General features: G+C 67.1%; 51 protein-coding genes and 1 tRNA gene (2 of these 52 only partly in view). 26 read left to right on the plus strand and 26 right to left on the minus strand.

Annotation, left to right across the window (positions count from 1 at the left end):
- From GTK09_RS07305 to GTK09_RS07330, 6 genes are all read right to left on the minus strand, one after another.
- Positions 1-846: the 5' portion of a TRAP transporter large permease gene (locus tag GTK09_RS07305; protein ID WP_163462317.1), read on the minus strand. It extends 450 nt beyond the left edge of the window; 846 of the gene's 1,296 nt are visible here — the first part of the coding sequence; the start codon lies at positions 844-846; its stop codon lies off the left edge, out of view.
- Complete coding sequence (locus tag GTK09_RS07310; protein ID WP_163462318.1) at positions 839-1,375, minus strand: TRAP transporter small permease; 537 nt, start codon at positions 1,373-1,375, stop codon at positions 839-841. The genes GTK09_RS07305 and GTK09_RS07310 overlap by 8 nt, the downstream gene beginning before the upstream one ends.
- 385 nt (positions 1,376-1,760) lie before the next feature.
- Entirely contained in the window at positions 1,761-2,771 is a 1,011-nt protein-coding gene (locus GTK09_RS07315; protein WP_163462320.1) for a TRAP transporter substrate-binding protein, read from the minus strand.
- A gap of 50 nt (positions 2,772-2,821) precedes the next feature.
- Positions 2,822-3,733, minus strand: coding sequence for an SDR family NAD(P)-dependent oxidoreductase (locus GTK09_RS07320; RefSeq protein WP_203560918.1), 912 nt, complete (start codon positions 3,731-3,733; stop codon positions 2,822-2,824).
- A gap of 23 nt (positions 3,734-3,756) precedes the next feature.
- Entirely contained in the window at positions 3,757-4,581 is an 825-nt protein-coding gene (locus GTK09_RS07325; protein ID WP_163462322.1) for an enoyl-CoA hydratase/isomerase family protein, read from the minus strand.
- A complete protein-coding gene (locus GTK09_RS07330) occupies positions 4,578-6,281 on the minus strand; it encodes an AMP-binding protein (RefSeq protein ID WP_203560919.1) in 1,704 nt (567 codons plus the stop codon). Before GTK09_RS07330 ends, GTK09_RS07325 begins: the two co-directional genes overlap by 4 nt.
- A gap of 205 nt (positions 6,282-6,486) precedes the next feature.
- On the opposite strand from GTK09_RS07330, the gene GTK09_RS07335 reads away from it, so the two are divergent.
- On the plus strand, positions 6,487-7,020 hold the full coding sequence (locus tag GTK09_RS07335) for a MarR family winged helix-turn-helix transcriptional regulator (protein WP_163462324.1): 534 nt from the start codon (positions 6,487-6,489) through the stop codon (positions 7,018-7,020).
- 143 nt (positions 7,021-7,163) lie between these two features.
- Here the strand turns inward: GTK09_RS07335 and GTK09_RS07340 are convergent.
- The 9 genes from GTK09_RS07340 to GTK09_RS07380 all read right to left on the minus strand — a co-directional run bounded on the left by GTK09_RS07340 (position 7,164) and on the right by GTK09_RS07380 (position 13,533).
- A tRNA-Ala gene (locus GTK09_RS07340) sits at positions 7,164-7,239 on the minus strand.
- Between the two features lie 296 nt (positions 7,240-7,535).
- Positions 7,536-8,141: a recombination mediator RecR gene (gene recR / locus GTK09_RS07345; RefSeq protein ID WP_163462325.1), complete on the minus strand. Its 606-nt coding sequence runs from the start codon at positions 8,139-8,141 to the stop codon at positions 7,536-7,538.
- Positions 8,142-8,164: 23 nt separating this feature from the next.
- Positions 8,165-8,488, minus strand: coding sequence for a YbaB/EbfC family nucleoid-associated protein (locus tag GTK09_RS07350; protein ID WP_163462326.1), 324 nt, complete (start codon positions 8,486-8,488; stop codon positions 8,165-8,167).
- Positions 8,489-8,633: 145 nt separating this feature from the next.
- Entirely contained in the window at positions 8,634-10,526 is a 1,893-nt protein-coding gene (locus tag GTK09_RS07355) for a DNA polymerase III subunit gamma/tau (RefSeq protein WP_163462327.1), read from the minus strand.
- Between the two features lie 99 nt (positions 10,527-10,625).
- Positions 10,626-10,952, minus strand: coding sequence for a type II toxin-antitoxin system RelE/ParE family toxin (locus GTK09_RS07360; RefSeq protein ID WP_163462417.1), 327 nt, complete (start codon positions 10,950-10,952; stop codon positions 10,626-10,628).
- On the minus strand, positions 10,939-11,229 hold the full coding sequence (locus GTK09_RS07365) for a ribbon-helix-helix domain-containing protein (protein ID WP_163462328.1): 291 nt from the start codon (positions 11,227-11,229) through the stop codon (positions 10,939-10,941). The genes GTK09_RS07360 and GTK09_RS07365 overlap by 14 nt, the downstream gene beginning before the upstream one ends.
- 84 nt (positions 11,230-11,313) lie before the next feature.
- The gene (locus GTK09_RS07370) at positions 11,314-12,180 is read right to left on the minus strand and encodes an amidohydrolase family protein (RefSeq protein WP_163462330.1); all 867 of its coding nucleotides are present in this window, start codon (positions 12,178-12,180) and stop codon (positions 11,314-11,316) included.
- A gap of 58 nt (positions 12,181-12,238) precedes the next feature.
- Positions 12,239-12,736: a MarR family winged helix-turn-helix transcriptional regulator gene (locus tag GTK09_RS07375; protein ID WP_163462332.1), complete on the minus strand. Its 498-nt coding sequence runs from the start codon at positions 12,734-12,736 to the stop codon at positions 12,239-12,241.
- Complete coding sequence (locus GTK09_RS07380) at positions 12,733-13,533, minus strand: crotonase/enoyl-CoA hydratase family protein (protein ID WP_163462334.1); 801 nt, start codon at positions 13,531-13,533, stop codon at positions 12,733-12,735. Before GTK09_RS07380 ends, GTK09_RS07375 begins: the two co-directional genes overlap by 4 nt.
- 169 nt (positions 13,534-13,702) lie before the next feature.
- Here GTK09_RS07380 and GTK09_RS07385 point away from each other — a divergent pair, with 169 nt between their 5' ends.
- From GTK09_RS07385 to GTK09_RS07395, 3 genes are all read left to right on the plus strand, one after another.
- On the plus strand, positions 13,703-15,598 hold the full coding sequence (locus GTK09_RS07385; RefSeq protein ID WP_246217759.1) for a feruloyl-CoA synthase: 1,896 nt from the start codon (positions 13,703-13,705) through the stop codon (positions 15,596-15,598).
- Between the two features lie 283 nt (positions 15,599-15,881).
- Positions 15,882-17,279, plus strand: a complete 1,398-nt coding sequence (locus GTK09_RS07390; RefSeq protein ID WP_163462421.1) for an ammonium transporter — start codon at positions 15,882-15,884, stop codon at positions 17,277-17,279.
- Between the two features lie 203 nt (positions 17,280-17,482).
- A complete protein-coding gene (locus tag GTK09_RS07395; protein ID WP_163462336.1) occupies positions 17,483-18,490 on the plus strand; it encodes a zinc-dependent alcohol dehydrogenase family protein in 1,008 nt (335 codons plus the stop codon).
- Between the two features lie 314 nt (positions 18,491-18,804).
- Here GTK09_RS07395 and GTK09_RS07405 read toward each other — a convergent pair whose 3' ends face one another.
- The 4 genes from GTK09_RS07405 to GTK09_RS07420 form a co-directional block, all read right to left on the minus strand.
- Positions 18,805-19,542 carry a DUF4396 domain-containing protein gene (locus GTK09_RS07405; protein WP_163462337.1) on the minus strand — a complete coding sequence of 246 codons (738 nt, stop codon included), beginning with the start codon at positions 19,540-19,542 and terminating at the stop codon, positions 18,805-18,807.
- A gap of 251 nt (positions 19,543-19,793) precedes the next feature.
- On the minus strand, positions 19,794-20,027 hold the full coding sequence (gene rpsU, locus GTK09_RS07410; RefSeq protein ID WP_163462422.1) for a 30S ribosomal protein S21: 234 nt from the start codon (positions 20,025-20,027) through the stop codon (positions 19,794-19,796).
- A gap of 582 nt (positions 20,028-20,609) precedes the next feature.
- Positions 20,610-22,022 (minus strand): cytochrome P450, encoded by a 1,413-nt coding sequence (locus GTK09_RS07415; RefSeq protein WP_163462339.1) that lies wholly within the window; start codon positions 22,020-22,022, stop codon positions 20,610-20,612.
- A gap of 187 nt (positions 22,023-22,209) precedes the next feature.
- Entirely contained in the window at positions 22,210-22,647 is a 438-nt protein-coding gene (locus GTK09_RS07420; protein WP_163462341.1) for an acyl-CoA thioesterase, read from the minus strand.
- A gap of 213 nt (positions 22,648-22,860) precedes the next feature.
- Between GTK09_RS07420 and gyrB the strand changes: the two genes are divergently transcribed.
- Positions 22,861-25,299: a DNA topoisomerase (ATP-hydrolyzing) subunit B gene (gene gyrB, locus GTK09_RS07425; protein WP_163462343.1), complete on the plus strand. Its 2,439-nt coding sequence runs from the start codon at positions 22,861-22,863 to the stop codon at positions 25,297-25,299.
- Here gyrB and GTK09_RS07430 read toward each other — a convergent pair.
- Positions 25,274-26,194 carry an AraC family transcriptional regulator gene (locus GTK09_RS07430; RefSeq protein WP_163462345.1) on the minus strand — a complete coding sequence of 307 codons (921 nt, stop codon included), beginning with the start codon at positions 26,192-26,194 and terminating at the stop codon, positions 25,274-25,276. The two genes, gyrB and GTK09_RS07430, sit on opposite strands and share 26 nt — an antisense overlap.
- 97 nt (positions 26,195-26,291) lie before the next feature.
- Between GTK09_RS07430 and GTK09_RS07435 the strand changes: the two genes are divergently transcribed.
- Positions 26,292-27,029, plus strand: a complete 738-nt coding sequence (locus GTK09_RS07435) for an SDR family oxidoreductase (RefSeq protein ID WP_163462347.1) — start codon at positions 26,292-26,294, stop codon at positions 27,027-27,029.
- 130 nt (positions 27,030-27,159) lie between these two features.
- On the opposite strand, the gene GTK09_RS07440 is transcribed toward GTK09_RS07435, so the two are convergent.
- On the minus strand, positions 27,160-29,343 hold the full coding sequence (locus tag GTK09_RS07440; RefSeq protein WP_163462349.1) for an esterase-like activity of phytase family protein: 2,184 nt from the start codon (positions 29,341-29,343) through the stop codon (positions 27,160-27,162).
- A gap of 151 nt (positions 29,344-29,494) precedes the next feature.
- On the opposite strand from GTK09_RS07440, the gene ybgC reads away from it, so the two are divergent.
- The 11 genes from ybgC to GTK09_RS07495 all read left to right on the plus strand — a co-directional run bounded on the left by ybgC (position 29,495) and on the right by GTK09_RS07495 (position 42,643).
- Complete coding sequence (gene ybgC, locus GTK09_RS07445) at positions 29,495-29,947, plus strand: tol-pal system-associated acyl-CoA thioesterase (protein WP_163462351.1); 453 nt, start codon at positions 29,495-29,497, stop codon at positions 29,945-29,947.
- A gap of 409 nt (positions 29,948-30,356) precedes the next feature.
- Positions 30,357-31,061, plus strand: coding sequence for a protein TolQ (tolQ, locus tag GTK09_RS07450; protein ID WP_312869706.1), 705 nt, complete (start codon positions 30,357-30,359; stop codon positions 31,059-31,061).
- A gap of 106 nt (positions 31,062-31,167) precedes the next feature.
- Positions 31,168-31,617, plus strand: coding sequence for a protein TolR (gene tolR / locus GTK09_RS07455; protein WP_163462355.1), 450 nt, complete (start codon positions 31,168-31,170; stop codon positions 31,615-31,617).
- Between the two features lie 25 nt (positions 31,618-31,642).
- Positions 31,643-32,764 carry a cell envelope integrity protein TolA gene (tolA, locus tag GTK09_RS07460; RefSeq protein ID WP_163462357.1) on the plus strand — a complete coding sequence of 374 codons (1,122 nt, stop codon included), beginning with the start codon at positions 31,643-31,645 and terminating at the stop codon, positions 32,762-32,764.
- Between the two features lie 180 nt (positions 32,765-32,944).
- Entirely contained in the window at positions 32,945-34,255 is a 1,311-nt protein-coding gene (gene tolB, locus GTK09_RS07465) for a Tol-Pal system beta propeller repeat protein TolB (protein ID WP_163462358.1), read from the plus strand.
- Between the two features lie 249 nt (positions 34,256-34,504).
- Entirely contained in the window at positions 34,505-35,035 is a 531-nt protein-coding gene (pal, locus tag GTK09_RS07470) for a peptidoglycan-associated lipoprotein Pal (protein ID WP_163462360.1), read from the plus strand.
- A 309-nt stretch (positions 35,036-35,344) separates the two neighbouring features.
- Positions 35,345-36,334, plus strand: coding sequence for a tol-pal system protein YbgF (gene ybgF, locus GTK09_RS07475; RefSeq protein ID WP_163462362.1), 990 nt, complete (start codon positions 35,345-35,347; stop codon positions 36,332-36,334).
- 152 nt (positions 36,335-36,486) lie between these two features.
- Positions 36,487-37,752: a tRNA lysidine(34) synthetase TilS gene (gene tilS, locus GTK09_RS07480; RefSeq protein ID WP_312869707.1), complete on the plus strand. Its 1,266-nt coding sequence runs from the start codon at positions 36,487-36,489 to the stop codon at positions 37,750-37,752.
- A 135-nt stretch (positions 37,753-37,887) separates the two neighbouring features.
- Positions 37,888-39,807, plus strand: a complete 1,920-nt coding sequence (ftsH, locus tag GTK09_RS07485) for an ATP-dependent zinc metalloprotease FtsH (RefSeq protein WP_163462364.1) — start codon at positions 37,888-37,890, stop codon at positions 39,805-39,807.
- A 222-nt stretch (positions 39,808-40,029) separates the two neighbouring features.
- Positions 40,030-41,376 carry a phosphoglucosamine mutase gene (gene glmM / locus GTK09_RS07490; protein ID WP_163462366.1) on the plus strand — a complete coding sequence of 449 codons (1,347 nt, stop codon included), beginning with the start codon at positions 40,030-40,032 and terminating at the stop codon, positions 41,374-41,376.
- Between the two features lie 322 nt (positions 41,377-41,698).
- Positions 41,699-42,643: an outer membrane protein gene (locus GTK09_RS07495; RefSeq protein WP_163462368.1), complete on the plus strand. Its 945-nt coding sequence runs from the start codon at positions 41,699-41,701 to the stop codon at positions 42,641-42,643.
- Positions 42,644-42,753: 110 nt separating this feature from the next.
- Here the strand turns inward: GTK09_RS07495 and GTK09_RS07500 are convergent, their stop codons facing one another.
- Entirely contained in the window at positions 42,754-44,646 is a 1,893-nt protein-coding gene (locus GTK09_RS07500) for a monovalent cation:proton antiporter-2 (CPA2) family protein (RefSeq protein ID WP_163462369.1), read from the minus strand.
- A 145-nt stretch (positions 44,647-44,791) separates the two neighbouring features.
- On the opposite strand from GTK09_RS07500, the gene GTK09_RS07505 reads away from it, so the two are divergent.
- Genes GTK09_RS07505 through lpxK form a run of 6 tightly spaced genes read left to right on the plus strand, consistent with a single transcriptional unit; the run spans position 44,792 to position 50,429 of the window.
- Positions 44,792-46,132 carry a TldD/PmbA family protein gene (locus tag GTK09_RS07505; protein WP_163462371.1) on the plus strand — a complete coding sequence of 447 codons (1,341 nt, stop codon included), beginning with the start codon at positions 44,792-44,794 and terminating at the stop codon, positions 46,130-46,132.
- A gap of 4 nt (positions 46,133-46,136) precedes the next feature.
- Positions 46,137-46,940 carry a 3'(2'),5'-bisphosphate nucleotidase CysQ gene (locus tag GTK09_RS07510; RefSeq protein ID WP_312869700.1) on the plus strand — a complete coding sequence of 268 codons (804 nt, stop codon included), beginning with the start codon at positions 46,137-46,139 and terminating at the stop codon, positions 46,938-46,940.
- A gap of 43 nt (positions 46,941-46,983) precedes the next feature.
- Complete coding sequence (locus tag GTK09_RS07515; RefSeq protein ID WP_163462373.1) at positions 46,984-47,214, plus strand: DUF4170 domain-containing protein; 231 nt, start codon at positions 46,984-46,986, stop codon at positions 47,212-47,214.
- Positions 47,215-47,251: 37 nt separating this feature from the next.
- On the plus strand, positions 47,252-48,058 hold the full coding sequence (locus GTK09_RS07520; protein WP_246217760.1) for a lysophospholipid acyltransferase family protein: 807 nt from the start codon (positions 47,252-47,254) through the stop codon (positions 48,056-48,058).
- Complete coding sequence (gene waaA, locus GTK09_RS07525) at positions 48,055-49,386, plus strand: lipid IV(A) 3-deoxy-D-manno-octulosonic acid transferase (RefSeq protein WP_376767961.1); 1,332 nt, start codon at positions 48,055-48,057, stop codon at positions 49,384-49,386. The genes GTK09_RS07520 and waaA overlap by 4 nt, the downstream gene beginning before the upstream one ends.
- Positions 49,383-50,429 carry a tetraacyldisaccharide 4'-kinase gene (lpxK, locus tag GTK09_RS07530; RefSeq protein ID WP_163462375.1) on the plus strand — a complete coding sequence of 349 codons (1,047 nt, stop codon included), beginning with the start codon at positions 49,383-49,385 and terminating at the stop codon, positions 50,427-50,429. The genes waaA and lpxK overlap by 4 nt, the downstream gene beginning before the upstream one ends.
- Positions 50,430-50,476: 47 nt before the next feature.
- On the opposite strand, the gene GTK09_RS07535 is transcribed toward lpxK, so the two are convergent.
- Together GTK09_RS07535 and mutL are read right to left on the minus strand one after the other, a co-directional pair.
- Positions 50,477-50,695, minus strand: coding sequence for a DUF2093 domain-containing protein (locus tag GTK09_RS07535; RefSeq protein ID WP_163462377.1), 219 nt, complete (start codon positions 50,693-50,695; stop codon positions 50,477-50,479).
- A gap of 117 nt (positions 50,696-50,812) precedes the next feature.
- The gene (mutL, locus tag GTK09_RS07540) at positions 50,813-52,705 is read right to left on the minus strand and encodes a DNA mismatch repair endonuclease MutL (RefSeq protein ID WP_163462379.1); all 1,893 of its coding nucleotides are present in this window, start codon (positions 52,703-52,705) and stop codon (positions 50,813-50,815) included.
- Positions 52,706-52,944: 239 nt separating this feature from the next.
- On the opposite strand from mutL, the gene GTK09_RS07545 reads away from it, so the two are divergent.
- The gene (locus GTK09_RS07545) at positions 52,945-53,745 is read left to right on the plus strand and encodes a hypothetical protein (protein ID WP_163462380.1); all 801 of its coding nucleotides are present in this window, start codon (positions 52,945-52,947) and stop codon (positions 53,743-53,745) included.
- Here GTK09_RS07545 and GTK09_RS07550 read toward each other — a convergent pair.
- Positions 53,739-54,569: a DUF6064 family protein gene (locus GTK09_RS07550; protein WP_163462381.1), complete on the minus strand. Its 831-nt coding sequence runs from the start codon at positions 54,567-54,569 to the stop codon at positions 53,739-53,741. The two genes, GTK09_RS07545 and GTK09_RS07550, sit on opposite strands and share 7 nt — an antisense overlap.
- A gap of 78 nt (positions 54,570-54,647) precedes the next feature.
- Positions 54,648-55,589, minus strand: a complete 942-nt coding sequence (locus GTK09_RS07555) for an aldo/keto reductase (RefSeq protein WP_163462382.1) — start codon at positions 55,587-55,589, stop codon at positions 54,648-54,650.
- A gap of 317 nt (positions 55,590-55,906) precedes the next feature.
- On the opposite strand from GTK09_RS07555, the gene xylA reads away from it, so the two are divergent.
- A complete protein-coding gene (xylA, locus tag GTK09_RS07560) occupies positions 55,907-57,220 on the plus strand; it encodes a xylose isomerase (protein ID WP_163462383.1) in 1,314 nt (437 codons plus the stop codon).
- Between the two features lie 229 nt (positions 57,221-57,449).
- A protein-coding gene (gene xylB, locus GTK09_RS07565) for a xylulokinase (RefSeq protein ID WP_163462384.1) crosses the window boundary here: on the plus strand, positions 57,450-57,671 show its 5' end (the start). 1,236 nt of this gene lie beyond the right edge of the window; the window shows 222 of its 1,458 coding nt (coding positions 1-222); the start codon lies at positions 57,450-57,452; the stop codon falls past the right edge of the window.

Consider the following 57,671-nt stretch of genomic DNA (forward strand, 5'->3'; position numbering starts at 1 on the left):
GGCGACGGAGGTGCGCAAAGCCTCGACGAGGCTTTCGAGCAGGCTGCGAAGGCCGAGGCGGCCGCGGGCGATGCCGATCAGCGCCGTCAGCACCGCGCCGACCGCCGAGGCCTCGGTCGCCGTGGCGACGCCGAAATAGATGGCGAGGATCACCGCGGCGAAGAGCAGCACCACCGCCCAGACGCCGGAGAGCGCGCCGAGCGCCTCCTGCAGGCGGAACGGCGCGCCGGCGGGGAGCTTGCCCCCGTACCACAGCCGCACCGTCGCCATGTACATGAACACGGCGAGGATGCCCGGCACGATGCCTGCGACGAACAGGCGCCCGACGTCCTGCTCGGTGATGTAGGCATAGACCGCCAGTACCACCGAGGGCGGGATCAGGATGCCGAGCGTCCCGCCGGCGGCGATGACGCCGGTCGAGACGTCGTCGGGATAGCCGGCCTTCTTCATCTCCGGATGGGCGATGTTGGTCATCGTCGCGGCGGTTGCGACGGAGGAGCCGCAGATCGCCGCAAAGCCGGCGCAGGCGCCGACCGTTGCCAGTCCCAGCCCGCCGCGCAGGGAGCCGAGCGTCGCATTCGCCGCCCGGAAGAGTTCGCGGCTCATGCCCGAGCGGGTCGCCAACACCCCCATCAGGATGAAGAAGGGGATGAGCGTCAGGTTGAAGTCGGTGACGGTCCGCAGCGGCGAGGTGGCGAGAAGGTTGAGTGCCGGGCTCCAGCCGACGGTGAGGCCGAAGCCACCGACGCCGACGAGGCCCATGGCGACGCCGATCGGCACGCGCACGATCATCAAAAGGAACAGGACGACGAAACCGCCGGCGGCGACGAGATCCTTCTCACTCATGGCCGGCTCCGTGCGCTTCGTCTTGCTTCAGCGTCTCGTGCGGCTCGAGCCCCTCGCCGTATCGCAGCACCAGCCAGAGGCGGATCAGCGTGGTGACGATAGCCATCACGAGGCCGGCGACGACGCAGGCGAGGAACGGCCAGTGCGGCAGGCGCAGATCCATCGTCGTTTCGCCGCCCGGCATCTGCGACAGCACGCGGCCGCCGAGCTTCCACGTCAGCAGGATGGTGAAGAGGAGGAGCCCCAGCCAGGCGATAAGATCGAGGACGCGCCGGGCTTTCGCCCCGAGCATCTCGGCGAGGATGTCGACCTTGATGTGGTTGCCGCGGAATCCGAGCGAGGCAAAGCCCCACATGATCGCCACGGCCAGCGCCAGGCGCGACAGATCGAAGGCGTCCGGGACGGGCGAGGCGAAGAGATAGCGCCCGAGCGCCGAGACGAAGACCAGCAGCGTGACGAGGCCGAGCATGACGGCGGCGACGCGCTCGACGACGGTGATGACGCGCTCGGTGAGGCGGGAGGGGGTCATGCGAATGCCATGCGGCGGCGGTGCGAAAGGGCCGTGTGGGTCGGGGCGATCGCGCCCTTGCGCCCACCCCCCTCTGTCCTGCCGGACATCTCCCCCACAAGGGGGGAGATTGATCCTGCGCGAATCCTCAGGCCAATCGCCGGCGCCGTGCCGTCGCAAGAGCCGTGGATCGGAAGGCGCAGCCACGACGCTGCCGATCTCCCTCTTTGTGGGGGAGATGCCCGGCAGGGCAGAGGGGGGTACAGGAGCACGACGTCGGGCATTTTTGGCTTTGGCACCGCGGATAGATCTTGGAGGCAGGCGAAGGGCTGGCCGAGGCAACTCAACCGGGACGGGAGGCCGATCATGATGCGGAGGCGCGCGAGGCGCCTCCGCTGCGATCACCTCAATACTTCACCCCGTTCGCCTCCAGCGCCTTCTCGTAGTCGGCGAGCACCGTGTCCGGGTCGAACCCGGCCTTCTCCGCGTCCGCCTTCCACGCGTCCATCACCGGACCGACGGATTCGCGCCAGAGCGTCACCTCCTCGGCGGTCGGCTCGTAGACCTCGTGGGAACTGTCGTTGAGGATCTCCTGGCGCACCTCGTTGTCGTAGGTCGACCAGCCTTCCGAGATCTTCTCCGACCATTCCGGCGTGCAGTGGTCGTCGATAACGGTCTTCAGCGTGTCCGATAGCCCGTCATAGCTGTTCTGGTTGATCAGCATGACCTGCGAGGAGAGGTAGAGCGGCAGGTCGTTGTGGAACTTCACCACGTCGGCCATCTTGAAGCTCTTCATCGCCTCGTAGGGGAAGGTGACGGCGTCGGCCGTGCCTTTGGAGATGGCGTCGCGCGCTTCCGGCGCCGGCACCTGCACCGAGGTCCCGCCGAGCGAATTGATGTAGCGGGCCATGGTGGCGTGGGCGGGACGAACGCTCTTGCCCTTCACGTCGGCCGGCACCTTGATGGGCGCGTTGGCATGGAAGCGGCCGGGATTGTGCGGGTTGACGAGGCAGAAATAGACGTCGCCCATCTCCTTCTCGGCATAGCCGCCGTTCTTGTAGAATTCGTGGATCGCCTTGCCGGCCTTCGGCCCGTCATTGGCCTGGAAGGGCACGCCCGTCAGCTCGTAGATCGGGAAGCGGCCGGCGGTGTAGCCGGGATTGACGTAGCCGATGTCGACGATCCCGTCGCGGGCCATGTCGTAATGATCGGGCGCGGCGCCGAGCTGCTGGGCCGGATAGATTTCCATCGTCAGTTCGCCGCCCGAGGCCTCCTCGATGGATTTTCCCCAGGCGACGATGCTGTCGTGCATCGGGTGCGTCGCCGGCAGCCAGTGCGACAGGCGCAGCGTCGTCTGGGCGCTGGCCACCGAGGTCGTCGCGGCGAGCGCCGCGGCAAGGATGAGCAGTCTTGTCATGGTCGTTCCTCCCGTTGGTCGCCCTTCCTCCCGAAGGGCGTTTTCTCATTTCAGATGAAATCGATGCCGACGCTCTGCATGGCGCCGGCAAGATCTGTCTCGACCGCCTCGGCGATCCTCTCGGCGCTCCAGCCGCCGGCCATCACTGCATGCGCCGCCTCGACCGGATGGGCCCAGAGCGACAGCCGGTCGCCGCCGAGGCCGATCGCCTGGCCGGTGACGCTGGCCGAGCGCTCGGAAGCGAGATAGACGAACAGGGCGGCGACGTCATCCGGGCCGCCGAGGCCGAAATCCTGGCGCACCTTGTCCGGCAAGCTCTCGCCGCGTCCCATCATCTCGGCATAGGGCTTGAGCGCCGGCGCGGTGGCGGTCATCGCCGTCATTGCATTGGGGACGATGGCATTCACCGTGACGCCCGATTTCGCCAGTTCCATCGACCATGTGCGGGCGAAGGCGGCGATGCCCGCCTTGGCGGCGGCATAGGACGTCTGGCCGAAATTGCCGCGCTGGCCGGCCATCGAGGAGACCAGGATCAATCGTCCGCCTTCGCCGGCCGCGCGAAAGTGGCGAGCCGCGGCGCGGGCGCAGGTGAAGGTGCCGCGCAGATGCGTCGCGACGACGGCGTCGAAATCCTCGTCGGTGGTGTTCCACAGGACCTTGTCGCGCAGGATGCCGGCATTGCAGGCCATGACATCGAGCCGGCCGAAGGCCTCGAGCGCCGTGGCGACACAGAGATCGGCCGCCTCCGCAGTGCCGATCGCGGCGACGGCCGGCGCGGCGCGTCCGCCCAGCGCTTCGATCTCGGCGACGACCTTCGCCGCCGCCTCGCCATCGACGTCGTTGACGACGACGTCGCCGCCGGCCTTGGCCATGGCGAGCGCCGCGGCGCGGCCGATGCCCTGGCCGGCGCCGGTGATGACGATGACCCGGCCGTCCAGCCTGACGGCGTCCGTGGTGCTCACTGCTGCATCCCTCTCCCCCGCCATCAGCGCCCCTCGAAGCGCGCCGGGCGCTTTTCCATGAAGGCCAACGGTCCCTCCCGTGCGTCCTTCGACGCCATGACGATCCGCTTGGCCTCGTCCTCCAGGGCGAAACCTTGTTCGAGCGCAAGCCCGGTTGCAAGCCTTACCGTCCGTTTGATCTGGCGGATCGCCACCGGACCGTTCTCGGCGATGCTCTCCGCAATGCACAAAGCCCGCGAAAGGACCTCCGCCTGCGGCACGACCCTGTTGACGAGGCCGAGCGCCAGCGCCCGCTCCGCATCGATCATGTCGCCGGTGAGCAGCATCTCCATCGCCGCCGCATGGGGGATCTGGCGGGGCAGGCGGGCGAGCGAGCCGGCAAAGGGGATGAGCCCGTGTTTCGCCTCTGGCAGGCCGAAGCGCGCAGTCTCCGACGCGATGCGGATGTCGGTGGCGAGCATCGTCTCCAGCCCGCCGGCGACGCAGGTGCCGTTGATCGCGGCGATGATCGGCTTGTCGATCGCTGAGTGCCGCAGCGCCGAGCGGTCCATCACCGCCGGGTCATCGAGGACCCGGCGATCCCAGTCGTCCTGAGGTTCCCGCGCGCCGGTAAGCAGCGGCATCGTCAGGGCGAGGTCGCCGCCGGCACAGAAAGCCTTCCTGCCGGCACCGGTGAGGACGAGGACGCGCAGCTCGTCGTCCGCGGCATAGCGGGCATAGGCATCCGACAGCCGGCAGGCCATTTCCGGGCTGATGGCGTTGCGTGCCGCCGGCCGGTTAAGGGTGAGGAGGAGGATGTCGCCCCGGACCTCCTCGAGAAGATGCGGCTCGCTCGGCTCCGCGGTCATGCCCTGCCTTCCTCGATCATCGTCCGCGCCAGGTCCCGCAGCTCCACCTTGCGGACCTTGCCGTTCGCCGTCTTCGGCGTCGCCTCGATCACCGCGACGTGGCGCGGCATCTTGTGGCGCGCCATAGTCTCCTTGCACCACGATTTCAGCCCGTCCGGATCGATGGTCTTGCCGTCACGCGCCACGACGAAGGCGAAGATCTCCTCGCCGAATTCGGCGTCCGGCACGCCGACGACCTGCGCCTCGGCGATGTCCGGATGGTCGAGCAGCCGGTCCTCGATCTCGACCGGATAGACGTTCTCGCCGCCGCGGATCAGCATGTCCTTGATCCGCCCGACGATCCTGAGATGACCCGCCGCGTCCATCACCGCGAGGTCGCCGCTCTTCAGCCATCCCTCGGCGTCGATCGCGGCTTCCGTCGCCTCTCGCATGGCGTAATAGCCGGCGGTGACGAGAAATCCGCGGATCTGCAATTCGCCCTCCCGGCCGATGGGAACGACCGCGCCCGTCGCCGGATCGACGATGCGGATCTCCACATGGGGCAGCGGCACGCCGGCATTGCCGACCTTCTCCTCCAGCGGCTCGTCCGGCAGGGTCTGGGTGATGATCGGGGAGCACTCGGTCATCCCCATGATGATCGCCGGATCGCAGCCGATGCGCGCCTTCAGCTCCAGCATCAGGCTCGGCGGGATCGAGGTGCCGCCGACATAGGCGATCCGCCAGGCGGAAAGGTCGCGCTCGCCGGCGGCGAGCCTCTCGTCCTGGAGAAGCCGCACATACATGGTCGGCACCGCGTTGACGATGGTGCCGCGATGGCGCTCCAGGAGATCGAGCATGCGGGACGCCTCGAAGCTCTCCATGGCGACGAGGCAGCCGCCGACGGCGGCCATGCCGATGACGTTGCAGACGCAGCCGGCGGTATGGAAGAACGGCATGGCCGAGACCATGACGTCGCTTGCAAGGTAGCCGACGCGCCGGCCGGCGAGGAGCGCGTTGTTGACGGTGCCCCGATGGGTCAGCATCGCGCCCTTCGGCTTGCCCGTCGTGCCGGAGGTGTACTGGATCTGCATGACGCCCGCCGGCGTCACGGCGGCTTCGCGCGCCGCGAGCATCTCGTCGCTGGTCTCCGCGGCCCGCTCGAGGAGATGCTCGAAGGCGAGGGCGCCCGCGATCGTGGCGGGACCGATCTGGACCACACGTTTTAGCGCCGGGTAGGCGCCGCCCGCCGGACGCTCGCCGCCGTCGAGCGCCGCAAGGTCGGGCAGCATGTCCGCCAGCATGCCGGCGATCGAGAAGCCGCGATGCTCGCCGGCCGCGACCAGCAGCGAGATGTCGCCCTGCTTCAGGAGATAGTCGAGCTCGGCGCGGCGGAAGGCGGGATTGACGGTGACGACAACGGCGCCGATGCGCGCCAGCGCATATTCCAGCAGCACCCACTCCGGAGAGTTCGCTGCCATCACCGCGACCCGCGCCTCGTGGCCGACGCCGATCGCGATCAGCGCCTTTGCCAGGCGGTCGACGGCTTCGTCGAGCTCGCGATAGGTGTAACGGCAGATCCCGTGCGGCTCGTCGAAGACGATCGCCGGCCGCTCACCGTGAAGCCGGGCCCGTTCGCGCAACAACTCGCCGAGAGTGATCTCGCGAAGCTCGACGCCCTCGCTCTCCGGCAGCCAATGCGAAGAGCCTCCCGCAACTCCCAAAGCGCTCGCTCCTCCCAAAGCCGCTCGCATCCGTGACGGCCGGTTCCTGCTTCTGGACGGGGCCGAGGGACAGTTCAAGATCGTGTATGACGGCCTTGAACTGTTCGATGTCGAACAATACGATCTTTGCTGCGGCCGTCAAGCCGAGGGCCGGTCGGGGCCTCAAGTGGCGAATGCGGCGGGCGGCGAGGAAGGAGCCGGCGGAATGGAGCGGGCGAAGCCGACTCGAAAAACGTTCGACGCGCAGAACGGCGAGGCGGGAGAGGTCGAGGACGGGGCGGATGCCGGGCGGTATCTCGACGCCGGCGCGGCGGAGACGACGATTGCCTACAAGCTTCGGCTCGCCCAGATCCTCGCTTTCCGCGCCTTCGAGGAAAAGCTCGCGGAGCGCGGCCGGGCACCGCGCTATCTCGGCCTTCTGGCGATCATCAGGAGCCATCCCGGCCAGTCTCAAAGCCGGCTCGCCGAGGCGGTGGCGCTGCGCCGCTCCAGCCTGGTGACGATCCTCGACATCCTGACGCAGGAAGGTCTGACCGAACGCCGGCCGGCGCCGGGCGACCGCCGCTCGAACGGCGTCTGGCTGACCGAAAAGGGCGAGCGCGTGGTCGAAGCGCTACTGGCCGAGAGCCGGCGCCACGACGCGATGCTGACGGCGGGGATCGGGGCGGCAGAGATCGAAACGACGTTGCGGGTGCTCGACCGGGTGATCGCCAATCTGAGGGGCGACCAGGGAACTTGATCTTGCCCCGAAGAAGCAACGGCGGCCGGGGTGTCCGATCGTTCAGCCACGGATGCGGCGATCCACAGCCGCAACGGAGGCGAGCCCTTGTGGCTGCGAACTTGCGTCGACGGATGCTGGCTGGAGGCGGCTTCGTGAGAATTTGGTGGAGCCAAGCGGGATCGAACCGCTGACCTCTACAATGCCATTGTAGCGCTCTCCCAGCTGAGCTATGGCCCCACTTTGCCGACCGGCGGCGGAGACGGCACTGGGTGGTCCGTCTCGTGTGAGCGGCTTCATATTAAAGACCCGCACGGAGATCAAGCGGTTTCGTCGATCGTCGCGAAGCTTTTGTGCGGGGAATACAATTTCGCACAAGCGGTGGAATTGCCTTTCGTGACGAGACCGTGACGGCGCGAGTGCATGGGCGGGGCGGATGGCACCCGATTCTTCTCCGGACGTCGGCACACGCAACTCGGCTGGTTCGTCGCCGGCTTGGCGGGACCCCGCGGTCGCCAGCGCCCGCCGTTCGAGCCTCAGAGCGCCGTGCGCGAGCGCATGGCGGCGGCCAGCGTGCCTTCGTCGAGATAGTCGAGCTCGCCGCCGACCGGCACGCCGTGGGCGAGGCGGGTGACCTTGACCTCGAGACCTTCCAGCCGGTCCATGATGTAGTGGGCGGTGGTCTGGCCCTCGACGGTGGCGTTGACGGCGATGACCAGTTCCTTGACGCCGCCGGCCTCGACCCGGTCGATCAGCTGGCGGATGGTCAGATCTTCCGGGCCGACGCCCTCCAGCGGCGAGAGCACGCCGCCCAGGACGTGATAGGCGGCGTTCAGCGCCTTCGCCCGCTCCAGCGCCCAGAGATCGGCGACGTCCTCCACCACCACCACGGTCGACTGGTCGCGGCCATGGTCGGTGCAGATCGTGCACGGGTCGCGCGAATCGATGTTGCCGCAGGTCGAGCACACGCCGATCTTGTCGCGCGCCTCGGCCATGGCGGCGGTGAGCGGGGCGAGCAGCTGCTCGCGGCGCTTGACGAGATGCAGCGCTGCTCGACGCGCCGAGCGGGGACCGAGGCCCGGAAGCTTCGCGAGCAGCTGGATCAGCTTCTCGATCTCCGGGCCGGCGACGGATTTTGCCATGAATGCGACAGACTGCCGGAGGCTCAGAACGGAAATTTCATGCCGGCCGGCAGGTTCAGCCCGGCGGTCATTTCCTGGGTCTTTTCCTGAATCGCCAGCTGCAGCTTGGCATGGGCGTCGGCATGGGCGGCAACGATCAGGTCTTCCAGAATGTCTTTCTCGTCCTCCTTCATCAGCGACGGATCGATGACGAGGCCCGCCAACTCCCCGGTGCCGCGCAAGGTGACGGTGACGAGGCCGCCGCCCGACTGGCCCGCCGCCTCGATCGCCTTCACCTCGTCCTGCAGCCCGGCCATCTTTTCCTGCATGGCCTTGGCCTGCTTCATCATGTTCATCAGGTCTTTCATCGCGGGGCTCCTCGGTCGGATCGGATGGTGGCGGATGTGCCAGGTTTCTCGTTGGTCTCGGCGATATAAGGAGGATGTCGCCGGGCTTTGAGGGTTCGCCGCGCAGGTTTCGCCGGAGAGAGGCAGCGAAGCGACGATTCCGGCTTCAGTCCTCGTCGTCGAACTCGTCGGGATCGCCGATGTAATCGTCGGCGGGCGCTGCGATGGCCGTGTCGACTTCGTCTTGGCTCTCGCTGCGCAGGGTGACGTTGGTGATCTTGGCGCCGGGGAAGCTCGCGAGGATCGCCGCGACCTCCGGATCCGCTGCGGCGTCGTCGATCAGCGAGGCACGCTTTTGCGCGTCGCGCTCGTCGAGGGTCGGCTCGCCGCCGGCGGAGGAGACGGTCACCACCCAGCGCTGGCCGGTCCAATGGTGCAGGCGCTTGGTCAGGTCGCCGAGAAGCGTTCCCGGCGCTCCCTCCGCGAGCCCCACCTCGATTCGGCCGGGCTGAAAGCGCACGGGGCGCAGATAGCGGCGGATCGACACGCGCATCAGCGAATCGCGCCTGTCCTCGGCGAGCCTCGCCAAGGCCTCGATGCCGGCGATCGTCACTTCCCCCGGAGAGGCCTGAGGGGAGGTTTGGGCCTGGGGTCTCGGCCGCATGTCCATGCGCGCGCCGCCGCCAGCGGATGCGACGAGGCGCGGCGGCGAGGTCGCGGCATCAGCCGATGGGGAAGCGCCGGTGGCAGGCGAGCCGGACGCCGCATGCCGCGGCGCCGCCGAACCCTCCGGCGCGCCGTTGCCACCGCCTTGCGGCGACGTGCCCGGCGCGGCCGCCGCCGGAAGCTTGCCCGCGCCGCCCTCGCGCAGCATCCGCAACAGATCGTCGGGGGAGGGCAGGTCCGCGGCATGGGCGATGCGGATCAGCGCCATCTCGGCCGCCTGGCGCGGCGCGGTCGTCGCGCGCAGCTCCTCGCCCGCCTTGAGCAGCATCTGCCAGATCTGCCCGAGCGTGCGGATCGAGAGCCGCTTGGAGAGATCCAAGCCGCGCTCGGCCTCGATCGGCGAGACGGCGGCGTCGTTGGTCGCTTCGGGCACGTAGCGCAGCGTCGTGACGAGATGGGTGAAGTCGGCGAGTTCGGAGATCACCACCGCCGGATCGGCACCGGAGGCATATTGCTCGCGCAGTTCCTTCAGGGCGCCGGCCGCGTCGCCCGCCATCAGCGTCTCGAACAGGTCGATGATCCGCACCCGGTCGGCGAGGCCCAGCATGTCCCTGACCGCAAGGGCCGTGACCGTGCCGGCGCCATGGGCGATCGCCTGGTCGGTGAGCGACAGGGAATCGCGCACCGAGCCCTCGGCGGCCCGGGCGATGAGGCGGAGCGCGTCGTCCTCGACAGAGACCTTTTCGGCCGCGGCGATCTTCTGGAGATGCTGGATCAAGGTCGCCGATTCGACGCGGCGAAGGTCGAAGCGCTGGCAGCGGGAGAGAACCGTGATCGGGACCTTCCGGATCTCGGTCGTCGCGAAGACAAACTTCACATGCTCCGGCGGCTCCTCCAGCGTCTTCAAGAGGCCGTTGAAGGCCTGGTTCGACAGCATGTGGACTTCATCGATGATGTAGACCTTGTAGCGCGCCGAGACCGGCCGGTAGCGCACTTGGGCGATGATCTCGCGCACGTCGTCGATGCCGGTGTGGGAGGCCGCGTCCATCTCGACGACGTCGACATGCCGGCCTTCCATGATCGCCTGGCAGTGGACGCCGGGGCCGGTCATGTGGATCGTCGGCTGGTGGATGTCGTCGGTCTCGTAGTTCAGCGCGCGGGCCAGAATGCGCGCCGTCGTCGTCTTGCCGACACCGCGCACGCCCGTCAGCATCCACGCCTGAGCGATGCGGCCTGTCTCGAAGGCGTTGGTGAGGGTGCGCACCATCGGCTCCTGGCCGATGAGATCGTCGAAGGAGCGCGGCCGGTATTTTCGCGCCAGGACGCGGTAGGGTTCGGGCTTTTCGGCGGTTGCCGGTCCGGCTGCCGTCTCGGTGACCTCGGTGTCGCTCATGGTGCCGCTTCGGCCGATCCTGCTTCGATGCTCCAGAACCGTTCTGCAGGCATCACGTGGCAGGTGCAAGGGTTCATGGTCCGTGGCTGGACAGACGGCCTAGCGAGAAGCGGGATAGCCAGGATCGTGAAAAAGCGCTTCGTAGTTTCGGCCACGCAGGAAGATGTTGACGATTTCGACTGCCTCGGCGACCCGGTAGAGGATCAAGGGGCTTTTCTCGAATGGGACGGATCTGAGGCAGGGTCTCAAGTCGTCGCGTCGCCGGCCGCCTAAGGGAGCGTCGCCGATCTTTTCGCATCTTGCCCTGACGCGTTCCACGAAGCCTTCGGCCACGTCGTGGCTCCGGCTTATCTCAAAAATGGCATCGTAGATCTGTTCGAGATCGAGCCTGGCTTCGTCGCGGTAGATGACATCAACGCGTCGCAGGACCCTGGCCGGCCCGCCTTTCGCTCATGAAACGCTCCATGCGTGCTCGCATTTCCTCACTCGTCAGGCTCGGTCGCGGATCGTTCAGGGATCGATCGATCTTCGCCCGGATCTCCTCCAACTGCCTTTCGTGATCCTCTCGCTCCCGCTGCCAGGCCCGCACGGCCTCCTGCAGCGCTTCGCTTTCCGATCCGAACGATCCGGCCTCGACGGATTCGCGGATCGTCCGCAGCATGTCAGCGGGCAACTCGACGCTCAGCTTTTCTGCAATGGCCATGGCGCGCTCCTGTCGGACGAGAGCAACGAAGATAAGCGATCAGCCCGCAATTTGCACGCGGTTCGGCGTGCCACCATCGCAGCCTCAGATCTTCAACAGCCGCCGCGCATTCTCCTTCAAAATCAGCGGGCGCACCTCGTCCTTCATCTCCAGCTTCTCGAAATCGGCGAGCCAGCGGTCGGGCTTGATCACCGGCCAGTCGGAGCCGAACAGCATTTTGTGCCGGAGGATCGAATTGGCGTATTTGACGAGGATCGGCGGGAAGTATTTCGGCGACCAGCCGGACATGTCGATATAGACGTTCGGCTTGTGCTGGGCGATCGCCAGCGCCTCCTCCTGCCAGGGGAAGGAGGGGTGGGCCATGATGATCGGCATGTCGGGAAAATCGACGGCGACGTCGTCGAGATGGATGGGATTTGAGTATTTCATTCGCATGCCCATGCCGCCGCGCATGCCCGAACCGACGCCGGTCTGGCCGGTGTGGAAGAGGGCGATGGCGCCGGCTTCCGCGATCGCCTCGTAGAGCACGTAGGCCGAGCGATCGTTCGGATAGAAGCCCTGCATGGTCGGGTGGAACTTGAAGCCCTTGATGCCGAACTCGTCGATCAGCCGCCGCGCCTCGCGGGCGCCGGCCTTGCCCTTGGCGGGATCGATCGAGGCGAAGGGGATCATGATGTCGGAATTTTCCGCCGCGATCCCAGCCACCTCCTCGTTGGCATAGCGGCGGAAGCCGGTCTCGCGCTCGGCGTCGACCGGGAAGATGACGCAGCCGATCTTCTTTTCACGATAGTAGGCAGCCGTTTCCACCATGGTCGGCGGGTGCTCGTAGGGCGCCTTGAAATAGGTCGCCATCGCCGCCTGGAAGTCGTCGTAGCCGTCGTCCGGATGACAGCCGCAGGGCTCCTCGGCATGGGTGTGGATGTCGATGGCGATCAGGTCGTCGACGTTCATAATGATTTCCTCCCTGGCTTGGGCGCGGCGCGCAGTGGCCGGATGCGGCCGGTGCGGCTCACAGCCCGTTCAACTTGCGCAGCAGCGCAAACAGCGTGTGGCGCTCGTCCTTCGTGAGAGCGGCTGCGCTCGCGCGTTCGTGCTGCAGGAACTTCGGCATCTTCGCCGCGACCAGGCGATGGCCGGCCTCGGTCAGCGTCAGCTCCACGGCCCGGCGGTCGTCCGGCGGGACGCGCCGCTCGATCAGCCCGGCCTCGCCAAACCCTTGCACGATCTTTGCCATATGCGAGCGCTTGATCCTCAGGGCGTTGGCGAGAATCCCCTGGCGAACGCCCGGATTCTCACGAATCGTAATGAGAACTGAAAAGCCGCCGGGCTGCAGCCCATCCTCGGCGAAGGCGGCGAAGAACTCCTCGAAGGCTGCGATCTGGGCAAGACGCAGATGAAAGCCGAGGCTGTCGGCGAGAGGGCCGAAGGCGACGGACCCGGATCTCGCGGCGTCGCCCGTCTCGGCGTCGGCGGGTGTCGCGACGACCGGTCGCGTTGCCGCTCTCACGCCCCGTCGCTCCGCTTCTCCAGCGCCACCTTGCCGGCGCGCTTCTCCAGAAACGCCCGCAGCCGCTCCTTGGCCTCGGGGCTGGTCTGGGTGAAGGAGGCCATCAGGCTCTCGACGAAGAGGCCGTCCTCCGAGCTCATGTCCTGGATGCGCGAGAGCGCGTGGATGACGGCGTAGTTCGACAGCGGCGCGTTGCCGGCGGCGGCCTTGGCGATGGACGTGGCCTTTGCCAGCGCCTCGCCTTCGCCGACCACATATTGCACGACGTTCCAGCGCTCGGCGGTCTTAGCATCGATCACCCGGCCGGAGAGCATGAGATCGCTCATCCGGGCGGCGCCCATCAGCCTTGCGACCCGCACGGCGCCGCCGCCGCCGACGAAGATGCCGCGCTGGCCTTCGGGAAGGGCAAAGAAGGCGGAGGCGTCGGCGACGCGGATATGGGTGGAGGCTGCGAGTTCCAGCCCGCCGCCGACGACCGCGCCGTGCAGCGCCGAGACCCAGGGGATGCGGCCGCGCTCGATCATTCGGAAGACTTCATGCCAGCGCCGGGAGCCGTAGATGCCTTCGATCGGCGATTTTTCCGAATGCTCGGCGAGATCCAGCCCGGCGCAGAAATGCGGGCCGTGGCCGAAGATGACGCCGGCCTTGGCGGTTTTTTCGACATGGGCGACGGCGTCGGCGATCGCCTCGACGAAGCGGTCGGAGATGGCATTGCGCTTGCTCGGCCGGTTGAGGCCGAGAAGCGCGATCGGGCCGTCTTCCTCGATGGTCACGAATTCGCTCAGTGCCTCGTCCATCGTGCCGTTCTCCGCCGCGCATTCCTATATTTTGCGCATCAGAACACCGCCTGAGAGCGGAAGTCAATTTTGTTTCCACATGGATTGTTTTCGAGTGGACAAAATTGCCGCTCTCGGTCACTTTCGGGCTGCATCGAAGGGTTCGGGATCGATGCGACGGGAGGATGGCATGAACGACGAACCGGTAACGGCATCGAGGGCGATGTCGGGCGGTAATCAGGCACCGCCGCTGCGGCCGTCGCGGGTTTGGGAGCCGGTGATCCGAACCGAGGAGCGGCCCGATGGCTGCCTCGTCGTCACCCAGGACGGCGAGCTGCCACCTTATCCCTCGCGCATGACCGAAAAGCTGCTCCAATGGGCTGAGAAGGCGCCGGACCGCACGCTCTTTGCCCAGCGGCCGGCGGCTGGCGCGCCGGGCTGGAACCGGATCAGTTACGGCCAAATGGTCGCCCGCATGCGCGCACTCGGCCAGGCGCTCCTCGACAGTCCGGCCTCGGCGGAGCGTCCGGTTATGATCCTCTCCGGCAATTCCCTGGAGCATGCGACGCTGGCGCTGGCCGCCATGCATGTCGGCATTCCCTACGCGCCGATCTCGCCGGCCTATTCGCTGATGTCTGAGGATTTCGGCAAGCTGAAGGGGATCGCCGGGGATCTGACGCCCGGCCTCGTCTTCGCCAGCAGCGGCAAGGCCTTTGCCAAGGCGATCGCCGCGGTCACGCCCGAGGATGCGCTCGTCGTCCTCGGCGGCGAGGTCGAGGTCGACGGAAGGGCGAGCGTCTCCTTCGGTTCGCTGCTCGAAACGGTTCCGACCGTAGCGGTCGAAGAGGCGTATGAGGGGGTCGGCGCCGATACCGTGGCCAAGATCCTCTTCACCTCCGGCTCCACCGGCAGCCCCAAGGGCGTGATCCAGAGCCATGGCATGCTCGCCGCCAATCAGGCGATGGTCGCCGACTGCTACCGCTTTCTCGAAGACGAGCCGCCGGTGCTGGTCGACTGGGCGCCGTGGAACCATACGGCCTCCGGCAACAAGGTGTTCAACCTCACCTTCTGGCACGGCGGCAGCTACTACATCGACGAAGGCAAGCCGACGCCGGGCGGCATGGACGAGACCTGCCGCAACCTGAAGGAAATCTCGCCGACCTGGTACTTCAACGTGCCGAAGGGCTACGAGGAGCTGACCCGGCGCTTCCGGGAGGATGCCGATCTGCGACGGTCCTTCTTCCGCGATCTGAAGATGATGATGTATGCCGGCGCCGGCATGGCCCAGCACACCTGGGACGCCCTCGAAGCCCATGCGTTCGAGACCCTCGGTCATCGGGTGCGGCTCGTCTCCGGCCTCGGCTCGACCGAGACCGGCCCCTTCGCCATCGCCGGCACGGACCCGCAGCCGCAATCCGGCAATATCGGCATTCCGGCTCGGGAAGTGACCTTGAAACTGGTGCCGAGTGGCGACCGGTTGGAGGCGCGGCTGAAGAGCCGGAGCATCACCCCCGGCTACTGGCGCAAGCCGGAACTCACCGCCGAAGCCTTCGACGAGGAGGGCTTCTACCGGCTCGGCGACGCGTTGCGCTTTGCCGAAGCCGGAAAGGCCGAGAAGGGCTTTCTGTTCGACGGCCGCGTCGCGGAGAACTTCAAGCTGGGCACCGGAACCTGGGTCGCCGTCGGCCCCTTGCGCGCCGCCCTGGTCGATCACTTCGGCGCGCTGATCCGCGATGCGGTCATTGCCGGGGAGGAGCATGACGAGGTCGGTGCCCTGGGGCTTGCCGACATGGCCGAATGTCGGCGGCTGCTCGGGCAGGCGGCGGACGGGCTCGGCGATGCCGAACTTCTCGCCCATCCCGCCCTGCGCCATGAACTTGCCACCCGGCTTTCCGCCTTCGCCGCCAAGGCGACTGGGTCGGCGACGCGGGTCGTGCGGCTGGTGCTGATCGACGGGGCACCGTCGATCGATCGCGGCGAGGTGACCGACAAGGGCTCGCTCAATCAGCGGGCGGTGTTGGCCAATCGCAAGGGACTCGTCGCCGCTCTCTACGATGACGCCGATCCGCGCCTGATCCGGATCTGATCCCGATTTCCTCACGTCGTGCCGAACCCGAGGCGAGATCGCGGCAGCATCGCGGCGGAAGCCGATCGTGCGGCCATAAACGCAGCAGCGTGCCTATCATGCAGGCGACTGCATCAAAACTAGGCAGGCCGGCGGCGCGATCATCGACCCAAACCGCCGTCTCTTAGGCATTTCCCTCTGTCCGGCGAGTTGGCACGACTTTTGATTAGGAGTGATCGGGCCCGGAGTTTCAAAGGCGCCAGCCGCAAGGGTCGGTCAACGATCGGAAGTACGAAAAAAGATGATGAGACCATTCTTCAACGCACGAACGCTCGCCGCCACGGGCCTTGGGCTCGGCGCGCTCGCGCTCGCCTGTGACCCCTCCTTCGCGCAGGACGCCCAGGCGACTGCAAGCGCGGCCACCGACGCGGCTGCTCCGGCCGCGAGCACCGTCGACAAGGGGGACGTGGCCTGGATGATGACGGCGACCCTGCTCGTCCTCTTCATGACCATGCCGGGCCTGGCCCTGTTCTATGGCGGCCTGGTGCGCGCCAAGAACATGCTGTCCATTCTCATGCAGTGCACGATCATCACCGGCGTCGTGATGATCGTCTGGACCCTGTGGGGCTATTCATTCGCCTTCGGCGGCGGCACCAGCTATTTCTGGGGCGGTTTCGGCAAGCTGTTCCTGTCCGGCGTCACCGTCGATTCCAAGTCGGCCACCTTCACCGACGGCGTCGAGATCCCCGAATATCTCTTCATCGTCTTCCAGATGACCTTCGCGGTGATCACCCCGGCGCTGATCGTCGGCGCCTTCGCCGAGCGCATCAAGTTCTCGGCGGTCATCCTGTTCACCATCCTCTGGGTGACCTTCGTCTACTTCCCGGTCGCGCACATGGTGTGGGACGGCTCCGGCCTGATCTTCAACGGCGTCCTCTCCGGCGGCGTCGGCGCGCTCGACTTCGCCGGCGGCACGGTCGTCCACATCAATGCCGGCATCGCCGCGCTCATCGGCTGCATGTTCGTCGGCAAGCGCAACGGCCTCGGCAAGGACATCATGGCGCCGCACTCGATGACGCTGACCATGGTCGGCGCCTCGATCCTGTGGGTGGGCTGGTTCGGCTTCAACGCCGGTTCCAACCTGGAATCCACCTCGGCCGCGGTGCTGGCGATGGTCAATACCTTCACGGCCACCGCCGGCGCCCTCGTCGCCTGGTGCGTGATCGAGTCGATGATGCGCGGCAAGGCCTCGATGCTGGGCGCTGCCTCCGGCATCGTCGCCGGCCTCGTCGCCGTCACCCCGGCCTGCGGCACGATCGGCCCTGTCGGCGCCATCGTCCTCGGGGCGATCGCCAGCGGCGTCTGCTACTTCTTCGTCTCGGTGGTGAAGAACGCGCTGAAATACGACGACAGCCTGGACGTCTTCGGCATCCATGGCGTCGGCGGCATCGTCGGCGCGATCGGCACCGGCATCTTCACCTCGACCTCCCTCGGCGGCATCGGCTATGCCGAGGGCGTGACCATGGGGGCGCAGGTCTGGGCGCAGATCGTCGCCATCCTCATCACCGTCGTGTGGTGCGGCATCGGTTCGGCGATCTTCTTCGCCATCACCAAGGCGCTGGTCGGCCTGCGCCCGACGATGGAGGAAGAGCGCGAGGGCCTCGACCTCATCTATCACGGCGAGGCGGCCTACCACTCGTAAGGCGACGCTCGTCGCCCCTTTTGGGGGCGGCGGCTCTCCCGCAATGCGGCCCGCGGATCGGCGACGATCCGCGGGCCTTCTCGTTTCGGCAGGGCGGACGCAGCGTTTCCTTGCAAAGCCGCGCATGACTCTACCTCTCCTCCAGAAAGCTGCGGTTCCCGCATCGGCGCGAACCGCGCAGACATGGAAGAGGAGATGATCCGATGAAGGCCATCAAACTGGCAAAGCCCGGCGGTCTCGACCGCCTCTCTCTCGTCGACATGGAGGATCCCGGCCAGCCGGGGCCGGGCGAGATCCGCGTCCGGCTGCGGGCGAGTTCGTTGAATTTCCACGACTACGGCGTCGTCTCGGGCAAGATGCCGACCGAGGACGGTCGCATTCCGATGTCCGACGGGGCCGGCGAGGTCGAAGCCGTCGGCGAGGGCGTCTCCGAGTTCCGACCGGGCGATCACGTCGTTTCCGGCTTCTTTCCGAAATGGCTGGACGGGGAAGCGGCCGTCGCCGACTTCAGGACGACCCCCGGCGACGGCGTCGACGGCTATGCCCGCGAGGCGGTGGTCCGGCCGGCGACGTGGTTCACCCACGCGCCGAAGGGCTACAGCCATGCCGAGGCGGCGACGTTGACCACCGCTGGGCTCACGGCCTGGCGGGCGCTCGTCGTCGACGGCGGGCTGAAGGCGGGCGACACGGTGCTGACACTCGGCACCGGCGGCGTCTCGATCTTCGCGCTGCAGATCGCCAGGGCGATGGGCGCGCGGGTGATCTCCACCTCCTCCTCGGAGGAAAAGCTCGAGCGGCTGAAGAGCCTCGGGGCGGATGGGGTGATCAACTACAGGACCGACGAGGAGTGGGGGAAGAAGGTCCTCGACCTGACGGACGGCCGCGGCGCCGACGTCGTCGTTGAGGTCGGCGGCCCGAAGACCCTCGACCAGTCGATCACCGGCTGCCGCATCGCCGGCCACATTGCGCTCATCGGCGTCCTCACCGGTCGCTCCGGCGAGGTGCCGACGGCAGCGATGATGGCCAAGCAGCAGACACTGAAGGGCCTCATCGTCGGCAGCCGCACCCATCAGCAGGATTTCGTCCGGGCGCTGGAGGCGACGGGGGTGAAGCCGGTGATCGACCGGACTTTCGGCTTGGCCGAAATCGCGGATGCCTTCCGCCATGAGGAGTCCGGCGCGCATTTCGGCAAGATCTGCTTGGAGATCTGAGGGGAGGGTTTCGATCTCTTTTGGGCGAGCGTTTCGGCAGCTCGCCCCCCCTCTGCCCTGCCGGGCATCTCCCCCTCAAGGGGGGAAATCGGCAGCTTTGGGGGCGGCCAATCCCCGTGGGCATCCATGCTGTTGTCGACTTCCATGCCAGAGCATCAGCGCATCAAGGGATTGCGGTCCAGTCGTGCAGGGTCGATCTCCCTCCTTGTGGGGGAGATGCCCGTCAGGGCAGAGGGGGGTGCCTCGGCGCATGCTCGTGACGATGATCTGCGGGACGATCGCAGCCGGCCCCCGCAAACGCGCGACCTATTCCCCTACATCGCCTCCTTGATCCCCTTGTCGATCAGCCAGACGTTGACCGGATAGGCGGTCAGGAAGCCGCAGATCATGGCGATCTGCATCATGAACCAGAACTCGACGCTGTTGACCTCTAGGCTGGCGCCGAGAAGGCTCGCAAAGATCCAGAAATGGGCGAGCGCCATGAAGCCGTACATGCCGACCTGCCAGGCGGTGAGCGACAGCGTGTCGGCCTTCAGCGCTGCGAGGATCCCTTGGCCGACGGACATGTCGTCGTTCATCGGCTTGATGGCGAAATACTGGAAGACGATGCCGAAGCCGAAGGCGAGGACGAAGTCGAGAATCCAGACGGCGAACATCTTTTCGGAAAAGAGGCTTTGCCAGCCGAGCCAGACGGCGACCGCCGGGACGAAGAAGGCCAGCCACTCGGCGCAGATATCGCCGAGGGTGCAGCCGGCGCCGCAATGGGCGGCTCCCTTGCCGACGGTGGCGTAATGCGGCGTCTTTGCCTTGGATGGCATCGGCTTGCCGGCTTCCATCGCCGCATGCGCCCGGCTGTGGGAGGCGAGGCGCCCCCATTTCCAATAGGCCCAGACGGCGATCGGCCCGGCGTAAAGCCCGCTGATCGGCCAGACGAAGTTCATGATCGTCATGTGCTGCGGGTCGCGGCTGACGTCGAAGGCGATGAGAACCGCCGAGGCGGCGCCTAGGAGAAGCGTGATTATCGCAAGAATATGTAGCCAGGTCGGGATCATCACAAACTCCACCGTCGAGACCATCGCGAGGTGGATGACCGGCCGAGGCCCGGTGCGAAGTCCCGATGGGGAAGCTCAGCGCAAACGTCAAAGCCCCGCGTGCGTCGCGACCATATCGGTCGCGGCTGCGCGGGGCATCGGCATGTCTATGAGGCTAGGCCTCTCGAATCGTCTGATCGAGCCGGATGCGGTCTTCGTCCCTCGCTTGGGGCGAATGACCGCGAATGCGAATCGTTCCGGCCGCTGACGCTTCAGCTGGCGACGCGGCGCTTCGGCCCCGGCAGCAGACCTTCGCGCTGCGCCTGCTTGCGGGCGAGCTTGCGCGAGCGACGGATCGCCTGCTGCTTCTCGCGGGCGCGGCGCTCGGAGGGCTTCTCATAGGCGCGGCGCGCCTTCATCTCGCGGAAAACGCCCTCGCGCTGCAGCTTCTTCTTCAGCGCGCGCAGAGCCTGATCAACATTGTTGTCTCGAACGTCGACTTTCAAAGCGACTCCCTTCTCTTCCTCAACGACGGGAGCTGCACGGCGATCGGCCGCCAACTCCGGCTACGGTTTGAAACGCGGGAGACGACGCCTCATCGGCATCGCGGAGCTTCCGCGCCTTGCTCATTCTTCTTCGCGGCAAAGCCGAACGACCGTCTCACCGGCCACTCACTGCCCACCGCGCGGGCGGCCTTGCGACCGTCCATGCCTCGGCTCGCTCTGCCTTTGCAGGGGAGCATCGACGTCTTGCCATCGCTGGCGGATCGAACGCACCGGTGGCCCGCAAGGTCACGCGCTGAAGGCAAAAGCCCTCCGCAACCGATTCGGGTCGCGGCATCCCGACAAGCGTTTCGACTCGAACAATCGGCGAAACCGGGGTGCCCGATGTGTCAAAGCGTCTGACGTGCTCGCTTCAGCATCTGAAAAGGCAAAGCGGAATGCGCATCAAAGCAAGACCACGGCGGGTCATATAGGACAAATCCTCCGCGATCGCAAATGACGATCGCGGCACGATGAGCAACTGGGTTCTGCCCCGCCCGGCGCCGGCTCGGGCCCGCCCTTACGCCCCGGCGCTCGAACCTCAGCCTACCGCCGGCGCGAAAGGCGCATCGGCAGGCCGCCGTCGGGCTGGACGGTGATCCGCTGCACCACCTCCGGCGGCTTTCGTCCGTCATAGTCGAAGCGCAGATGTCTCAGGAGCAACGCCAGGGCGATGACGCCCTCCTGGATGGCAAAGCTCGCGCCGATGCAGACCCGCGGGCCGACACCGAAGGGAAGATACTGATAGCGGTCGATCTTGTCGCGGTTCTCGGGAAGAAAGCGAGCCGGAATGAAGTGATCCGGCCGGTCCCACAGCATCTCGTGGCGATGGACGAGCCAGGGCATGACGAGGAGGGTCGACCCGGCTGGAATGTCGACGTCGCCGACCCGGTCGGCCCTCAACGCCGTGCGGTTGAGCGAGGGGGCGGGCGGATAGAGCCGCATCGCCTCCTCGAAGGCCGCCTTGGTGTGGACCAGCCTGTCGGCCCACTGGCTCGGATGGGTCAGCGTCGGCAGGACCTCGTCGATCTCCTTCTCGACCAATGCCCGTTCGTCCGGCGCCTGGCTGAGAAGATAGAGCGTCCAGGCCAGCGAGCGGGCCGTCGTCTCGTGGCCGGCGCCGATGAAGGTGATGATGTTGTCCTCGATCTCCTCGTTCGACAGCCCTTCGGCCTTGATCAGCAGCGTGAGGAGATCGTGCGGCGTGCCGTCCGGATCCCGCGCGATTTTTTCCCGCCGCTTGGCGATCGTCTCGGCGATGAGGGAGCGGAAGAAGTTCATCGACTTGCGGCCGCGCAGCCGTCGCAGCCGCGGCAGGAAGGCCGGGGCGTTCAGGAGGTCGAGCGGATCGACGCGGCCCATCGAGCCGAGAAAGTCGCGGGTGGAGCGGGCAAAGCCCTCGGGCTCGGAAGCGATGTCGCCGGAAAACAGCGTTTCCTGGAGAATATCGAAGGTCAGCAGCGTCATTTCGTGGGACGCGTCGACGGTGCGGCCCTCGCTGCGCGCCGCGAGATTTTCGGCAAAGAGCACCGACCGCGCTTCCATCTGCTCGGTAAAGCCGGAGATGTGCCGCGGCGTGAAAATCGGGGCGATCGCCTTGCGGGTGCGCCGCCAGAGTTCGCCCTCGGCAGTGAGCAGCCCGTCGCGCAGGAGCGGGCGCAGGATCCGCTGGCGCAGCGGCTGCATCACGTAGTTTTTGGCGTTTTCGACGAGGCAGTGGCGGATGCCGGCGGGGTCGTTGACGACGATGTTCGGCACGCCGAGCCAGGCGCCGCGGATGTAGGGCTCCTTGAAGGCGCGTGTGCCCCAGATCTCGATCGGATTGCGCGAGGCCGTGCGGATGAAGCTGGCAAAGCCCAGCGGCTGGGAGTGCGGCACCGGCGCCGGTGCGCGGAACGGGCGGCCGGCGGGTGCCTCTGCGGCTGCCGTTGCTGCAGGCGCCGTGACTCTGTTCGACATGGATTGCGACTCGCGTGAGTTTACGGCCGCAACCCGGCCCGTTTCACAAGGGAACACCGAGGCGGCGCTTTCCCACTCATATGGGTGGGCCGGCGCAAGGCGTCGACCGCCGCGATTGTCGCGCATGGCCGCAGGCGGGCTCGGATGCGAGCAAATGCCAATCGTTGGCGAGGATTTCACTTCGGCGTCAGCCGTCGGTCGTGTCGTCCGTCCCGATCACCAGCGCCGACAGTCTCTCGCGCATCTCGTCCGGCAGGGGAGTGGAGCGCCGGCTCGCCTCGTCCATCAGCACGATCACCGTCTCGGCAATCGCGCAGAGGCGTTCATTGTAAAACAGGGCCTGCCTCAGCCGGATCGAGCTCCTGCCGATCTTTTCCACCCCGGTGCCGATCACGACCTCGCCCGGCCAGTTGACCTCGCGGCGATAATCGATGGCGATACGCGCCAGAACGAAGGCCGTGCCCGGAGGCGGCGGCGCTTCGCCCACATGCAGGAGTTCGACCCGGCCGGTTTCGAAGAAGGTCGAGAAGACGGCGTTGTTGACGTGGCCGAGGCGGTCGGTGTCCCCGTAGCGCAGCTTGTCGCGGGTCTTGAAGGCGAAATCATCAAGCGTCGGTTCGGTCACGGATTCGGCGTCCTTTCGTGAAATGTGTCATAGGTGCGGGGCGTGGAGAGCGTGCGCCCGGCGGCCCGGCGTGTCGTAGCGGGCGCACCTGCAAAGCGAGGGGCGACGGCGCGGCCAAGGCGCTTTCGCCAACGGGGATGAATCCCTATATAAAAGCTTCAAATTCGGCCGATTCGCGAGCCTCTTTCGGCCGGCCCGAGACCAAGGACCATCATGTCAGCCATCCCCGAGACCGATCCCCTTGCCAATGCCGAATATGGCGCCGACTCGATCAAGGTATTGAAGGGTCTGGATGCCGTGCGCAAGCGGCCCGGCATGTATATCGGCGACACCGACGATGGGTCCGGCCTGCATCACATGGTCTATGAGGTCGTCGACAACGCCATCGACGAGGCCCTGGCGGGCCACGCGACGCTGGTGACCGTGACGCTGAATGCCGACGGCTCCTGCACGGTGACCGACAACGGCCGCGGCATCCCGACGGACATGCATACGGGCGAGGGCGTCTCGGCGGCGGAGGTCATCATGACCCAGCTGCATGCCGGCGGTAAGTTCGACCAGAACTCCTACAAGGTTTCGGGCGGCCTGCACGGCGTCGGCGTCTCGGTGGTGAACGCGCTGTCGAGTTCGCTGAAGATGAAGATCAGGCGCAAGGGCAAGATCCACGAGATGTCCTTCACCCACGGCGTGCCCGACTCGCCGCTGGTGGCGACGGGCGATGCCGGCGGCGAGACCGGCACGTCGATCACCTTCATGCCGTCCTTCGAGACCTTCAGGGGTGTCACCACCTTCGACTACGGCACGCTGGAACATCGCCTGCGCGAGCTCGCCTTCCTCAATTCCGGCGTCCGCATCACCCTCACCGACAAGCGGCCGGCGGACGAGAAGAAGATCGAACTGTTCTACGAGGGCGGGCTCGAAGCCTTCACTCGCTATCTTGATCGCTCGCGCAAGCCGCTGCTGCCCGAGCCGATCGTCACCATGGGCGAAAAGGACGGCATCGTCGTCGAGGCGGCACTGTGGTGGAACGACTCGTACAACGAGACGGTGCTCTGCTTCACCAACAACATTCCCCAGCGCGACGGCGGCACCCACATGGCCGGCTTCCGCGGCGCCTTGACCCGGCAGATAACGGGCTATGCGGAAGCCTCCGGCATCCTCAAGAAGGAGAAGGTCTCGCTCACCGGCGACGATTGCCGCGAAGGCCTGACCTGCGTGCTCTCGGTCAAGGTGCCTGATCCGAAGTTCTCCTCTCAGACCAAGGACAAGCTGGTCTCGTCCGAAGTGCGGCCGGTGGTGGAGAACCTCATCAACGAAGCGCTGTCCACCTGGCTGGAAGAGCATCCGCAGGAAGCCAAGGTGGTGATCGGCAAGGTCGTCGAGGCAGCCTCCGCCCGCGAGGCGGCGCGCAAGGCGCGCGACCTCACCCGGCGCAAGGGCGCGCTCGACATCACCTCGCTGCCCGGCAAGCTCGCCGACTGCCAGGAGCGCGACCCGGCCAAGTCCGAGATCTTCATCGTCGAGGGTGACTCGGCAGGCGGCTCGGCCAAGGGCGCGCGCTCGCGCCAGAACCAGGCGATCCTGCCGCTCCGCGGCAAGATCCTCAATGTCGAGCGGGCGCGCTTCGACCGGATGCTCGGCTCCGACCAGATCGGCACGCTGATCACCGCGCTCGGCACCTCGATCGGCAAGGACGAGTTCAACCCGGACAAGCTGCGCTACCACAAGATCATCATCATGACGGACGCCGACGTCGACGGCGCCCATATTCGCACGCTGCTCCTCACCTTCTTCTTCCGGCAGATGCCGGTGCTGATCGAGCGCGGCCACATCTTCATCGCCCAGCCGCCGCTCTACAAGGTGACCCGCGGCAAGCAGAGCCAGTATCTGAAGGACGAGAAGGCGCTCGAAAACTACCTGATCGAGGGCGGCCTCGACGATGCCTCGCTGACGCTGCCGACCGGCGAAGTGCGCACCGCCCGCGACCTTCGCGGCGTGGTCGACGACGCGCTGGCCGTCCGACAGGTGCTTTCCGGGCTGCATTCGCGCTACGACCGCTCCGTCGTCGAGCAGGCGGCGATCCTCGGCGCGCTGTCGCCGGAGGTCGCCGATCACCCGCAGGATGGGCCCGCCACGGCGCTGCGCATCGCCGAGCGGCTCGACCTTATCGCCGATGAAACCGAGCGCGGCTGGACCGGCGAGGCGGCGGACGGCGGCTATCGCTTCACCCGCGTGGTGCGCGGCGTCACCGAACTGCGCATCCTCGACGCGGGCCTGCTCAACTCCGCCGACGCGCTGCAGTTGATGCGCCATGCGCCGCGGCTGAAGGAAGTCTATGACGGCGGCGTGCCGGTCCTTCGGCGCAAGGAGACCGAGCGGCCGATTGCCGGCCCGCTGGAGCTTCTGATCGCCGTCTTCGAGGTCGGCCGCAAGGGCATCGCCACCCAGCGCTACAAGGGTCTCGGCGAGATGAATCCGGAGCAGCTGTGGGAGACCACCCTCGATCCCGAGGCGCGCACCCTCGTCCGCGTCAAGATCGCCGACGCGACGGACGCCGACCAGATGTTCTCCAAGCTGATGGGCGACGAGGTCGAACCCCGCCGCGAATTCATCCAGGACAACGCGCTCAAGGTGGCGAATCTGGATATCTGACGGTTTTGTCGCGGGCGCGCGGCGTGTGGCCGAGGGTCCGCTTGAAGGCGTGGGCGAAGGCGCTTTCGGAGCCGTAGCCGACCGCTGCGGCGACGGCGGATACGCTCGCCCCCGCCGCGAGTTCGTGGCGGGCGAGAACCATCCGCCACAGCGTCAGATAGTCCATCGGCGGGCGGCCCACGCGCTCTCTGAATCGCTGGGCGAAGGCGGAGCGCGACATACCCACCTCGCTCGCCAGAAGCGGTGTCGTCCATCGCCGGGTGACGTCGCGATGCATCAGGCCGATCGCCCGGCACAGGCATGGATCCGACAGTGCCGCGATCCATCCGACGGCGTCGTGCGGGCCGGCAGCGACGTAGGCGCGGACTGCTTCGACGACGAGGATCTCCGCGAGCCGTTCCGCCACGATCGTGCTGCCGATCCCCGCATGGGTGACCTCGGCCCGCAGCGAAGCGAGGGTGCGGGCGACGGCTTCGGCGCTCGGCGTGTCACGCTCGATGCGAAGGAGCGGGGGTAGCGCGTCAAGGACGAAGGCGCCGCCGCCGCTTGCGAAGGCGCTGCCGCCGCCGACCATCGCCGTTTCGGTTCCCTCGCCGAGGCAGGCGGCGTCCTGTCCCGGAGCCGCGTAGAGTGCCATCCCGTCGACCGGCGCGATCGCCGGATCGCTGGCGACCGCATATCGCGTGTTGCTGAGGAGGACGACGTCGCCTTCCTCCATCTCTACCGGCGGTCGGTCGTCGAGGATCAGCCAGCATCGGCCTCGCGTGATCGCGACGAACTTCAGGCGCGCTCGGCCGTCGAAAGAGAGCGCCCAACTCCCGGACGCATCGAGGGAGGTGCCGCGGACGCCACGCGTGCCCAAAAGTGACAGGACGTCGGAAAAGGGATCGGACATGATTTCGGCGGATCGCGACAAAGACTCGGCTTTTCAAGCATAGAGGCGCCTGCGTTCTCGGCATAGTCCTTCTCCATCGCAACGACGGAGTTCCGCCATGACCATCGAAGGAAAGATCGTCGCCGTCACCGGAGCGGGGCGCGGTATCGGCCGGGCCACCGCCCTTCTTCTGGCCGCTCGTGGGGCCCGCCTGGTGCTGGGTGCCCGCAGCGAAAGCGAGATCGCTGAGGTTGCGCGGGAGGTCGAGCAGGCCGGCGGCGCGGTCGCCCATCGGCAGACCGACGTCACGTGCCGGGCGGATCTGCAGGCCCTCGTGGGGCTCGCGCAGGAGCGCTTCGGCGGGCTGGACGTGATCGTCAACAATGCCGGGATTGGTCCCATCTCGCGGTTCGACGCGCTGCGCGTCGAGGACTGGGACGCGATGATCGACGTCAATCTGAAGGGCGCGCTCTACGGCATCGCGGCTGCTCTGCCGCTGTTTGCCGCCCGGAAGACGGGCCATGTGATCAACGTCGTCTCGACCGCCGGCTTGAAGATCGTCCCGACCATGGGCGTCTACGCCGCCACCAAGAACGCACTGCGCACTGCGACAGAGGCGTTACGCCAGGAAAACGTTCCGGGCCTGCGGGTGACGGAGGTCTCGCCCGGCTTCATTGACACCACCTTCGCTGCCTCATCGATCAACGATCCGGAAGTCCGGGCAGCGATCGAGAAGCGCAAGCGGGAACTCGCGATCTCGCCGGAGGCGATCGCCCGCGCCATCGCCTTTGCGGTCGAGCAGCCTGCGGATGTCGAGATCGGCAGCATCGTCGTCCGGCCGACGGCGCAGGACTGAGCCGGGCGGGTTCGCCGCATCTGGTCCGCAGGCAGATGCGCTGGCGGGTACGCTGCGCGCGGCGCGAAATGAAAAGGCCGCCGGCGCTTCACGCACCGGCGGCCGTTCAGGCTGGGAAGACAGCCGATCCTTACATCGCAGAGCCGAGATCGACCTTGAAGAACAGCGTCTCGCCGGAGGAATCGTCGACGCCGTCATTGTCGGTGACCGCATAGGCGGTGCCGTCGGCGGCGAAGGTGAAGCCTTCGAGCTTGTCGACGACGTAGCCGCCCGTGGCCGAAAGGTCGGGCACGAAGTCGTGGACTTCTTCCTTCGTCACCGTAGGAAGCTCCGAGCCGAGAGCCGCCGGGGTCACGCCGTCCAGCGAAACCTTGAAGAGCGTCTTCTCTTTCGCCGCAGAGCCGATCTGGTTGTCGCGCTCGAGAATGTAGAGCGCGCCATCATGGGCGGTGATCTCCGACAGGCCGACCCAGCCCTTCCCGGCCTTGTCGAGCGGATAGCGCACCGCGCTCCACTCTTTGGAAGCCGGCTTGTAGGCGAGGAGCTTGACGAAGCCCTTCTCGTCGTCCTTCCACTCGCGCTGGATGGCGATCCAGAGGCGGTCGCCGTCCATGGTGATGCCCTCGGCTCCGAACCGCGTCGACTGGTCGGTCAACTCCTTCGGCATCGGTACGACTTCCTGAATGACGCCCTTGCCGACATGCAGGATCTGGTGCGGGATTTCCTTCTCCAGATTGCCCTCGCTCGCCAGCCAGAAGCCGCCCTGGCCGTCGGCGGTGATGCCTTCGAGGTCGAGCGACTTGGCTGGCTCGCCGTCCTGCGTCACGGTCATCGCGCCGGTGATCTTGGCCGGCATGGTCGACGCGTCAATGGTGAAGATGCGCGGCTGGTTCTTGTAGAACGAGTCCGACACTGCATAGAGCTTCGAGGCGTCTTCCGGATCGCCTGCCAGACCGGAAAGCGCGCCCCAGCCGAGCGGCAGGCCGTCCTGATCTTCCGAGACGATCATCGGATAGGCGGGCGTGCCGTCAGTGCGCTCGTAGAGCATGACGTGGGAGCGGGCGCCGCCGTCCTCGACGAGATCCGCCTCGTTGGCAGTGACGAGAAGATTGCGCGAGGGGATGGCGACGGCGCCCTCCGGCGCGATGCCCGACGGCAGCAGCTGGACGAATTTCGGCTCGCCTTTAGCACTGACGTCGTAGACGCCGACGGTCGAGCCGCGCTCGGACAGGACGAAGGCATAGGTCGTCTCGCCGAATGTCGCGACTTCGAGGCCTTCCGGCTCGATGCCCTTGGCGTCTGAGCGCTTGTCCGGATAGTGGCCGGCGCGGATGAGCTCGTATTCGTAGGCCGGGCCGCTCTCGTAGGCGACCGTGCCGTCCTTGTTCCAGACGGTGAAGGAGCGCGAGCCGCCCTTGTAGTCGCCCTCGTTGGCGGTGATCAGCCGGTCGTCGTCGATCCACTGGACGGCGTCGGGCTCGCGCCGGCGGCCTTCCTGCGAATCGGTCAGCTTGATCTCGCCATTGTCGTCGGCATCGATGTTCTTCAGGTCGACGGTGCCGGCCGAGAAGTGGTTCGTCACCTTGCCGGTCGCCGCATCGACGATGACGATGGCGTTGTTTTCCTGCAGCGTGACGGCGATCTCGTTCTTCGAATTGAAGTCGACGAATTCCGGCTCCGGATCGTCGCCGGCGATCTCCGACAGCCCGGTCATCTCGACCTTCTTCATCGTGGCGCAGTCCGGCGCGCCGTCGGTGAGGTCGAAGATCGTGACATAGCCCGCAGGCATCTGCGGGATCTCGCCGTCGTTGAGGTCCTCGTCGCGCTCGTTCTCGATGGCGACGGCGACGAACCGGCCGTCCTTGGCCACCGCGACCGAATCCGGCTGGCCGCCGAGATCGCAGGAGGCAATCTCCTTCTTCTGCGCCACGTCGATGACGGCGAGGCGGCCCGATGGATTGGTGAAGCTCTCGGAGGTGTTGACGCCGACGAGGACGTCCGGGCCGGCGACCGAAACCGAGGTCGGCTCGCCGCTGAGCGCCATGAAGCCGAGAGGCTTGGGCGCCTTCGGATCGGTGATGTCGATCATGCCGATGCCGCCGGCCGGGCTGTCGGAGTAGATCAGCGTGTTGCCGTCCTGGCTGGCGGTGATGATCTCCGCGGAGGTCACCTTGCTCTGGTCGGCGTCGGCGGGCAGGTTGCTCGCGACCGGAAAGGATGCGATGCGATTGAACACTGGATCGGCCTTGGCGCCGCCGGCGGCGGCGGAAAGAACCGTGGTCGTCAGAAGCGCGACGATGATATGGCGCGGCATGGACATGCCTCCCGGGGGATTGAAGGGTTCGTGAACGGGCCGTTCTTCATGACCTTCCGTGACAGGCCGATGACACCACGCGGTCCAAACATCGCCGGGACCTTCGGCTCCGTGCCAAGGCCATGATGGCAAAGACGAAAAATCGTTCGACATGAAAATCGACCACGACATCGCCGGCTGGCTGGAAGACGGGGGCCACAGGCTCGACGTCCGGATCTATTTCGAGGACACGGATTTTTCCGGCGTCGTCTACCACGCTCGCTACCTGCATTTTCTGGAGCGGGGGCGGTCGGACTTCCTGCGGCTGAAGGGGATCGGTCACCGGCAACTCGCCGCGGGAGAGTTCGGCGCGCCGATGGCCTTCGCGGTGCGGCGCATGGAGATCGACTTCCTCCGGCCGGCCCGGATCGACGACGTCGTCAGCGTGAAGACCAGGACCCGCCAGCTCGGCGGGGCGCGCATTCTCCTCGACCAGAAGATCCTGCGGGGCGAGGAGCTTCTCCTCGAGGCGAACGTCAAGGTCGCGGTGATCTCGCCGGACGGCAAGCCGATGCGCATGCCGGAAAGGGTGCTCGACGTGCTGGCGCCACAATCCGGGGGTTGAGGTCTGGCGTGATCGGCCCCGCGGGCTTCCTGCGGCCGGGCCTGCCGGCGGCAGAGCGGTTTGCCGGCGCGGCGTAACCGCTTGTTAACCATGGATGGTCCAGAAGTAAGAGCGGCGGATTTGAGTCGATTTCGCCATGCTTTCACCGGAATCGCTTGTGAAAGCGGGTGAGAGATACGGTTCGTGCCACCCAAATGGCTGGCGCGTGAGGGGGCCGTATGCGGATCGGGGCGTTCGACGCGGCATTCTCGCAGTACGCCGACTCGCGATCGTGACCGACGCGACCGGTGGCGAAAGGCCGACCGTCCCTGCGAGGGAGGCGGTGAAACCGTAAGCATCGGGCGGAGCGGCGATGCCGCAACCGATGGTCGATTTGTTTTGAGGGGCTTGATCAGAAATGGATGGGCAAATCGCTCAGGAAGCGCTGTCGGCCGCCGGGTCCGTGTCCCTCTGGGATCTGTTCTGGCAGGCGGGCTTCATCGTCAAGCTGGTGATGATCGGGCTGATCGTCGCCTCGGTGTGGTCCTGGGCGATCATCATCGACAAGTCGATGCGCTACGGCGCATTCCGACGGCAGCTGAACAAGTTCGAGAGCCACTTCTGGTCCGGCCAGTCGCTGGAGGAGCTTTACCACACGCTCTCGGAACGGCGGACCAACGGCATGGGGGCGCTGTTCGTCGCGGCGATGCGAGAGTGGAAGAAATCCTTCGAAAAGGGCGCGCGCTCGCCGATCGGGCTGCAGCAGCGCATCGAGAAGGCCATGGACGTGACGCTTGCCCGGGAGATGGACGGACTGGAGTCGCGGCTCGGCTTCCTGGCGACCGTCGGCTCGGCGGCGCCCTTCGTCGGCCTGTTCGGCACGGTGATCGGCATCATGACCTCGTTCCAGGCGATCGCCGGCTCGCAGCAGACCAGTCTTGCCGTCGTCGCGCCCGGCATCGCCGAAGCGCTGCTGGCGACGGCCATCGGCCTCGTCGCGGCGATCCCGGCGGTCATCGCCTACAACAAGCTGTCGGCCGACGCCGGCAAACTCGGCATGCGGCTCGAAGCCTTCGCCGACGAGTTCTCGGCCATCCTGTCGCGTCAGATCGACGAAAAGCTGACGCAGCGCTGAAGCCGGGCCCGGCGTCCCGCACCGTCGCGGGGTTTCGTCGAAACCGAACTCGGCCGATGTCTTGCCGGTGCGCGGGTTGCGCTGAAAATGTTTGAGGGGACGAGCCATGGGAATGTCGACGGGCAGTGGCGGCGCCAGGCGGTCGCGACGCGGCCGTTCGCGCCGGGCCCCGATGAGCGAGATCAACGTCACCCCGATGGTCGACGTGATGCTCGTTCTCCTGATCATCTTCATGGTCGCCGCGCCGATGCTGACGGTCGGCGTGCCGATCGAGCTTCCCCAGACCCAGGCGAAGGCGCTGAATTCCGATCAGCAGCCGATCACCATTTCCGTCAACGCGAATGGCCAAGTCTACATCAACGAGACCGAGATCGCAGTGGAAGAGGTCGTGCCGAAGCTCGAGCAGATCGCCAAAACCGGCTACCAGGAGCGGATCTTCGTCAAGGGCGACAGGTCGGCGGACTACGGCACGGTGATGCAGGTGATGGGCCGGATCAACGCGGCGGGTTTCAAGAACATCGGTCTCGTCACCGATCAGGACACGAAGGCGCTATGAGCGGAGTTCGGAGACCGAGCCTCAGATGAAAGCCGGCGTCGCCGTCTCGTCCGTTCTGCATGCCGCGATCCTCACCTGGGGGTTGTGGTCTCTCGGCGCGCCCGAGCCGCTCGAGGTCGCGAATGTCGAATCGCTGCCGGTCGAACTCGTGCCGGTCGAGGAATACTCCCAGTCGCTGATCGGCAAGAAGGACGCCCCCGTCACCGAGACGCCGGCCCCGGAGCCGACGGAGAAGCCGGCGGCCGACGACACCGCGCAGAATGTCGGCGAAAATTCCGTCGATCTCGATTCCCCGCCGACGCCGACCGAACGCGAGCGGGCCGTCGAACAGACCGCCGCGCCCGTCGCTGCCGCGCCGCCGCCTCAGCCCGAGCCGAGCCCCGAGCCGGTTCCGCAGGCCGTTCCGACGCCGCGCCCCGAGCCCTCGCCGCAGCCGGCGGAAGTCGCCCAGCCGCAGGAGCCGGCGCCGGCCGAGCCGACGCCGGCTGAGGCAGATCCCATCGAAGAGGCGATCGCAACGGCCGAAGCCCAGCCGGAAGAAAAGCCCGAGCCACAGCCGGAGCCCGAACAGAAGCCGGCCCCGACGCCCGAGGCGCCGCAGGTGGCATCGCTCCCCGATCGGGGACCCGTGCCGCAGGTCCGGCCGAGCCCGCCGCGGCCGGCGCAGACCGAGACGAAGAAGCCGGAGAAGCCGGTCGAGAAGCCGGTGCAGGCTGCTGAGGACGACAGCGAGTTCGATCCGGACAAGATCGCCGCGCTTCTCAACAAGGAGAAGTCGGCCGGCGGCGGGGCGAAGCGCTCGCAACAGCAGGCCTCGCTCGGCGGCGACCGGCGCACCGGCGCCAAGCTGTCGATGAGCGAACTCGATGCCTTGCGCGGGCAGGTCAGCCAGTGCTGGTCGCCGCCGGCGGGGGTTTCCGAGGCCGGCTCGCTGCGGGTGACGATCCGCATGCGCCTCGATCCGTCCGGCGGGCTGGAGGGGCGGCCGGAACTCGTCGACGGCGGCAGCGGTTCGACCATCGAACGGGCGGCCGGCGATGCGGCGCTCAGGGCGGTGATCCGCTGCGCGCCCTACAAGCTGCCGCCGGAGAAATACGACACCTGGTCGGAAGTGCTCTTGAATTTCGACCCCAGCCAGATGCTCTGAACGAAAGAAGCCGCGGTCGTCGCCATCAAAATTCCCGAAAGGGATCTAGTAAGGGCGACGGCACATCGACATGCCGGTTCCGGGGGAAGGCGGCCTTCGCCGCTGCGGAAGGCCGGACGACACATGACTGCGTGGCAGCCGAAGGCGCGGCGCGGTCGCTCAAGAGGGGTAGTTCCGCTCATGCATGAGATCTTCAAGGGCCTTTGCCTGGCCATCCTGGTGTTCGCCGCCGGCTTCGCCGCGACGACGCCGGCGCGCGCCGTCGTCGAACTCGACATCACCCAGGGCAACGTCCAGCCGCTGCCGATCGCCATTGCCGACTTCCAGTCGCAGGACGGACTGGGCAAACAGATTTCCGACATCGTCACGGCGGATCTGAAGCGCTCCGGCCTGTTCGCGCCGATCGATCCCTCGGCCTTCATCCAGAAGGGCCTCGGCCCGGACGCCAGCCCGAATTTCCAGGACTGGACGGTGATCAACGCCCAGGCCCTCGTCGTCGGCCGCGTCTCGCCTGAGGCGGACGGACGGCTGCGCGTCGAGTTCCGGCTCTGGGACGTCTTCGCCGGCCAGCAGCTCGACGGCCAGCAGTTCTACACCAACCCGGACAACTGGCGCCGGGTCGGCCACATCATCGCCGACGCGATCTACGAGCGCGTCACCGGCGAGAAGGGCTATTTCGACAGCCGCGTGGTCTTCGTCTCCGAGAGCGGCGACAAGGCCAACCGGGTCAAGCGCCTCGCCATCATGGATCAGGACGGGGCGAACGTGCGCTTTCTGACCGACGGCCGCGATCTCGTCCTGACGCCGCGGTTTTCGCCGAACCGCCAGGAGGTCACCTACATGTCCTTCGGCAACGGCGAGCCGCGGGTCTATCTCCTGCAGCTCGAGACCGGCCAGCGGGAGATCGTCGGCAACTTCCCCGGCATGACCTTTGCCCCCCGGTTTTCGCCGGACGGCCAGAAGGTGATCATGAGCCTGCAGCAGAACGGCAACGCCAACATCTACGCGATGGACCTTCGTTCCCGGGCGACGACGCGGCTGACCTCGACCAGCGCCATCGACACCTCGCCCTCCTATTCGCCGGACGGCACGCGGATCGTCTTCGAATCCGACCGCGGCGGGCGCCAGCAGCTCTATACGATGGGCGCCGACGGCTCGAACCAGCAGCGCATCTCCTTCGGCGACGGATCCTATTCGACGCCGGTCTGGTCGCCGCGTGGCGATCTCATCGCCTTCACCAAGCAATCGGGCGGCCAGTTCCAGATCGGCATCATGCGGCCGGACGGCTCGGGCGAACGAATCCTGACGTCGGGCTTCCACAATGAGGGGCCGACCTGGGCCCCGAACGGCCGCGTCCTGATGTTCTTCCGCGACCAGAGGGGCGGCAGCGGCCCGCAGCTCTATTCGATCGACCTTACCGGCTACAACGAGCAGAAGGTTCCGACGCCGGGCTATGCCTCGGATCCGGCCTGGTCGCCGCTCCTCGACTGAGGGGCGAGAAAGGGGCCGGCGCAGCCGCCGGCCCAGCCCGGCGCAAGCCTTCTTCCATAGAGGTCTGCTGTTGCGCGAGCGCACCAGCCGTTCGGTAAACGTCGATCTGCGGCAAAAAACTCCGCCCGCGTCTTGGTCTCGCCCAACGTGTGCCGCGGGGTGGGAAAATCATTCGATTTTACCGCTCGTTAAGCTTGGTCGTGGTAAGCCGTCGATAACGAAAATTCGTTGGATTTGAAGGAGTTCGCCATGCTGAGCATGGTCTCTCAGGGCAAGACACGCATCGCCCTCGCGCTCTTTGCCGGCCTCCTCGTCGCCGGTTGCGCCAGCAAGAAGGACGGGCTCCCCGACAATGCGGCCGGCCTCGGCCTCGGCGGCGCCAACGGGATCGGCGGCTCCGGTAACGTCACGCCCGGCTCGCCCCAGGACTTCACCGTCAATGTCGGCGACCGGATCTTCTTCGAGACGGATTCCACCGAAATCACCGCGACCGGGCAGCAGACGCTGCAGCGCCAGGCGCAGTGGCTGCGGCAGAATTCGCAGTATCCGATCACCATCGAGGGCCATGCCGACGAGCGCGGCACCCGCGAGTACAACCTCGCCCTCGGCGCTCGCAGAGCTTCGGCGACCCGCGATTACCTGACCCAGCTGGGCGTTCCGGCCAACCGGATGCGCACCATCTCCTACGGCAAGGAGCGGCCGGTTGCCGTCTGCGACGACATCTCCTGCTGGTCGCAGAACCGCCGCGCCGTCACCGTCCTCGGCGGCCCGTCGAGCTGATCCTTCAAGGATCGAGGCGCAGTCGGAACAGTCCGCCGCGCCTCGAGGGTTTTTCGGACGCGCCGACGGCACTTGACGTCGCCGCTCCCGAAAACCGCCAGCGAAGACTTGAACCGGCAACGCCTGCTCGTCTTTCCGTCGCGACGGATTGATGGGCGGGCCGTCAAACTTTGGCCGAACTCCCCCCTTCCATGCTTTGCTGGTGAGTTCGTGCCGCGGCAGGATTGCGCTGCAACCGAAGATGCGCTTGCGAACGAGTGCCGGCGCGAGGTTCTCGTGCATTCCTTGCGGCCCGGGTGAGGGGAACGAATGGTGTCGAAATTGAACGTGCTTCGCCGCAGCTTGGCTGCCGCGGGATTGCTTGCATTCGTGCTGCCGACGGCGGCCTCGGCCTTCGAGTTGCCGGGGGTCTTCGTCGCCGCGCAAGACCCGGTGGCCGCCGTCGGGCTTCCGGCTCCGCCGCCTGCGGCGAGGCTTCCGCAGGAATCAGCGGCGGCCTCCAACGACCAACGGCCGGTGCGCGTGGCTCAGGCCGGCGATCTCGTCGTGCGGATCAATCAGCTCGAGGACGAGGTCCGCCGGCTGAACGGCAGGGTCGAGGAGTTGAGCTTCCAACTCCTCCAGGCCCAAGAGGACATGCGCAAATATCGCGAAGACTCCGAATTCCGATTCCAGCAGATCGAGGGTGGCGGCGCCGCCGCGCCGGCTTCGTCGAAGCCGGGCGAACGACGCGGCGACGCGGCGCCTGCGGCGTCCTCGGGCAGCTCTTCCTCGGCCGCGGCGGAGGGAGGCGACGACATCGGCGAGCTGCTTTCCGGCGGTCTCGACACGAGTTCGCTCGGCGCCTCCGCGGGGTCGGGAGCGAGTTCGGCGGCGGCAACACCGGACGAGTCGACGGTGGCCAGCATCGATGCGCGCGGACCGCGCGACATGTACGACCTCGCCTACAACTATCTACTCGCCGGCGACTATCAGCGGGCGGAGCAGTCCTTCCGGCAGTACTCCCAGACCTATCCCAGCGCCAGCGACGCGCCCGACGCGGAATACTGGCTCGGCGAGAGCCTCTACCAGCAGAAGAAATACGCCGACGCGGCGGAGGTCTTCCTCGACGCCCAGAAGTCACACCCGAAAAGCGGCAAAGCTCCCGACATGATGCTGAAGCTCGGCATGTCGCTTGCCAAGCTCAACAATCGCGACACCGCCTGCGTGACCTTCAAGGAGGTCTCCCGCCGCTACCCGCAGATGAGCGACAACGTCCGGCGCAAGCTGCGGGACGAGCAGAAGGCGGCGAGCTGCTGATCAGCCGGCAGGCCGAAGCCCTGCCTGGACCCGGCGGAAAAGGAGCTGCCGCGATCGCGCCTGCCGCCTTTCCGACCGCCGATCGGGCGCTTGTCGACGCTCTGGACCGCCTCGTCGCGACGGCTCACCGACGTCGCGGGGCAATCCGCGGCATTCTCCTCGCCGTCTCCGGCGGCCCCGATTCTCTCGCTCTTCTTCTTACGGCATCGGCCTGGCATCGCTCACTCGCAGCGGCGGCGCCACAGCTTCGCGTCGCGACCGTCGATCATCGCCTCAGGCCGGAAGCGGCGGAGGAAGCGGCGTTCGTGGCAGTCCTCGCCGCAAGCTGTGGCCTTCCCCACGAGACGCTGACCTGGACCCCCGAGGCAAAGCCCGGCAATCTTTCGGCAAGGGCGCGCGAGGGCCGCTACGCCTTGCTTCTCTCGCATGCGCGACGCCACGGCCTCGATCTCGTCCTCACCGCGCACCATCTGGACGACGACGTCGAGACCCATGTCATTCGGCGCCGGAACGGCGGCGACGTCGCGGCATCGGCCGGCATGCGGACGTTGCGCTGGCTTTCCCCGGATGCAGCGCTCGGCCGGCCATTCCTCGGAATCGCTCGGGAGAGATTGGCCGATCTCGTCACCGCCTCGGGGATCGTTGCCGTTGACGATCCGACCAATCGCGACCAGCATTACGACCGGGTTCGCATCCGGCTCGAACTCGCGGCAGACCCGCGGCGAAAAGCGAGGGCGCGGGCGAATCTGCGGCGTTGCAAGCGGGCGCGAGACGATGCGGAGCGGGCGTTCGCACGGGCGCTCGTCGACCTGGAGGAAACCGGACGCCTGCGATTTGCCGAAGACGGCGCCCTCTTGTCCGATCGCGCGGCCTTTGCCGAATTGTCGCCGCGCTGCGCCGCCCATCTCCTGTCCCGCGCCGTCGTCGCCGCAGCCGGCGCGCCGCGCCCGCCCTCGGGCCAGGCGGTTCGCGACGTCTCGACGTGGCTTCGCCAAGGACCGCCGCGGCCGGACGCCCGAACGCTCGGCGGTGCGATCGTTCGGATCGAGGGCGGTGAAGTCGTCGTCATGCGCGAGTTCGGCAGAGGCGCGATCGCGGCTTTGTCGCTCGGAGCGGCAAAGGCTCTCGGCGGCCGCTTTGCCGCCGAAATGGATTGGCCGGTTGTCTTCGACGGGCGCTTCGTCGTCGACGTCGGACCCTGGCGCGCCTTGCCGGGTGCCCGACTCGTGCCGCTCGGCCTTCTCGGCAAGGGAGGGATCCGGCTGCGCTCCTGCCCGGTCGTCGTCGATGCGGAGGGACGCGCCCGCGCGGCGCTCGCACCGGCGGCCAGGCGGTTGGGCCCCGGGATCGGCGATCTCGCCTTCGAGCCGCTGACGCCCCATCTCCTGCGACGGGACCTCGATCTGCCGGAAGCCTAACCGCCTCCACACCATGTTTGGAGGCCCGCTCCGCTTTTTGCCGCAAATGCCGGCCAATGTGTTGGCAAGGGGCGCCGCAGCACTTATCTTCGAAGGGTTCGCGACGCGGCCCTTTACGCGACTCAGGAAGAGTTGATGAATCAGAACTTTCGAAACTTCGCGCTGTGGGCGATCATCGCCCTGCTCTTGATCGCGCTTTTCCAGCTGTTCTCGAACGGCACGCAAACCGGCAACGCGCGCGAAATTCCCTATTCGCTCTTCCTGTCGGACGTCGACAGCGGCCGCATTCAGTCGGTCAACATCCAGGGGCAGCGGATCTCCGGCAAGTACGGCGATTCCGCCACCACCTTTCAGACCTACGCGCCGGAAGACGCCAATCTGGTCTCGCGGCTGGAAGGCAAGAACGTCCAGATCACCGCGAGCCCGCCGGGCGACAACTCCAATCCGATCTGGTCGATGCTCCTGTCCTTCGGCCCCATCCTCCTCATCCTCGCCGTCTGGATCTTCCTGATGCGGCAGATGCAGGGCGGCGCCGGCGGCAAGGCCATGGGCTTCGGCAAGTCGAAGGCCAAGCTCCTGACCGAGGCGCACGGCCGTGTCACCTTCGCCGACGTCGCCGGCGTGGACGAGGCCAAGGAGGATCTCGAGGAGATCGTCGAATTCCTGCGCGAGCCGCAGAAGTTCCAGCGCCTCGGCGGCAAGATCCCGCGCGGCGTCCTGCTCGTCGGCCCTCCGGGCACCGGCAAGACGCTGCTCGCCCGCTCCGTCGCCGGCGAGGCCAACGTGCCGTTCTTCACGATCTCGGGCTCCGACTTCGTCGAGATGTTCGTCGGCGTCGGCGCATCCCGCGTCCGCGACATGTTCGAGCAGGCCAAGAAGAACGCGCCTTGCATCATCTTCATCGACGAGATCGACGCCGTCGGCCGGCATCGCGGCGCGGGCCTCGGTGGCGGCAACGACGAGCGCGAGCAGACGCTGAACCAGCTGCTCGTCGAGATGGACGGCTTCGAGGCCAACGAGGGCATCATCCTGATCGCCGCGACCAACCGGCCCGACGTGCTCGACCCGGCGCTCTTGCGTCCCGGCCGGTTCGACCGGCAGGTCGTCGTCCCGAATCCGGACTTCACCGGCCGCGAGCGGATCCTCAAGGTGCATGTTCGCAACGTGCCGCTTGCGCCTAATGTCGATCTGAAGACGATCGCGCGCGGGACGCCGGGCTTTTCCGGCGCCGATCTCGCCAATCTCGTCAACGAGGCGGCGCTGATGGCGGCGCGGCGCTCCAAGCGCCTCGTCACCATGCAGGAATTCGAGGACGCCAAGGACAAGGTCATGATGGGCGCCGAGCGCCGGTCGATGGCCATGACCGAGGAAGAAAAGAAGCTGACGGCCTATCACGAGGCCGGCCACGCCCTCGTCGGCATCCACGAGCCGTTCAACGACCCGCTGCACAAGGTGACGATCATTCCGCGCGGTCGGGCTCTCGGCGTCACCATGAACCTGCCGGAGCGTGATCGCTACGGCATGCGCAAGAACGAGATGGAGGCGCGCCTCGCGATGATCTTCGGCGGCAGAGCGGCCGAGGAAATCATCTACGGGGTGGAGAACGTCACCACCGGCGCCTCCAACGACATCCAGCAGGCGACCAACATGGCCCGGGCCATGGTCATGGAATACGGCATGAGCGACAAGCTCGGCCGCCTGCGCTACAAGCAGAACCAGGACGAGGTCTTTCTCGGTCATTCGGTGGCTCAGCAGCAGAACATGTCGGAAGAGACGGCCCGGCTGATCGATTCCGAGGTCCGGCAGATCATCGAGACCGCCGAGAACAAGGCGCGGAAGATCCTCACCGATCACATCGATGAGCTGCATCTCATCGCCAAGGCGCTGCTCGAATACGAGACACTGTCCGGCGATGAGGTCCACGACCTCCTGGCCGGCCGGCCGCTGACCCGCGACATGGGCGACGACACGCCGCCCTCTCGTGGCTCGGCAGTGCCGAAGGCCGGCCCGCAGCGCCCGGCCCGCGGCGACGGCCTGGAGCCGCAGCCGACCTGATTGTCGCAACCGCGACGGAACGAACGGGCGACCCTCCTTTGGGTCGCCTTTTCTTTGTCAGCCTGCTTAACCTTGCCGGCTGAAAGGCTTTCCGCCGAGTTGATCCGGCCTTCTCGTCTCGGCAAGGATGGCGGGAACATCATGGCGGCTCGTCCGGAAGGAAGGGGAGGGTAGCCCGTTGCGGGTTGATCCGTTCCTCCCGAGACATTGAATGGGGACCAGATGGCCAAGAGTTATTTCGGCACCGACGGCATTCGCGGCACCGCCAATCGCCATCCGATGACCGCCGAGGTCGCCATGAAGGTCGGCATGGCGGCCGGCATCGTCTTTCGGCGCGGCAACCACCGCCACCGGGTGGTCATCGGCAAGGATACCCGGCGCTCCGGCTACATGATCGAGAATGCCATGGTCGCGGGCTTCACGGCCGCCGGTGTCGACGTCTTTCTGCTCGGGCCGATGCCGACGCCCGCCGTCGCCATGCTGACCCGCTCGCTCCGGGCGGACATCGGCGTGATGATCTCGGCTTCTCACAACCCCTTCCAGGACAACGGCATCAAGCTGTTCGGGCCGGACGGCTACAAATTGTCAGACGACATCGAGGCGGAGATCGCCAGCCTCGTCGACGAGGACCTGTCCGGACACATGTCGACGGGTGCCGACATCGGGCGCGCCAAGCGCGTCGACGGCGACATCTATCGCTACATCGAATTCGCCAAGCGCACGCTGCCGCGCGAGCTCTCGCTGGACGGCATGCGCGTCGCCATCGACTGCGCCAACGGTGCCGGCTACCGCGTGGCGCCGGAGGTCCTGTGGGAACTCGGCGCCGACGTCGTCAAGATCGGCGTCGAACCCGATGGCGTCAACATCAATCGCGATTGCGGATCCACCGCGCCCGACGCGCTGATCGCCAAGGTCAAGGAGGTGAGGGCCGACATCGGCATCGCCCTCGACGGCGACGCCGACCGTGTCCTCATCGTCGACGAGAAGGGCGAGATCGTCGACGGCGACCAGCTGATGGCGGTGATCGCCGAAAGCTGGGCCGAGGACGGGCGGCTGTCGGCCGGCGGGATCGTCGCGACCATCATGTCGAACCTCGGCCTGGAGCGCTTCCTCGAAGCCAAGAAACTGCAGCTGGCCCGCACCAAGGTGGGCGATCGCTACGTCGTCGAGCACATGCGCCAGCACGGCTACAATGTCGGCGGCGAACAATCCGGCCACATCATCCTGTCGGATTTCGCCACCACCGGCGACGGCCTCGTTTCTGCCCTGCAGATCCTCGCGGTCGTCCGGCGCAAGGGCGGTCCGGTCTCGCAGGTCTGCCGCCGCTTCGAGCCGGTGCCGCAGATTCTGAAGAACGTCCGCTACCGGAGCGGCGAGCCCTTGCAGGCGAATGGCGTGCAGGCGGCCATCGCTGCGGGCCGCGACAGGCTCGGCAATGCGGGTCGGCTGGTCATCCGTCCATCGGGCACCGAGCCGCTGATCAGGGTGATGGCCGAGGGCGACGACGCGCTGCTCGTCAACGCCATCGTCGACGACATCGTCAGCGCACTGAAGGATGCTGCGGCCTGAAAAGGGCTTTGCGGCGGAAGCCATGGACTGCGAGCAACCGTCTGGCCACTGATACCTTCCGCTTCGGGACCGTCTCCTCGCAAGCTGGGAAGCTTTCCCGAAGCATGCCACGTTTCGCCGACTGATCTCAAGTTGCGAGCGCCGCCGGGATGCCGTTCGGTCCGTGAAGAGTATCTGCTGGAAAAATAACGCGTTGCCTGAAGGTCATGGTAAACGAAGCGTAATTCTAAACCGTCTGTTAACCACTCCCGTTTACCGTATTCGTCGAGGTCACCCAATCCGGTGACGCCATCCGCACCGACCTCAACGGAGACGTATCACAATGAAGACGCTGCTTTTGACGACCGTCGCCGCCATCGGTGCATGGTCGTCTCTCGTGACGGGAGCCAATGCTGCCGACATCATCGAAGAGCCCATCTATGTCGCCCCGCCGCCGCCGCCGCCTCCGGTCCAGACGTCCGGCTGGTATCTGCGCGGCGATGTCGGCTATAATTTCAAGTCGAAGTCCGACGGTCACTACGACTTCTACAATGTCGGCTTCGGCAACAACGGTATCGACAACACCGAACACTACGACTCGATCACGCTGAAGAACTCGGCAAACTTCGGCGTCGGCGTCGGTTACCGCGTCAACGGCTACTTCCGCACGGATTTGACCGTCGACTATTTCCGCACCGGCGTCGAAGGCTCCAGCAAATGCGGCTATCTCGTCGAGATCGGCTATCTCCTCGATCCGGTCAACAACAACTGCCGTTACAACGATTCGTCCCACGCCTCCGTCTGGACGACGATGGCCAACGCCTATGTCGACATCGGCACCTATGGCCGCATCACGCCCTATATCGGCGCCGGCCTCGGCTTCGCCCACGTCAAGTATGACGACATGGACAACGAGATCTCCTGCGGCGGCGGTTCCTGCAACGGCTTCCCGGTCTACAAGGGCAGCCATCCGGGCGAGTCGTCCTGGCGCTTCGCCTCCTCGCTCATGGCCGGCGCCAGCATCGACATCACCCATCAGCTGAAGTTCGATGCCGGTTACAAATATACCCGCATCGCCGAGGGCGACGCCTACGGCTACGACAAGGCGGATTCGGCCGCCGGCGCCTCGGGCGTCCAGGGCAAGGACCACGGCTTCGACATCCACACCGTCCGTGCCGGCCTGCGCTACGAATTCGGCGGTTCGGGCATTGGCAAGGGCAAGGAGCCCGCGCCGCTCTACACCGCGCAGGACACGGTCTATGCCGAGCCGGCGCCGGTCTACAAATAAGTCCGGAACGGGCTGACCGGCCCGACCCGAGAACCACGACGCGCCCGCCCGGCCCACGATGCCGCGGCGGGCGCTTCCGCGTCTGAGCCGCCCGCCGCCGCAGTCTCGCCCTACCGCGAGGCGACTCGGTCGGGGCGGCGTCGGCGGCCGGCGAAGAGACGGCCGCGGCGGCGGCGCTTCGGCGCATCCTCGTCGATGACCGCGCCATGGTCGTCGCCGTCCGGCATCTTCTCGACGGCGTGCAGCCCCGGCCGCGGCTTGACCAGCGGCTCGGGCGTGACCGCGTGGGTGGTCACCATGTCGCTGCCGGCATAAATGCCTTCCGCCTCCTGCAGCTTCAGCCGGGCGTTGTCGCGGTTGCGGACGTCGTCGACGATGCGGGCGGCGAGCTCATCCTCGACCCCGAGGGCGGAAATCGTCGCGCCGCCGAATGACAGCGCCGATTCGACCGTCTCGCGGATCTCGTAGTCGACGCCACGTGCCCTGAGAGACAGAGCATGGCTGCGGTCGTAGGAGCGCACGAACAGCCGGACGTTGGGAAACTCCGAGCGGATCAGATCGACCACCCGGTCGGTGGTCTCGCGCTTGTTGGTGCAGACGGCGACGAGCCCCGCCTTGCGGATGCCCGCGGCCTCCAAGACGTCCTTGCGCACGCCCGAGCCGAAATAGATGCGGAAGCCGAAGCGCTCGGCGGTGCGGATGCGGTCGACGGAGGAATCGAGGATGGTCACGTCGATGCCGCTCGACAGAAGCACCTGGGCGACGATCTGGCCGAAGCGGGAAAAGCCGACCAGAAGCACTTCCGAGCCGGCGCCGTCGAAATCCTCGTCCATCTGCTCTTCGGCATCGGCGGGGTCGAGGCGACGGCCGAGCCAGGTCGAGAGCGGCGTCAGCACCATCGAGAGCGAGACGATGGCGACGAGGATCGACGAGGTTTCAGCCGTCAGGATGCGTCCCGCCGCCGCCGCGGAAAACAGGACGAAGCCGAATTCGCCGGCCTGGGACAGAAGCCCCGCGACGCGCAGCGAAAGACCGCGCGTCTCGCCGAACAGCCTGCAAAGGCCGAAGATCAGGCCGGCCTTGACGATCATCAGGGCCGGCGCCACCGTGACGATGATCGGCCAGGCGCTCTTGAGTACGTCGAGATCGATCGACAGGCCGACACCGATGAAGAACAGGCCGAGCAACAGGCCGCGAAACGGCTCGATATTGGCTTCGAGCTCGTGGCGATAGGAACTGTCGGCGAGGAAGATGCCGGCGATGAAGGCCCCCATCGCCATGGAGAATCCGGCCGCCTGCATCAGCATCGCCGAGCCGAGGACGACGAACAGCGCCGCCCCCAGCATCACCTCTCGGGCGCCGGCGGTCGCCATCAGCCGAAACAAGGGGTTGAGCAGGAAGCGACCGGCCAGAAGCAGGCCGGCGAGGGCACCGACCGAAATCAGGATCTGCATCGGCTCGAAGCCGGCGCCTTCGCCGCCGGGCGCCAGAAACGGCACGATGGCGAGAAGCGGCACCACGGCGAGATCCTGGAACAACAGGATCGAGAATGCCGCCTGGCCGTGCCTCGTATTGGTCTCGCCCGCTTCGTCAAGGAGCTGCATGCCGAAGGCGGTGGAGGACAAGGCAAGACCGAAGCCGACGATGATGGCAGCGGCGATGCCGAGGCCGGCGAGGAGCCAGGCCGCGACCGCAAGCAGCAGTCCGCCGACCATCACCTGGGCAAGACCGAGACCGAAGATCTGGCGGCGCAGCGCCCAGAGCCGGTCGATCTTCAGTTCGAGACCGATGATGAACAGGAGGAAAACGACGCCGAGCTCGCCGATCGAGAGAATCTGCTCGCCTTCCCCGATCAGGCGGAGCACCGGTCCCATCAGGATGCCGGCAGCGAGATAGCCGAGCACGGTGCCGAGACCGATTCGCTTGAACAGCGTCCCGGCCACGACGCCCACGCCGAGCAGCAGGATGACTTCGAGAAATATGGCGCTTGATCCGTGTTCCACAGGCGGGCACTCGTTCCTATCTCTCGCGATACGGGATCCGCATCGGTCGCCGACGAGATGAGCGACGACGACGCGGATGGGGGCAGCTTGCGTTGCTTGCGCCGCACAATAAATAGTCCGACGGAAAAGATCAGTAGGCGAAGCGATGGATGACGATACGAAGCGGCTCACCGAGACCGCCGAACGGCTGATTTCGGCAGCGAAAAAGGCCGGGGCCGATGCCGCCGACGCGGCCGTGGTCCGTTCGATCGGGCGGTCGGTCGAAGTCCGGCTCGGCAAGGTCGAGGACACCGAGAGCTCCGAAAGCGAGGACCTGGCGCTGCGCGTCTTCGTCGGGCAAAGGGTCGCGACCGTCTCCGCCGACGTTCATGCCGACATCGAGAGGCTGGCCGAGCGGGCCGTGGCGATGGCGAAGGTCTCGCCTGAAGATCGCTTCGCCTCGCTCGCGCCGAAGGACCGTCTGGCCCCGAATGACGGGCTGGATCTCGATCTCTACGATCCGACGGAGCTTGCCAGCGACCGGATGGTCGAACAGGCTCTGGCGCTGGAGGAGGCCGCCCGCGCGATCTCCGGCGTGACGAATTCCGGCGGTGCGTCGGTCTCGGCCGGCGCCAGTGGTCTCGTCCTCGTCACCTCGGAAGGCTTCGTCGGCGAGAAGATGCGCTCGGGCTTTTCCCGCTCGGTCAGCGTCATCGCCGGCGAGGGCACGGCCATGGAGCGCGACTACGACTTCGATTCGCGCATCCACTATGGCGATCTCGATGACCCCGAGGCGATCGGCCGGCGGGCCGGCGAGCGGGCGGTGCGGCGGCTCGGCGCCGGCAAGGTTCCGACCGGAAGCTACCCGATCGTCTTCGATCCGCGGGTGGCGCGGGGCCTGATCGGCAGTCTCGTCGGCGCGATCAACGGCGCGGCGATCGCCAGAAAGACCAGCTTTCTCATGGACAAGATGGGCGAAATAGTGCTGCCGGCCTCCGTCTCGATCGTCGACGAGCCGCTGTTGTCGCGCCGGCCCGGCTCGCGTCCCTTCGACGGCGAGGGGGTGCGCGGCGAGACGATGTTCCTCGTCGAGGACGGCATCCTGAGGAACTGGCTGCTCGACACGGCGACGGCCAAGGAACTCGGCCTCTCCTCCAACGGCCGCGGGGCGCGCTCTTCGGGCGGTGTCTCGCCGTCTTCGAGCAACGTGTCGGTGACGCCGGGCGCCATGTCGCCTGAGGAACTGATCGCCGAGACGAAGAGCGGCATCTACGTCCACGAGCTGATCGGGCAGGGCACCAATCTGGTCACCGGCGACTACAGCCGCGGCGCCACCGGCTATCTCATCGAGAACGGCGAACTCACCCGTCCGGTTTCCGAGTTCACCGTCGCCGGCAACCTCAAGGAAATGCTCCTGTCGCTCACCCTTGCCAATGACCTCGACACCCGCTTTTCCCTCGTCGCGCCGACGATGCGCGTCGAGCGCATGACCGTGGCGGGGCACTGACGTCGTGGACGGCTTCTCCGCCAGCCTGGCCGACGATCTCGAGCTTCTGCGCGATGCCGCCTTGCGCGCCGGCGACGTCGCCATGGGCTATTTCCGCAAAGATCCGCAGGTCTGGTACAAACATGGCAACTCGCCGGTGAGCGAGGCCGACTACGCCGCCGATCGATGCCTGGAGGAAAGGCTGGCGGGAGCGCGGCCCGATTACGGCTGGGTGTCGGAAGAGATGCCGGCGTCGGACCGTGCCGCCGAGGTGCGCCACCGGGTGTTCGTCGTCGATCCGATCGACGGGACGAGAGCCTTCCTGCGCGGCGAGGACGTGTGGTGCGTCTCGGTCGCCGTTCTCGAGGCCGGGGTGCCGGTCGCCGGCGTCATCCATGTTCCGGCGCGAGGCGAGACCTTCGAGGCGACGGCGGACGGGTCCGCGCTCCTCAACGGCGTGCCCTGTTCGGCCAGCGCCGCGACCTCGGCGACCCGGATGCGGCTGTCGCTGCCCGATTCGATGCGCAAGAAGATCGCCGACGCCGAAGGGGACGCGGTCGAAGCGCTCGCCGCGATCCCCTCGCTCGCCTACCGTCTCGCCCTCGTCGCCTGCGGCCGGCTGGACGGCACGATCGTCCGCCCGCGCGCCAACGACTGGGACGTGGCGGCCGCAGATCTCATTCTCGAGCGGTCCGGCGGGCGCTTCGAAGACGTGGAAGGCCGGCGCTGGCGCTACGGCGAGGAAACCACCGCCCACGCCGTCATGATCGCCGGCCCCCTTGGCTTGGCGCCTCGTTTGCGCGATATCGCCCGCAGTCTCGCCGCCTGAGGGCACTCCACCCTTGCTCTGCCGCACCACAGGGAGCCCCGCCATGCAGGAAGAAAAACCCAAGCAGCTGCTTCACCTCGTCTTCGGGGGGGAGCTCAGCAATCTCTCGACCGTCGAGTTCAAGGATCTGGAAAGCCTTGATATCGTCGGAATTTTCCCCGACTACGCCTCTGCGCTGACCGCCTGGCGCGGCAAGGCGCAGCAGACCGTCGACAACGCCGCGATGCGATATTTCATCGTTCACATGCACAGGTTGCTCGACCCGCAAGACTGACCGAAACGAAGCCGAAAGGGTCGACGTGTCGCGTACCATGTCGGATGACGAGTCTCTCGTGCCAGTGCCGGTGCCGCGCTCCGACATGCCCGGTCATGTCGGCGGCAAGCCGAAGCGGCGCCCGTCGGCACCCGAGGTGCTGCGCCGGCTGGGCCGGTCGAAAGTTGCGATCGCCGCGGCCGGGGCTGCCGTCGGTGGCCTTCTGCGCCTCGTTCACGCCACCCAGCGGCGCGCCGACGGCTCTTCCGACTTCCGCCGCATCCTCACCGACGAGCATCCGGCCATCGTCGGGTTGTGGCATGGCCAGCACCTTCTGGCGCCGTTCTTCCGGCCGCGCGAACTGCCTTATGTCGCGCTTCTGTCGCGCAGCGCCGACGCCGAGATCAACGCCCGGGTTGTCGAGAGTTTCGGCATCTCGACGGTGCGCGGATCGGGCGGCCGAGAGGGCGTCAAAGCCAAGCGGGCGCAGCGCAAGGGCGGCGCCCGCGCGCTCGTCGCCCTGCGCCGCATGCTCGCCGGCGGAACCGGCGTCTGCATGATCGCCGACATTCCCAAGGGTACGCCGCGCGAGGCTGGGCTCGGCATCGTCACGCTCGCCAAGATCTCCGGCCGGCCGATCGTTCCAGCCGGGGCCGTCACCAGCCGCCACCACGTGCTTGCACGAGCCTGGGACAAGACCCGCATTCCGCTGCCCTTCGGGCGGATCGCGGTCGTCATGGGGGCGCCGATCACGGTGCCGGCCGACGCCGACGACGCGCTCATGGCGGAGAAGCGCCGCGAGGTGACGGCGGCGATCGAGGCCGCCAATCTCGCAGCCGAGCGGCTGGTCGGGACGAGGCGGTGAGCGACCCGATGACCCGTGCCGCCTTCGCCGCCTACCGCCTTGCCGGCGTCTTCGGCTATCCGTTCATCAAGCCCTATGTCGGCTGGCGGGTGGCCCGCGGCAAGGAGGACAAGCGCCGCCTGAAGGAGCGCTACGGCATCGCCGGCATGATCCGGCCCGAGCCGGGGCCACTGGTCTGGATTCACGCCGCCAGCGTCGGCGAAAGCGCGGCGGTCGCGCCGCTGGTCAGGACGATCGCCGCCGACGGCCTCGCGGTGGTGATGACCACCGGCACGACGACTTCGGCGCAGTTCGTCGAGGACCGCCTGGCCGATTGCGTCATCCATCAATACGTGCCGCTGGACGTCAGGCCGGCGGTGCGGCGGTTTCTCGATCACTGGCGCCCGGATCTCGCCATCGTCGCCGAAAGCGAGATCTGGCCCGTGACGATCCACGAGCTTTCGGCCCGGCGCATTCCGCAGATCCTGGTCAACGCCCGGCTCTCCGACCGCTCATACCAACGCTGGAAGGGCAGGCCGCGGCTCGCCGAGGCGCTGTTCGAGAATTTCGCCCAGGTCGTCGCGCAGTCCGACATCGATGCCGAGCGGTTCCGTCTGCTCGGCGCGCCGGGGGTGACGCTCGCCGGCAATCTCAAGGCCGATGCCGAGCCGCTGCCCGCCGACCCGGCCTCGTTGGCAGAGCTCGACGCGGCGATCGGCCTTCGTCCGCGCTTTGCCGCGATCTCCACCCATCCAGGCGAGGAGGAGATCGTCGCCGAGGTGCACGAGCGGCTGAAATGGCGGCACGAGGGGCTTTTGACCCTCGTCGTTCCGCGCCATGTCGAGCGCGGCGCAGCCATTGCCCGGATGCTTGCCGGCAAGGGGCTGGTGGTCAAGCGGCGCAGCCTGGGCGAATTGCCGGATCAGGATACGGACGTCTATCTCGGCGATACGATGGGCGAACTCGGCGTCTATCTGAGGCTGTGCGAGATCGCCTTCATCGGCAAGTCGATCACCGGCCAGGGCGGCCAGAACCCGATCGAGGCGGCGATGCTGTCGACCGGCATCCTGACCGGCCGCTACGTCCAGAACTTTCGCGACAGCTATCAGCGGCTTCTGCGCAACGGCGGTGCGCGGCTCGTCCGCGATACCGACACGCTGGCCGCCCAGCTCGACGGGCTGCTGCTCGATCCGATGCAGCGCATGGCCATGGCCGGCGCGGCGTTGCGCTCCGTCGACGAGATGCGCGGCGCGCTCGAACGGACGCTCGCCGCCCTCGACCCGTTCCTGCATCCGCTGCGCCTCTCCGTCAGCCTGGAGCGACGCGGCCGCGTCGTCGCCGGCCGTTGAGGAGCGGACGGGCGCCGGACTTCTGGTGGCGGGATGCGACGCTTGCTTCCGATCTGCTCGTCCCGGCCGCCGCTGTCTATGGCTCGCTCGCCCGGCGAAACCTTCGAACGGGACGGCGAGTGGCCTTCGACGTGCCGGTCCTGTGCGTCGGAAACTTCACCGCCGGCGGCGGGGGCAAGACGCCCACCGCACTGGCCCTTGCCGGCGCGGCAGCGGCGCTCGGCCGGCGGCCGGGCTTCGTTTCGCGCGGTCACGGCCGCAAGCGAAGTGGGGCGATGGTCGTCGAGCCGAGCCGGCATGGTGTCGCCGATGTCGGGGACGAGCCGCTGCTGCTTGCCGCCGCCGCGCCGACCGCGGTCGGCGCGGACCGTGCAGCCGCCCTGTCGCGGCTGTTGGAGGAAACCGACGCGGACTTCGCCATCATGGACGACGGCTTCCAGAGCCAGCGGCTGGCAATCGACTATGCTGTGATCGCTCTCGACGCCCGGCGCGGCATCGGCAACGGGCGGGTGATCCCGGCCGGCCCGCTCCGGGCGCCGCTGCTCGACCAGGTGCGCCGGGCCGATGCGCTTCTGGTCATCGGCGAGGGCGAGGGGCGGGAGAAACCGCTCCGGGCGATGGCCCGGGCCGGCCGCGCGATCTTCCAGGCAAGGCTCGTCTCGAAATCGCGGCACATCCTCATCGGCGAGCGGCTGCTCGCCTTTGCCGGCATCGCCGATCCGCAAAAATTCTACGCCTCCCTCGGCGAACTCGGGGCGGAGCTCGTCCAGACGCGAGACTTTCCCGACCACCATGCCTTCACCGACGCCGAACTGGACGGACTGACCGAGACGGCGGCGAAGGAGAAGCTGATCCTCACCACCACCCGCAAGGACGCGGTGCGGCTCGCCACCGGCAGCGAGGCGGCAAGGGCATTCCTGCAGGACTGCGCAGTGCTCGACGTCGCGCTGGAATTTGTCGGTGCTTCCGACGCCCGGCGGATCGTCGAAGCGACGCTCGCGGCCTTCGACAGACGGCGCTGGCGGATGGTCTCGAAATCCTGATGCTGACGCCGCCTCGGGCGGCGCCCTGATCCCGGCGGCCGGTTGCCTCAGGCGGCGCCGCCGGCGCGGAATTCGCGGTCGCGCTGGAACGACGCGGCCGCGTCGACATAGGCTTCCTGGCGCTCGACGCTCCAGTAGCGCAGGAGATCGAGCGGGATCGGCTCGCCGGTCACGGCGCAGCGCACGTAGGAGCCGGCCCTGATCACCTGGAAGTCCGGGGTGCCGTAGCGCAGCTTCGCCTCGCCGGAATTCTCGAAACGGTTCATGGGGCCCTCGGGATCAAACGTTCAGGGCCATCGTCCCAGAAGGGGAGGCCGCTCTTCAAATCGCCAGCCGCACTACGCCCTTTGCCGGGCAAAATCAAACCTTGCCGGTTTGGCCGGCTATCTGCGGCCGAACAGCTTCTCGATGTCGTCGAGGCCGAGTTCGATGAAGGTCGGGCGGCCGTGATTGCATTGGCTCGCCGAGGGCGTGCGCTCCATGCCCCGCAACAGCGCGTTCATCTCGTCGAGTTTCAGAACCCGCCCCGAGCGCACCGAGCCGTGGCAGGCGACCGTCGCGGCGACGTGGTCGATCCGGCTGGTCACCGTGTCCCTGGTGCCGAATTCGGCGAGTTCGTCGGACAGATCGCGCAAAAGCCGGGCAATGTCGATCTGGCCGAGGATCGCCGGCGTCTCCCGCACCGCGATGGCGGCCGGGCCGAACCGTTCGATGCCGAGGCCGAGGCGGGCGAGATCGGCCGCATGTTCGCAAAGCCGCTCGGCGTCGTCGGCGGACAGGTCGACGATCTCCGGGATGAGCAGCATCTGGGAGGGCAGCGCCCGGCCGTGGATCGCCTCCTTCAGCGCCTCGTAGACGAGCCGCTCGTGGGCCGCGTGCTGGTCGACGATGACGAGCCCTCGCTCGGTCTCGGCGACGATGTAGTTGCCGTGAAGCTGCGCTCGGGCGGCGCCGAGCGGATAGGTCTCGGGCTGCGACGACGCGTCGGGACCGGCAAACACCTCTCTTGCGGCATCGGTGTCGGACATGGCGGCGGCCATCGCCGTTCCTGCCGGTGGCGGAGTGGTGGCCGAGAAATCCGGCAGCCGCTCGATCGTGGTGGTGCCGGCCGGCTCGAGCGGCCGGAACGCCGACCCGCCGGGAACGTACGGTGCCTGTCTCGGCGCAGCGAAGCCCTCGGCGAAGTAGCCGCCCGGCGCAAATCCGTCGAAGCGACGCGGTGCCGGCGTCACCGTGTCGGCCTTCGCCCGCATGCGCGCCAGAACGCCTGCTGCCCCTTCCGACGAGGATCGCAGCCCGCTCTCGGCAAAAGCCTGGCGCAGCGCGCCGACGATCAGGCCGCGGACGAGGCCGGGATCGCGGAAGCGCACGTCCGCCTTGGCCGGATGGACGTTGACGTCGACTAGGGCCGGGTCGAGCGTCAGGAACAGGACGGCGACGGGATGGCGATCCTTCGCCATGACGTCCGAATAGCCGCCCCGCAGCGCCGAGACGAGCATCTTGTCGCGCACCGGCCGGCCGTTGACGAAAAGGAACTGCTGCAGTGAATTGCCGCGCGAAAAGGTCGGCAGGCCGGCAAGCCCGGTGAGGCGGACGTCCTCCCGCTCGGCGTCGATCGCCACGGAATTCGTCGCGAAATCCCCGCCGACCACCTGGGCGATCCGCTCGCCCATGTCCCGGGCGGCGGGAAACACCGTGGTCGTGCGGTCCGGCCCGGAAATCTCGAAGCGGATTTCCGGCTCGGCCAGCGCGAGGCGCCGGACGATGTCGGTGATCGCCGCCGATTCCGCTCGCTCGCTCTTCAGGAACTTCAGCCGGGCCGGCACCTTCTGGAAGAGGTCGCGGACCTCGACGACGGTGCCGCGCGACAGCGCCGTCGGCCGCGGTCCCTCGCAGCGGCCGTGATCGACGAGAATCTCGAAGGCTTCGCGATTCCCCTCTGCCCGCGAGCGCAGGGAGAGCCTGGCGACGGAGCCGACGGACGGCAGCGCCTCGCCGCGAAAGCCGAGGGTGGCGATGCGATCAAGGCCCCCGGACAGCTTCGATGTGCAGTGGCGGCGGACGGCGAGGGAAAGTTCATTCTCGGGAATGCCGCAGCCGTCGTCGGTGACCCGCAACAGCGTCTTGCCGCCGCCGGCCGTGGCGATCTCGATGCGCGAGGCCCCGGCATCGACGGCGTTCTCGACCAGCTCCTTGACGACGCTAGCCGGCCGCTCGACCACTTCGCCGGCGGCGATCTGGTCGATCAGATGATCGTCGAGCTTGACGATGGCCAAGGTCTTCTCCGCTCCGCGTCGATCTCACCACCGCCGTTCTAGTCGCGCCGGACCCGGCGGGCAAACCGCGCGGCCGCGTGCATCCGGCGCAAACGGGTTTTTCCACCAGCGACTTGCGGCTAGCGACGGCTGCAGATGGCGCGCGGTTGGTTCAATCTCTCTGCTCTCACGATTGATTTACCGAGCGATGCAACCATAAGATAGAAAAGCTGACCGATCGAGCGGAGGCGACGACGACGATGCCGAGCCGGGGACCGTCCCGCATCCAGCTTTCGGCCGGACTCTTCTGCCTTGCCCTGACGGCAGTCCCGCAGGATGCCGGTGCTGGCGCCTGGGCGCTGGCCGAGGGAAGCGGCGAGGTCATCGCGACCGGCCTGTCTTCCACCGCCGACGAGGCCTTCGGTTCCAGTGGCGCCGCGCCGGCGCGGGCGGCCTTCATGAAGGGAAGCGCCAGCCTCTTCGTCCAGCACGGCTGGACCGACCGGCTGACGGTCTTCGCCAAGGTCGAGGCGGGGCGCGAAGCGGACGACATTTCGGGCCATGCTCGTTCGGGCCTCTCGGAGTTCACGGCCGGCGCCCGCTTTCAGTTTTATGCCAGCGACGGTTTCGTCGCCTCGGCCGGTCTCTCCGGCCGCGTTGACGACGAGCGCGGCGAGGGGATCGACCTCGGCGGCGCAAGGATCGAGCCGCGGCTCGCCGCCGGCTACGGGTTCGAGCTTTTCGGCCTGCCGGCCTTCGTCGAGGCGGAGGCCGGCTATGGCTGGCGCGTGGCCGGCGAGGGCTTCGACGAGGCGAAGCTCGATCTCACCATCGGGCTTCGCCCCTGGAAGCGATGGCTCTTCCTCGCCCAGTCCTTTTCGACGATGGGGGTGGCAGGGCCTGATGGTTCGGACGACTACGCCCATCACAAGCTCCAGGGCTCGGTGGTCTACGACATCGCCGAGCACTGGTCCCTCCAGTCCGGCATCTTCGCGACGGTGGCGGGTAAAAATGCCCCGAAGGAGCGCGGCGTCGTTTCGGCGATCTGGTATCGTTACTGACGGCGCGTCGTCGGCAGGAGTGCCTCTCCCCCGGCGGCTTTGATGCGGCCGGGAATGCGGGGGGCTTCGCCGGGTCGGGGCGGTGCGCGGCGCGTCGCCGTCCCGTCGTGCGCCTCTTCGGATCGAGCGAACTCGAAGGCTGTCTGTCGCGGCAGCACGAGCGCGACGAGGCCGACCAGCATGGCGAGGGCGAGGCACAGGGCTTCGGTCTGCATCTCTAGGCCGTAGAGGGTGAGCGCGCTGGCGGCGAGCCAGATCACCGGCACGAGGGAGAGAGCGTAGCGCCATCTTGAACGCCACGATGCCAGGAAGCCGAGCGCCACGAGCGCGGTCGGATCGGGCGCGAGAGCGAACCATTCGAGGCTCGCCGCTTCGCGGCCCGTCGCCAGTTCGGCCGCCGGATGGCCGAAGAGCCCATAGAGGACGACGAGAGCGGCCACCAGGCGGGTCAAGGGTGAAGCGGCATTTCCCCATCGAGACGGGCCGGTCGCGAAAACCGCGACGACGGCTGCGAGAAGGAGAAGCCCCGCCTGTGCGACGAAGGCCCAGCCGGGATAGACCGCTGCAAAGTTGATCGTCCGGTAGACCCCGAAGAAGAAGAACCAGGCGCTCGCGAGGAAAGCGGTCGCAAGCAGCATCGCGGCGCCCTGATCGGCGAGGGCCGGGAGGCGCCGGCGAAGGCCGAGGAGGACGAGGGCGAGTGCGATCCCGGCGAGCGCCAGCGGCCACAGGGCGGCGGTCATCTGGCCGAACAGGCCCCGATAGATCGTCGCGTCGAAGAGCAGGAAATCCTGCAGCGAATAGGTCGACAGGTCGGCAAGCATGGACGGGGTCTCAAAGGTGGAGGGCGAGGAAGGTTGCGGCCGCCGGCATGGACGAAGGGTCGGAGCCGGCGGTTCCGATCAAAGGCTGTCGAAATGGTCGGCCATCTGGCGGCGCATCTCCGCGTCCGGCAGCGGCCCGCGTGCCGCCGCCATGTTCTCGCGAACATGGTCGACGCTTCGCGTCGCCGGGATGGCGACGGTCAGCGCTGGGTGGGAGACGATGAACTTCAGGAGGAATTTCGGCCAGGTCTCGGCGCCGATCTCGGCAGCGAAGCCGGGAAGGGGAGCGCCCCGCGTCGCCTCGATCAGCGCCCCGCGCTGGAACGGCCGGTTGGCGACGACGGCGATGCCGCGCTCGCTGGCCAGCGGCAGGAGGCGCCGTTCCGGCTCGCGATCGGCGATGTTGTAGGTCAGCTGGACGAAGTCGATCGGCTGCCTCGCCATGATCTCCTCGATATCGTCATGCCGCCGGCCATGGGAGGTGGTGATGCCGATATGACCGACGAGGCCTTCTTCCTTCAAAGCCTGCAGAGTTTCCAGATGGCCGGGCCAGCCGAGGAGATTGTGGACCTGCATCAGCCCGAACCGGTCGACGCCCCAGTGCTGCCGCGTCGCCTCGATCTGAGCCTGCCCGTCCGAGACGTCCGAGGTCCAGACCTTGTCGGCGGCAAAGAGCCGGTCGGGAATGCCCAGCTGTTCGAGCCCGTGGCCGACCGTCGCCTGGGAAGACCCATACATGGGCGAGGAATCGATCACCGCCCCGCCGGCCCCGAAGAACGCCTTCATCACCGCCGTGCGCTCGGCGAGGGCGTCCGAGTCGTTGCCGACGTTGAAGGTGATCCACGTGCCCATGCCGACCACCGGGAGCTCGATGCCGGAGGAGGGCACCTGCCTGGTGAGCAATGCGCCGGCCGTCTCGCCGGAGGGCGCCTCCTGTGCCCGCGACCGTCCCGCAAGGGCGAGAACTCCCGTGGCGGCCGCTCCCTTCAGCAACGTCCGGCGGGCAATGGCGTTCGGCATCCTGCGTCTCCTGTACCTCGCGACCTCGACCCCCGTGCAATCCCGGCGAGCGGGAGAGGTTGCGAGGAACGGCGCGCGCGGCGGATACGGAAGATCACGCTTGCGTCAGACGAACATGGGGCGGCGTCCCTAGTCCGTCGGATTGACCCGCGGGCACCTGCTCCAGGGCTGCGGGTTTGTCGTGCGCGATGCCAAAGCCACTGGTCTCTCCTCCGTTTGCCGAACCGAAAATCCGCCGCTTGCCTTTGACGAAGCGCTCGCCTAGGCCAGATCGCGACAGCGTATACCTTGCTTCAGCCGATCCGGGAGGCCGACCGATGACGTCGCAGAGCTTTTTCAACCGCACCACACCCGTCGCATTCGCCGGGGCCGAGAGCCACGACCCGCTGGCCTTCACCTTCTACGACAAGGATCGCCAAGTGATGGGCAAGCGCATGGAGGACCATCTGCGGTTCTCCGTCGCCTACTGGCATTCCTTCACCTGGCCCGGCGGCGACCCGTTCGGCGGCGAGACATTCAACCGGCCGTGGATGCATGGCGGCGAGGCGCTCGAACTCGCCAAGCAGAAGGCCGACGTCGCCTTCGAGATGTTCCGCCTCCTCGACGTGCCGTTCTTTGCCTTCCACGACGTCGACGTCGCGCCGGAGGGCGAGACGCTGCAGCAGTCGAACGACAATCTGAAGGTCATCACCGACATTTTCGAGGAGAAGATGCAGAGCGCCAAGGTACGCCTCCTCTGGGGTACGGCGAACCTCTTCTCCAACCGCCGCTACATGGCGGGCGCGGCGACCAATCCGGATCCGGACGTCTTCGCCTATGCCGTCGGCCAGGTGAAGGCGGCGATCGACGCGACCCACCGGCTCGGCGGGGCGAACTACGTCTGCTGGGGCGGCCGCGAGGGCTACGAGACCCTGCTCAACACCGACATGAAGCGGGAATACGACCAGCTTGGCCGGTTCATGTCGATGCTCGTCGACTACAAGCACAAGATCGGCTTTTCCGGTCCGATCCTGATCGAGCCGAAGCCGAAGGAGCCGACCAAGCACCAGTACGACTACGACGTCGCGACGGTCTACGCCTTCCTGCAGAAATACGATCTGACCGCCGACGTGAAGCTCAACATCGAGCAGAACCACGCGATCCTCGCCGGCCACTCCTTCGATCACGAGGTGAAGCTCGCCTTCGCCAACGGCATCTTCGGCTCGCTCGACATCAATCGCGGCGACGACCTGCTCGGCTGGGATACCGATCAGTTCGCCATGGACGTGAAAGAAATGGCGCTGGTGCTGCACGAGATGCTGAAGCATGGCGGCTTCACCACCGGCGGGCTGAACTTCGACGCCAAGATCCGCCGCCAGTCGATCGACCCGGACGACCTCCTGATCGCCCACGTCGCCTCGATGGACGCCTGCGCGCGGGGCCTTCTCGCTGCCGAGGCGATGCTGAAGGACGAGGCGCTGACGAAGCCGCTCACCGAGCGCTATGCCGGGTGGGAAAGCGGCAATGCCAAGGCGATGCTGTCCGGCGAGACCGGCTTCGAGGAGATCGCCGAGCGAGCGCTGTCGCTGAACCCGCAGCCACGCTCGGGCAGGCAGGAGATGCTCGAAGGCATCGTCAACCGCTACGTCTGACGGTGGTGGTTCGGCCCGATCTGCATGGCTTTGGCCGGGGCCCGCGGCAAGGTTCGTTCGCTGGACTGACCTTTCCCCAATGGGTTAGGGCGGTCGTCATGGCGACGGCGCCATTTTGCGTGGCCCCGGGCTCTTCGGCCGGGACGACTGGTGGTATATCGGTACGCCTGCGGCAATCCGGCGCCGGCACTGCGGCGTATGCACGGCTCTGAAAGGAACCGAACACGACATGTCTACCTATCTCGGGCTCGACCTCGGCACCTCCTCCCTCAAGGCGCTTCTGATCGACGAGGATCAGGCGGTGATCGGCTCCGTCTCGGTGCCGCTGACCGTCGAGCGGCCGCATTTCGGCTGGTCGGAGCAGAACCCCCAGAGCTGGATCGTCGCCTGCGAGGCGGCGATGCAGGAATTGCATGCCAAGCACGGGCAGGAATTCGCGGAGATCGCCGGC

Origin of the sequence: Jiella pacifica, assembly GCF_010500815.1 — a bacterium.
GTDB lineage: Bacteria > Pseudomonadota > Alphaproteobacteria > Rhizobiales > Rhizobiaceae > Jiella > Jiella pacifica.

Coding starts and splice junctions, on each gene's coding strand:
- GTK09_RS07350 (WP_163462326.1), bottom strand. CDS start 8,488: ATGAAAGACCTGATGAACATGATGAAGCAGGCCAAGGCCATGCAGGAA.
- GTK09_RS07335 (WP_163462324.1), top strand. CDS start 6,487: ATGGAGCGGGCGAAGCCGACTCGAAAAACGTTCGACGCGCAGAACGGC.
- GTK09_RS07370 (WP_163462330.1), bottom strand. CDS start 12,180: ATGAACGTCGACGACCTGATCGCCATCGACATCCACACCCATGCCGAG.
- GTK09_RS07545 (WP_163462380.1), top strand. CDS start 52,945: ATGCCGAGCCGGGGACCGTCCCGCATCCAGCTTTCGGCCGGACTCTTC.
- gyrB (WP_163462343.1), top strand. CDS start 22,861: ATGTCAGCCATCCCCGAGACCGATCCCCTTGCCAATGCCGAATATGGC.
- GTK09_RS07415 (WP_163462339.1), bottom strand. CDS start 22,022: ATGTCGAACAGAGTCACGGCGCCTGCAGCAACGGCAGCCGCAGAGGCA.
- GTK09_RS07315 (WP_163462320.1), bottom strand. CDS start 2,771: ATGACAAGACTGCTCATCCTTGCCGCGGCGCTCGCCGCGACGACCTCG.
- GTK09_RS07430 (WP_163462345.1), bottom strand. CDS start 26,194: ATGTCCGATCCCTTTTCCGACGTCCTGTCACTTTTGGGCACGCGTGGC.
- GTK09_RS07520 (WP_246217760.1), top strand. CDS start 47,252: ATGTCGGATGACGAGTCTCTCGTGCCAGTGCCGGTGCCGCGCTCCGAC.
- glmM (WP_163462366.1), top strand. CDS start 40,030: ATGGCCAAGAGTTATTTCGGCACCGACGGCATTCGCGGCACCGCCAAT.
- GTK09_RS07380 (WP_163462334.1), bottom strand. CDS start 13,533: ATGGACGAGGCACTGAGCGAATTCGTGACCATCGAGGAAGACGGCCCG.
- GTK09_RS07555 (WP_163462382.1), bottom strand. CDS start 55,589: ATGCCGAACGCCATTGCCCGCCGGACGTTGCTGAAGGGAGCGGCCGCC.
- GTK09_RS07390 (WP_163462421.1), top strand. CDS start 15,882: ATGAGACCATTCTTCAACGCACGAACGCTCGCCGCCACGGGCCTTGGG.
- pal (WP_163462360.1), top strand. CDS start 34,505: ATGCTGAGCATGGTCTCTCAGGGCAAGACACGCATCGCCCTCGCGCTC.
- ybgF (WP_163462362.1), top strand. CDS start 35,345: ATGGTGTCGAAATTGAACGTGCTTCGCCGCAGCTTGGCTGCCGCGGGA.
- GTK09_RS07435 (WP_163462347.1), top strand. CDS start 26,292: ATGACCATCGAAGGAAAGATCGTCGCCGTCACCGGAGCGGGGCGCGGT.
- tolB (WP_163462358.1), top strand. CDS start 32,945: ATGCATGAGATCTTCAAGGGCCTTTGCCTGGCCATCCTGGTGTTCGCC.
- GTK09_RS07355 (WP_163462327.1), bottom strand. CDS start 10,526: ATGAGCGACACCGAGGTCACCGAGACGGCAGCCGGACCGGCAACCGCC.
- GTK09_RS07440 (WP_163462349.1), bottom strand. CDS start 29,343: ATGCCGCGCCATATCATCGTCGCGCTTCTGACGACCACGGTTCTTTCC.
- GTK09_RS07505 (WP_163462371.1), top strand. CDS start 44,792: ATGGATGACGATACGAAGCGGCTCACCGAGACCGCCGAACGGCTGATT.
- GTK09_RS07550 (WP_163462381.1), bottom strand. CDS start 54,569: ATGCTTGCCGACCTGTCGACCTATTCGCTGCAGGATTTCCTGCTCTTC.
- recR (WP_163462325.1), bottom strand. CDS start 8,141: ATGGCAAAATCCGTCGCCGGCCCGGAGATCGAGAAGCTGATCCAGCTG.
- GTK09_RS07515 (WP_163462373.1), top strand. CDS start 46,984: ATGCAGGAAGAAAAACCCAAGCAGCTGCTTCACCTCGTCTTCGGGGGG.
- ybgC (WP_163462351.1), top strand. CDS start 29,495: ATGAAAATCGACCACGACATCGCCGGCTGGCTGGAAGACGGGGGCCAC.
- GTK09_RS07310 (WP_163462318.1), bottom strand. CDS start 1,375: ATGACCCCCTCCCGCCTCACCGAGCGCGTCATCACCGTCGTCGAGCGC.
- ftsH (WP_163462364.1), top strand. CDS start 37,888: ATGAATCAGAACTTTCGAAACTTCGCGCTGTGGGCGATCATCGCCCTG.
- GTK09_RS07495 (WP_163462368.1), top strand. CDS start 41,699: ATGAAGACGCTGCTTTTGACGACCGTCGCCGCCATCGGTGCATGGTCG.
- tolA (WP_163462357.1), top strand. CDS start 31,643: ATGAAAGCCGGCGTCGCCGTCTCGTCCGTTCTGCATGCCGCGATCCTC.
- GTK09_RS07405 (WP_163462337.1), bottom strand. CDS start 19,542: ATGATCCCGACCTGGCTACATATTCTTGCGATAATCACGCTTCTCCTA.
- GTK09_RS07385 (WP_246217759.1), top strand. CDS start 13,703: ATGAACGACGAACCGGTAACGGCATCGAGGGCGATGTCGGGCGGTAAT.
- tolR (WP_163462355.1), top strand. CDS start 31,168: ATGGGAATGTCGACGGGCAGTGGCGGCGCCAGGCGGTCGCGACGCGGC.
- GTK09_RS07325 (WP_163462322.1), bottom strand. CDS start 4,581: ATGACCGCGGAGCCGAGCGAGCCGCATCTTCTCGAGGAGGTCCGGGGC.
- GTK09_RS07395 (WP_163462336.1), top strand. CDS start 17,483: ATGAAGGCCATCAAACTGGCAAAGCCCGGCGGTCTCGACCGCCTCTCT.
- GTK09_RS07535 (WP_163462377.1), bottom strand. CDS start 50,695: ATGAACCGTTTCGAGAATTCCGGCGAGGCGAAGCTGCGCTACGGCACC.
- xylA (WP_163462383.1), top strand. CDS start 55,907: ATGACGTCGCAGAGCTTTTTCAACCGCACCACACCCGTCGCATTCGCC.
- GTK09_RS07365 (WP_163462328.1), bottom strand. CDS start 11,229: ATGGCCATTGCAGAAAAGCTGAGCGTCGAGTTGCCCGCTGACATGCTG.